The 57,671-nt window shown below is 47.2% G+C and carries 49 protein-coding genes (2 of these 49 cut by a window edge); 24 read left to right on the top strand and 25 right to left on the bottom strand.

What is annotated here, in order from left to right; all coding sequences use genetic code 11:
• Positions 1–2,649, top strand: the 3' portion of a protein-coding gene (uvrA, locus tag KFF03_RS13520) for an excinuclease ABC subunit UvrA (protein ID WP_255857455.1). Its footprint begins 186 nt before the window's first position; the window shows 2,649 of its 2,835 coding nt (coding positions 187–2,835); its start codon lies beyond the left edge, outside the window; it ends in the stop codon at positions 2,647–2,649.
• 1 nt (position 2,650) lies between these two features.
• On the top strand, positions 2,651–3,244 hold the full coding sequence (locus KFF03_RS13515) for a tRNA-uridine aminocarboxypropyltransferase (RefSeq protein WP_255857454.1): 594 nt from the start codon (positions 2,651–2,653) through the stop codon (positions 3,242–3,244).
• Positions 3,245–3,259: 15 nt separating this feature from the next.
• On the opposite strand, the gene KFF03_RS13510 is transcribed toward KFF03_RS13515, so the two are convergent.
• On the bottom strand, positions 3,260–4,168 hold the full coding sequence (locus KFF03_RS13510; RefSeq protein ID WP_255857453.1) for a LysR family transcriptional regulator: 909 nt from the start codon (positions 4,166–4,168) through the stop codon (positions 3,260–3,262).
• 163 nt (positions 4,169–4,331) lie between these two features.
• On the opposite strand from KFF03_RS13510, the gene KFF03_RS13505 reads away from it, so the two are divergent.
• A complete protein-coding gene (locus tag KFF03_RS13505) occupies positions 4,332–4,988 on the top strand; it encodes a nitroreductase family protein (protein ID WP_255857452.1) in 657 nt (218 codons plus the stop codon).
• A 77-nt stretch (positions 4,989–5,065) separates the two neighbouring features.
• On the opposite strand, the gene KFF03_RS13500 is transcribed toward KFF03_RS13505, so the two are convergent.
• The 5 genes from KFF03_RS13500 to KFF03_RS13480 all read right to left on the bottom strand — a co-directional run bounded on the left by KFF03_RS13500 (position 5,066) and on the right by KFF03_RS13480 (position 9,794).
• Positions 5,066–5,494 (bottom strand): phosphate ABC transporter substrate-binding protein, encoded by a 429-nt coding sequence (locus tag KFF03_RS13500; protein ID WP_255857451.1) that lies wholly within the window; start codon positions 5,492–5,494, stop codon positions 5,066–5,068.
• A gap of 11 nt (positions 5,495–5,505) precedes the next feature.
• The gene (locus KFF03_RS13495) at positions 5,506–6,627 is read right to left on the bottom strand and encodes a hypothetical protein (RefSeq protein ID WP_255857450.1); all 1,122 of its coding nucleotides are present in this window, start codon (positions 6,625–6,627) and stop codon (positions 5,506–5,508) included.
• A gap of 136 nt (positions 6,628–6,763) precedes the next feature.
• A complete protein-coding gene (locus KFF03_RS13490) occupies positions 6,764–7,192 on the bottom strand; it encodes a phosphate ABC transporter substrate-binding protein (protein ID WP_255857449.1) in 429 nt (142 codons plus the stop codon).
• 10 nt (positions 7,193–7,202) lie between these two features.
• Positions 7,203–8,369, bottom strand: coding sequence for a hypothetical protein (locus KFF03_RS13485; protein WP_255857448.1), 1,167 nt, complete (start codon positions 8,367–8,369; stop codon positions 7,203–7,205).
• 84 nt (positions 8,370–8,453) lie between these two features.
• Positions 8,454–9,794, bottom strand: coding sequence for an adenylate/guanylate cyclase domain-containing protein (locus KFF03_RS13480; RefSeq protein ID WP_255857447.1), 1,341 nt, complete (start codon positions 9,792–9,794; stop codon positions 8,454–8,456).
• Positions 9,795–9,916: 122 nt separating this feature from the next.
• Here KFF03_RS13480 and KFF03_RS13475 point away from each other — a divergent pair, with 122 nt between their 5' ends.
• Positions 9,917–10,087, top strand: a complete 171-nt coding sequence (locus KFF03_RS13475; RefSeq protein WP_255857446.1) for a hypothetical protein — start codon at positions 9,917–9,919, stop codon at positions 10,085–10,087.
• A gap of 26 nt (positions 10,088–10,113) precedes the next feature.
• Positions 10,114–11,322 carry a phosphoserine phosphatase SerB gene (gene serB / locus KFF03_RS13470; RefSeq protein WP_255857445.1) on the top strand — a complete coding sequence of 403 codons (1,209 nt, stop codon included), beginning with the start codon at positions 10,114–10,116 and terminating at the stop codon, positions 11,320–11,322.
• 110 nt (positions 11,323–11,432) lie between these two features.
• Here serB and KFF03_RS13465 read toward each other — a convergent pair whose 3' ends face one another.
• From KFF03_RS13465 to epmB, 3 genes are all read right to left on the bottom strand, one after another.
• Positions 11,433–13,523 carry an EAL domain-containing protein gene (locus tag KFF03_RS13465; protein ID WP_255857444.1) on the bottom strand — a complete coding sequence of 697 codons (2,091 nt, stop codon included), beginning with the start codon at positions 13,521–13,523 and terminating at the stop codon, positions 11,433–11,435.
• 120 nt (positions 13,524–13,643) lie between these two features.
• Entirely contained in the window at positions 13,644–15,452 is a 1,809-nt protein-coding gene (locus KFF03_RS13460) for a GTPase (RefSeq protein WP_255857443.1), read from the bottom strand.
• Between the two features lie 158 nt (positions 15,453–15,610).
• Entirely contained in the window at positions 15,611–16,648 is a 1,038-nt protein-coding gene (gene epmB / locus KFF03_RS13455) for an EF-P beta-lysylation protein EpmB (protein WP_255857442.1), read from the bottom strand.
• A 36-nt stretch (positions 16,649–16,684) separates the two neighbouring features.
• On the opposite strand from epmB, the gene efp reads away from it, so the two are divergent.
• Both efp and epmA read left to right on the top strand, forming a co-directional pair.
• Entirely contained in the window at positions 16,685–17,251 is a 567-nt protein-coding gene (gene efp, locus KFF03_RS13450; RefSeq protein WP_255857441.1) for an elongation factor P, read from the top strand.
• A 106-nt stretch (positions 17,252–17,357) separates the two neighbouring features.
• A complete protein-coding gene (epmA, locus tag KFF03_RS13445; RefSeq protein WP_255857440.1) occupies positions 17,358–18,281 on the top strand; it encodes an EF-P lysine aminoacylase EpmA in 924 nt (307 codons plus the stop codon).
• 45 nt (positions 18,282–18,326) lie between these two features.
• Here the strand turns inward: epmA and asd are convergent, their stop codons facing one another.
• From asd to KFF03_RS13430, 3 genes are all read right to left on the bottom strand, one after another.
• Complete coding sequence (asd, locus tag KFF03_RS13440) at positions 18,327–19,193, bottom strand: archaetidylserine decarboxylase (protein WP_255857439.1); 867 nt, start codon at positions 19,191–19,193, stop codon at positions 18,327–18,329.
• 10 nt (positions 19,194–19,203) lie between these two features.
• The gene (locus KFF03_RS13435) at positions 19,204–20,028 is read right to left on the bottom strand and encodes a sulfurtransferase (protein WP_255857438.1); all 825 of its coding nucleotides are present in this window, start codon (positions 20,026–20,028) and stop codon (positions 19,204–19,206) included.
• Positions 20,029–20,125: 97 nt separating this feature from the next.
• Positions 20,126–21,727, bottom strand: coding sequence for an HDOD domain-containing protein (locus tag KFF03_RS13430; RefSeq protein WP_255857437.1), 1,602 nt, complete (start codon positions 21,725–21,727; stop codon positions 20,126–20,128).
• A gap of 134 nt (positions 21,728–21,861) precedes the next feature.
• On the opposite strand from KFF03_RS13430, the gene motA reads away from it, so the two are divergent.
• Both motA and motB read left to right on the top strand, forming a co-directional pair.
• Positions 21,862–22,713 (top strand): flagellar motor stator protein MotA, encoded by an 852-nt coding sequence (gene motA / locus KFF03_RS13425; protein ID WP_255857436.1) that lies wholly within the window; start codon positions 21,862–21,864, stop codon positions 22,711–22,713.
• Entirely contained in the window at positions 22,713–23,750 is a 1,038-nt protein-coding gene (gene motB, locus KFF03_RS13420; RefSeq protein WP_255857435.1) for a flagellar motor protein MotB, read from the top strand. Before motA ends, motB begins: the two co-directional genes overlap by 1 nt.
• Positions 23,751–23,792: 42 nt before the next feature.
• Here motB and rsgA read toward each other — a convergent pair whose 3' ends face one another.
• A complete protein-coding gene (rsgA, locus tag KFF03_RS13415; protein WP_255857434.1) occupies positions 23,793–24,836 on the bottom strand; it encodes a small ribosomal subunit biogenesis GTPase RsgA in 1,044 nt (347 codons plus the stop codon).
• Between the two features lie 136 nt (positions 24,837–24,972).
• On the opposite strand from rsgA, the gene orn reads away from it, so the two are divergent.
• Together orn and KFF03_RS13405 are read left to right on the top strand one after the other, a co-directional pair.
• Positions 24,973–25,515, top strand: coding sequence for an oligoribonuclease (gene orn, locus KFF03_RS13410; protein WP_255857433.1), 543 nt, complete (start codon positions 24,973–24,975; stop codon positions 25,513–25,515).
• Positions 25,516–25,808: 293 nt separating this feature from the next.
• Positions 25,809–26,381 carry a TetR/AcrR family transcriptional regulator gene (locus KFF03_RS13405; protein ID WP_255857432.1) on the top strand — a complete coding sequence of 191 codons (573 nt, stop codon included), beginning with the start codon at positions 25,809–25,811 and terminating at the stop codon, positions 26,379–26,381.
• Positions 26,382–26,478: 97 nt separating this feature from the next.
• Here KFF03_RS13405 and KFF03_RS13400 read toward each other — a convergent pair whose 3' ends face one another.
• From KFF03_RS13400 to KFF03_RS13375, 6 genes are all read right to left on the bottom strand, one after another.
• Complete coding sequence (locus KFF03_RS13400; protein WP_255857431.1) at positions 26,479–28,002, bottom strand: OmpP1/FadL family transporter; 1,524 nt, start codon at positions 28,000–28,002, stop codon at positions 26,479–26,481.
• A 228-nt stretch (positions 28,003–28,230) separates the two neighbouring features.
• The gene (locus KFF03_RS13395) at positions 28,231–29,097 is read right to left on the bottom strand and encodes a Tim44 domain-containing protein (protein ID WP_255857430.1); all 867 of its coding nucleotides are present in this window, start codon (positions 29,095–29,097) and stop codon (positions 28,231–28,233) included.
• A 99-nt stretch (positions 29,098–29,196) separates the two neighbouring features.
• Positions 29,197–30,054: a TraB/GumN family protein gene (locus KFF03_RS13390; protein ID WP_255857429.1), complete on the bottom strand. Its 858-nt coding sequence runs from the start codon at positions 30,052–30,054 to the stop codon at positions 29,197–29,199.
• A gap of 198 nt (positions 30,055–30,252) precedes the next feature.
• A complete protein-coding gene (metG, locus tag KFF03_RS13385; protein ID WP_255857428.1) occupies positions 30,253–32,382 on the bottom strand; it encodes a methionine--tRNA ligase in 2,130 nt (709 codons plus the stop codon).
• A gap of 99 nt (positions 32,383–32,481) precedes the next feature.
• The gene (locus KFF03_RS13380) at positions 32,482–33,774 is read right to left on the bottom strand and encodes an HlyC/CorC family transporter (RefSeq protein ID WP_255857427.1); all 1,293 of its coding nucleotides are present in this window, start codon (positions 33,772–33,774) and stop codon (positions 32,482–32,484) included.
• Positions 33,775–33,979: 205 nt separating this feature from the next.
• Positions 33,980–34,780 (bottom strand): inner membrane protein YpjD, encoded by an 801-nt coding sequence (locus KFF03_RS13375; RefSeq protein WP_255857426.1) that lies wholly within the window; start codon positions 34,778–34,780, stop codon positions 33,980–33,982.
• 207 nt (positions 34,781–34,987) lie between these two features.
• Here KFF03_RS13375 and ffh point away from each other — a divergent pair, with 207 nt between their 5' ends.
• The 4 genes from ffh to KFF03_RS13355 all read left to right on the top strand — a co-directional run bounded on the left by ffh (position 34,988) and on the right by KFF03_RS13355 (position 40,075).
• Complete coding sequence (ffh, locus tag KFF03_RS13370; protein WP_255857425.1) at positions 34,988–36,412, top strand: signal recognition particle protein; 1,425 nt, start codon at positions 34,988–34,990, stop codon at positions 36,410–36,412.
• A 131-nt stretch (positions 36,413–36,543) separates the two neighbouring features.
• Positions 36,544–38,319: a HAMP domain-containing sensor histidine kinase gene (locus KFF03_RS13365; protein ID WP_255857424.1), complete on the top strand. Its 1,776-nt coding sequence runs from the start codon at positions 36,544–36,546 to the stop codon at positions 38,317–38,319.
• Between the two features lie 99 nt (positions 38,320–38,418).
• Positions 38,419–39,273 (top strand): hypothetical protein, encoded by an 855-nt coding sequence (locus KFF03_RS13360; protein ID WP_255857423.1) that lies wholly within the window; start codon positions 38,419–38,421, stop codon positions 39,271–39,273.
• A gap of 37 nt (positions 39,274–39,310) precedes the next feature.
• Positions 39,311–40,075, top strand: coding sequence for a hypothetical protein (locus KFF03_RS13355; RefSeq protein ID WP_255857422.1), 765 nt, complete (start codon positions 39,311–39,313; stop codon positions 40,073–40,075).
• 15 nt (positions 40,076–40,090) lie between these two features.
• Here KFF03_RS13355 and KFF03_RS13350 read toward each other — a convergent pair whose 3' ends face one another.
• Positions 40,091–41,461, bottom strand: a complete 1,371-nt coding sequence (locus KFF03_RS13350) for an MBL fold metallo-hydrolase (RefSeq protein ID WP_255857421.1) — start codon at positions 41,459–41,461, stop codon at positions 40,091–40,093.
• Positions 41,462–41,602: 141 nt separating this feature from the next.
• Here KFF03_RS13350 and KFF03_RS13345 point away from each other — a divergent pair, with 141 nt between their 5' ends.
• The 3 genes from KFF03_RS13345 to KFF03_RS13335 are packed head-to-tail and all read left to right on the top strand — an operon-like array spanning position 41,603 to position 46,496.
• Entirely contained in the window at positions 41,603–43,120 is a 1,518-nt protein-coding gene (locus KFF03_RS13345) for a thymidine phosphorylase family protein (protein WP_255857420.1), read from the top strand.
• Complete coding sequence (locus KFF03_RS13340; RefSeq protein ID WP_255857419.1) at positions 43,120–44,061, top strand: ribose-phosphate pyrophosphokinase; 942 nt, start codon at positions 43,120–43,122, stop codon at positions 44,059–44,061. Before KFF03_RS13345 ends, KFF03_RS13340 begins: the two co-directional genes overlap by 1 nt.
• Positions 44,058–46,496, top strand: coding sequence for a xylulose 5-phosphate 3-epimerase (locus KFF03_RS13335; RefSeq protein ID WP_255857418.1), 2,439 nt, complete (start codon positions 44,058–44,060; stop codon positions 46,494–46,496). Before KFF03_RS13340 ends, KFF03_RS13335 begins: the two co-directional genes overlap by 4 nt.
• 170 nt (positions 46,497–46,666) lie before the next feature.
• On the opposite strand, the gene KFF03_RS13330 is transcribed toward KFF03_RS13335, so the two are convergent.
• The 3 genes from KFF03_RS13330 to KFF03_RS13320 all read right to left on the bottom strand — a co-directional run bounded on the left by KFF03_RS13330 (position 46,667) and on the right by KFF03_RS13320 (position 49,403).
• Positions 46,667–47,401 carry an MBL fold metallo-hydrolase gene (locus KFF03_RS13330; RefSeq protein WP_255857417.1) on the bottom strand — a complete coding sequence of 245 codons (735 nt, stop codon included), beginning with the start codon at positions 47,399–47,401 and terminating at the stop codon, positions 46,667–46,669.
• Between the two features lie 28 nt (positions 47,402–47,429).
• Complete coding sequence (locus KFF03_RS13325; protein WP_255857416.1) at positions 47,430–48,014, bottom strand: hypothetical protein; 585 nt, start codon at positions 48,012–48,014, stop codon at positions 47,430–47,432.
• A gap of 96 nt (positions 48,015–48,110) precedes the next feature.
• On the bottom strand, positions 48,111–49,403 hold the full coding sequence (locus KFF03_RS13320) for a DUF3530 family protein (protein ID WP_255857415.1): 1,293 nt from the start codon (positions 49,401–49,403) through the stop codon (positions 48,111–48,113).
• 148 nt (positions 49,404–49,551) lie between these two features.
• On the opposite strand from KFF03_RS13320, the gene rpe reads away from it, so the two are divergent.
• From rpe to KFF03_RS13290, 6 genes are all read left to right on the top strand, one after another.
• Positions 49,552–50,277 carry a ribulose-phosphate 3-epimerase gene (gene rpe / locus KFF03_RS13315; protein WP_255857414.1) on the top strand — a complete coding sequence of 242 codons (726 nt, stop codon included), beginning with the start codon at positions 49,552–49,554 and terminating at the stop codon, positions 50,275–50,277.
• Positions 50,277–51,008 (top strand): phosphoglycolate phosphatase, encoded by a 732-nt coding sequence (locus tag KFF03_RS13310; protein WP_255857413.1) that lies wholly within the window; start codon positions 50,277–50,279, stop codon positions 51,006–51,008. Before rpe ends, KFF03_RS13310 begins: the two co-directional genes overlap by 1 nt.
• Before the next feature lie 41 nt (positions 51,009–51,049).
• Positions 51,050–52,678 (top strand): DNA recombination protein RmuC, encoded by a 1,629-nt coding sequence (rmuC, locus tag KFF03_RS13305; protein WP_255857412.1) that lies wholly within the window; start codon positions 51,050–51,052, stop codon positions 52,676–52,678.
• 127 nt (positions 52,679–52,805) lie between these two features.
• The gene (gene grxD / locus KFF03_RS13300; protein WP_255857411.1) at positions 52,806–53,126 is read left to right on the top strand and encodes a Grx4 family monothiol glutaredoxin; all 321 of its coding nucleotides are present in this window, start codon (positions 52,806–52,808) and stop codon (positions 53,124–53,126) included.
• Positions 53,127–53,409: 283 nt separating this feature from the next.
• Positions 53,410–54,840, top strand: a complete 1,431-nt coding sequence (locus KFF03_RS13295; protein WP_255857410.1) for a DUF4856 domain-containing protein — start codon at positions 53,410–53,412, stop codon at positions 54,838–54,840.
• 81 nt (positions 54,841–54,921) lie between these two features.
• On the top strand, positions 54,922–56,094 hold the full coding sequence (locus KFF03_RS13290; RefSeq protein WP_255857409.1) for an imelysin family protein: 1,173 nt from the start codon (positions 54,922–54,924) through the stop codon (positions 56,092–56,094).
• 34 nt (positions 56,095–56,128) lie between these two features.
• Here the strand turns inward: KFF03_RS13290 and KFF03_RS13285 are convergent, their stop codons facing one another.
• A complete protein-coding gene (locus KFF03_RS13285) occupies positions 56,129–57,277 on the bottom strand; it encodes a DUF1513 domain-containing protein (protein WP_255857408.1) in 1,149 nt (382 codons plus the stop codon).
• A 2-nt stretch (positions 57,278–57,279) separates the two neighbouring features.
• On the bottom strand, positions 57,280–57,671 hold the final stretch of the coding sequence (locus tag KFF03_RS13280) for a sterol desaturase family protein (RefSeq protein WP_255857407.1). It continues 526 nt past the right edge of the window; only the last 392 of its 918 coding nucleotides appear in the window; its start codon lies off the right edge, out of view — the gene reads right to left on this strand; its stop codon occupies positions 57,280–57,282.

Here is a 57,671-nt window from a genome sequence, read left to right as displayed (position 1 = left end):
CAATTCTTATCCATGATGGAAAAACCGGATGTTGACCTGATCGAAGGTTTATCTCCCGCCATTTCCATTGAACAAAAATCAACCTCTCATAACCCTCGCTCCACCGTCGGCACAGTCACGGAAATTTACGATTACCTGCGTTTATTATTTGCTCGTGTCGGCACGCCACGCTGCCCTGATCATGATGTGCCACTGGAAGCTCAAACCATCAGTCAGATGGTGGATTCAATCATGGACCTGCCGGTGGATGGCAAATATATGATTCTTGCTCCGGTGGTGCGAGATCGTAAAGGTGAGCACCTGCATGTATTTGATAGCCTGCGCTCTCAGGGTTTTATCCGCGCCCGGGTGAATGGTTTAGTGTGTGACCTGGATGATGTGCCTGAGCTTGATAAGCGTAAAAAACACAGCATTGAAGTGGTTGTTGATCGCTTTAAAGTCAAAGAGGGCATTGAACAGCGCCTGTCGGAATCGCTGGAAACCTGTATTGAGTTGAGCGGCGGTCTTGCATTAGTAGCCTCAATGGATAATGAGAAGGAAGAACCGCTGCTGTTTTCTTCACAGTTCTCTTGTCCGCATTGTGGTTACAGTTTATCGGAACTGGAGCCACGTCTGTTCTCTTTTAATAATCCGGCCGGTGCTTGTCAGAGTTGTGACGGTTTAGGGGTTAAACAATATTTTGATCCGGGGCTGGTGGTATTAGATGACAGCCTGACCATTGCGGAAGGTGCTATTCGGGGTTGGGATCGCCGCAGTATTTATTATTTTCAGATGATCAGTTCGGTGGCTGAACATTTTGGTTTTGATATTGATAAGCCCTTTAAAAAGCTGTCGAAAAAGCACCAGAAAATTTTGCTACAGGGCTCTGATAATGAAGATGTTCGCTTCAGTTATGTGAACTCTCGTGGTGATCAGATTTTTAAAGAGCATCCATTCGAAGGCGTATTGCCAAACCTGGAACGACGTTACCGTGAAACAGACTCACAAATGGTACGCGAAGAGCTGTCTAAATATCTGAGCGTACAGCCGTGTCCGACCTGTCATGGTTCACGACTGCGTACCGAAGCGCGACATGTATTTGTTGGCGATAAAACCATTCATGCCTGTACCGCAATGCCGGTTGAAGAGGCGCATCAATATTTCTCTGACTTACATATGGATGGTCATCGCGGCGAGATTGCAGAAAAAATTCTGAAAGAAATTCGTGAGCGTTTGCAGTTTCTGGTGAATGTTGGGCTGGAATATTTAACCCTGAATCGCAGCTCAGATACCTTATCCGGTGGTGAAGCGCAGCGTATTCGTCTCGCGTCACAAATTGGCGCGGGGCTGGTTGGTGTGATGTATATTTTGGATGAGCCTTCGATTGGTTTGCATCAGCGTGATAACGATCGTTTATTAAAAACCCTGTTCCACCTACGCGATTTGGGTAATACCGTAATTGTGGTTGAGCATGATGAAGATGCCATTCGCAGTGCTGACCATTTAATTGATATTGGTCCGGGTGCCGGTGTCCATGGTGGGCAAGTCATTGCTCAGGGCACACCGAATCAGGTGATTAAAAATAAAGACTCCGTAACCGGACAATATTTATCCGGTAAAAAAGAAATTGCGGTTCCTACTGAACGGACACCGTACAATGATAACAAGGTATTAACGCTTACCGGTGCTACTGGTAATAATTTAAATAACGTTGATTTAACCATTCCACTAGGGTTAATGACCTGTGTAACCGGTGTGTCAGGTTCAGGAAAATCGACGTTAATTAACCGTACTTTATATCCCCTGGCTGCAACGGCTTTGAATGGTGCGACGACCTTAAAAGCTTCTGACCATCAGTCGATCGAAGGGTTAAAGCAACTTGATAAAGTGGTGGATATTGATCAAAGCCCGATTGGTCGTACACCGCGCTCCAACCCAGCGACCTATACCGGCATTTTCACCCCGGTTCGTGAATTATTTGCCGGTACTCAGGAAGCACGCTCTCGCGGTTATAAAGCCGGACGTTTCTCTTTTAATGTCAAAGGCGGTCGCTGTGAAGCCTGTCAGGGTGACGGGGTTATTAAAGTTGAAATGCACTTCCTGGCCGATATTTATGTGCCGTGTGATGTGTGTAAGGGCAAACGTTATAACCGCGAAACGCTGGATATCCGTTACAAGGGTAAAAATATTCACGAAGTGTTGGATATGACGGTCGAAGATGCCCGTACCTTCTTTGATGCCATTCCGGCGGTTGCGCGTAAATTACAGACCCTGATGGATGTTGGCCTGAGTTATATTAAATTAGGACAGGCAGCGACGACGTTATCCGGTGGTGAAGCCCAACGTGTGAAGTTAGCGAAAGAATTATCCAAACGTGATACCGGCTCTACTTTGTATATTCTTGATGAGCCAACCACTGGTTTACACTTCCATGATATTGAGCAGTTACTGGCGGTATTGCACCGTTTACGTGACCATGGCAATACTATTGTGGTGATTGAACATAATCTGGATGTGATTAAAACCGCAGACTGGATTGTTGATTTAGGCCCGGAAGGGGGTTCTAAAGGTGGTTATATTATCGCTGAAGGTACCCCGGAGCAGGTAGTAAAAGAAAAAGCGTCCCACACCGGACGATTCTTGAAGCCTTTGCTGGCTGCGAAAAAGTAATATGACAGCTGCTGGAAAACGGGCTCTGTGTGCAAAGTGCAACCGGCCCATCAAAGTGTGTGTTTGTGATGCTTTAGTTGAGGTAAAGGCACCGCTGGAATTGATTATCTGGCAAGATCCGACGGAAGCAAAACACAAACTGTCGACGGCGCCTTTATTAAAACTGAGCATCACAAATAGCCGTTTATTCATTGCCGATAAGTTAAATCCAGAAGAAATTTTTTCATCCACCGACTTATCGGAATGTGCCTTGTTGTATCCGTTGGAAAATGGGCAGCAGCTACAAGCTGAACAGCGCACCAAAGTAAAAAAATTGCTGGTTTTGGATGGCACCTGGAAAAAAGTGCGGCGTTTATTTTATCTGAATGAATGGCTGAAAAACCTGCCATATATTCCGCTGAATCCTGAGAACCTGAGTCGTTACGCTATTCGTAAATCACCACGTGCTGATGGTTTATCAACCATCGAGGCCGCTGTTGCGGGTTTGTCACTATTGGATGAAGCAACTGATTACCAACCAATACTCAATGTTCTGGATCGAATGGTTGAGCTGCAGCAGCAGTTGACGCCTGGTGATGTTAAGCGCACCCGATAATAGTTTGAGTAGGCGTTAACGTTCCCAAATCGGAGGATCTCCGATTTTTTCCAATAAAAAATCAATAAATACCCGGACTTTGGCGGTTAATACGTTGGACTTGGGGTACACCAGCCAGATCGCGGATTGATCGTCTACTTCAAACTCGGGCAGTACTCTAACCAATGAGCCCTCTTTAAGTTCTTGGTGCACATGCCAATAGGTATGCATCGCAATACCTGTGCCTGCGAGAACAGCAACTTTCATACTGGCTCCGTCATCAAATATCACTCTAGAAGAGGCCCCTGGTGGTGGAAAGCTACTGGAGCTGGCCTCGTTGTGAGTGACTAGGGTTCTGGGCTCGCTGTTACTGAACACTAATAATTGGTGGTTAAGCAGTGATTCTGGTGTCTCGGGCGTACCAAATCGTGCCAGATAATCGGGCGAGGCACACAGGATTCGGTGATCATTTGCTAATTTTCGTGCTCTTAAGCTGCTGTTTTCAATGGCATAGTTTCGCAATGCCAGATCAAAGCCGCCTTCAATTAAATCCATTTGCAGGTCGGAAAGTTTAAGGTCTAGGTTGATCTTAGGGTAACGCTGTAAGAATTCAGGCAATAGCGGAGCAATATAACACTGGGCAAAGGTGCTGGATGCAGCAAAGCGTAAGGTACCACTAACCTCGCGGTACTCATGGCCTAATGCCGCTTTGGCCGCGGCTTCCTGAGCGAGAATTTCTCGGGCATAAGGTAAAAACTCAGCCCCTTCTAACGAAAGTGATATCTTGCGCGTGGAGCGATGTAATAGGTCCGCACCGATCTGATGTTCCAGTTTGGCCAAGCGAGCACTGGCAACGGCGGGAGCCAGCCCCAGCTTTCTGCCTGCAGCACTGATATTCAACATATCAGCGGCCATTACAAATAAACGAATGCCTTCGGTATCCATGGCGCTCTCCACGTACGTATAAACCGCCTATTATATTGAAAAACCGAATTATGTTTAATTATTAAGGTGGTTTTGTTTGTTTTTTGGATGAATATACTGCTGCCCATTGTCCAGGGCTGTTAACAATCCTGGTTTCACACTGTTTTATTGTCTGGAGCAAAGTATGAATCATCCAATCATTAACGACTTGAACAGCCGCTACACGGCGAAGAAATACGACGAAAACAAGCGTATTTCTGCGGATGATATGGAAGTCATCAAAGAGGCTCTGCGTTTATCCGCTTCTTCAATCAACTCTCAACCATGGAAGTTCATTGTTCTGGAAAGTGATGAAGCGAAGCAACGTTTCCATAATACGTTTGCTAATAAGCACCAGTTTAATCAACAACATGCCAAAGAGGCCTCACATACGTTATTGCTTGCTTATGATCCTGAGTTCACGAAAGAGAAATTTGCCAAACGGGTCGATGCTGAGGTTAGTTCCGGTCATTTACCGGCCGAAAACTATGACAACTTTATGGGTGCTTATGCATTTGCTGAAATGAACACTGATGAGAAGGGGTATAACGGCCACTGGACAAAGGCTCAGGTTTATCTGGCACTGGGGAATGTCTTACATACACTGGCGCGTTTAGGGATTTCCTCGACTCCGATGGAAGGTGTAGATGGTGACTTAATCGGCGAATTGTTTGCGGCTGAATTGGATGGCCATGTGTGTGAAGTGGCTCTGGCGATGGGCTATCACAAAGATGGTGAAGACTATAACTTTGGTAAGCCAAAGGCTCGTTTGGCACAAAACGATGTAATCGCTATTTTATAATGATCGTGACTTAAATAGAAAACCCCTTTATTCATAAGAATAAAGGGGTTTTCTATTGCAAAGCGCTAACTGAAACGTCAGAACTTATAAACCACTTTGACAGAGCCATCGACAACAGAGCTGTCGACATAACCGATCAGGTTTGGATTTTTTGCGACCAGATCTTTGACCGTAGCATCATTACCCGATTCTTTCGGTGGTGTGCCTTTTCCGGTGAAGATCAGGCGTGACCAGTAAGCCTTAAGTTGGCTGGAACTTTTTCCTAATACGGTTCCGTTAAATGCTTCGCGGCTAGCTGCTCCGGCATCTTGATCAACTGGTACGGCCTGGCTTCCATCCGGGAAATTCTTGCTTTTACCAAGAAAAATACGGGAGATTGTATCCTGATCCAATGACGCATTGGCGTTGTTGGCACTGATGATAACGGCAACTTCTGCCTGTACGGCTGCGCCTGTCAAAAGTGAAGCAATAACAATGGTTTTAAGGAATGTATTAATAAATTTCATTGTGACTCTCCTTAAAATACTAAATCAATGGCAACACTGTACAACATGGCAGACTCGCCTTCATTGCCCAGGCGCAATTCTTCGTCGATGTATTGTGCTTCCACTTTAAATGCCGTGCCTGCATCATAATCAAAACGTGCTCCTAAGGTGATACTGCTTTCTTCGCCACGAAGATTGTTCTGAAGTAATCCGATATTACCGGATTGTTTTTCATCTTTGTCCGCTGAGTAGGTCAGGTGAATCGTCGCATCATCCAAACGATGGGCAACACTGACAAGGTAGGCCTGGTCGTTCAGGAACAGTTCTGTTTCGTGTTCCAGGGCTGTCCATTCTGCAATAAAGAAGCTGCTGCCATTATCGTATGTGATGGCGGCTTCATAAAACTGCGCCGTATCACCATCTGGTGAGAATTCATCATTCAGACCAAGGAAGGCTGCGCCAGCAACCAACTGTTCCAGAGCATCACCTGTACCATTGGCTACCAGGTCGGGCATGTATAAATCAGCCTGGTGATAACTGATGCGTGTTCCCCAGTTACCTTGGTTGAGGCTAAGAACGGCACCACCGAAGTTTCTTAGTTCAACCGTGTAAGATTTTTCAATCGGGGTGAAGGAGTCTTCAAACCGGCCATAATAAACCTGAACAGAGCCATCAACCGAACCGGCGCTGAAGCTGCGGGTCAGGTCAACACCATTAATTGAAGAGAAGGTATCCAATCGCGAATAAACTTCACCGGGTGGGCGAATCCAGTTATAGGCATAGCCTACCTCAAGGAAGTCGGAATAATAAAAGAATGGAGAACGCAGGCGACCAAAACGTAAGTCAGTGTTCTCATCGAACGAATAGGTGACGTAGGCCCATGAGTTTTCAGTGTTGTAATCTTCATTACCACGGGCAACAAATTGTGTGGTTGCAGAGGTAGAATCGTTAATTTGTTTGCTGACCTGCAGGGCGACAACCGTATCCTGATTAAAAGAAACATCGTCATCATAACCCGCTGCAGTGACATCATCGTTCGATAAAACGCCAGCACCAACACTCATAAAGCCGTTGATGTTAAGGTCGTTTGCATAGGTCATTTGGCTACTTGCGAGCAATATCGCAGCCAATACCGGAGTCTTACGGGTAAGCATGGTACAAGCCCTTACGTGGTTAATGTACTTAAACCTTAGTCAAGCTCCGTTATAGTGCAAATTTTGGTGGAAAATTGGTGCATAAAACAAAACAGGGCACAAAACTGTGCCCTGTTTCATTTTTTTAATATCGGTATCAGAACTTATAAACTACTTTGACTGAACCATCGACGGTTTCACTATTAACATAACCAATCAGGTTAGGATTTTCAGCCACCAGTTTTTTCACGGCTAAGTCATCACCGGATTCTTTAGGCGGTGTTCCCTTGCCTGTGAATATCAGTCGTGACCAATAAGCTTTTAGTTGACTGGAACTTTTTCCGAGTACATTTGTATTAAAGGACTCTCTGGCAGAGCTTCCAGCTTTCTGATCAACAGGGACAGCCTGGCTACCATCTGGAAAGTTCTTGGTCTTACCTAAAAACACCCTGGAGATATTATCTTTATCTAAGCTGTCGTTGTGATTGTTACTGCTTACAATTACTGAAATTTCAGCGTAAGAAAAGGCAGATAAAAATACTGAGGAAATCAGCAGTGATTTAATAAGTCTCATCATTTTATGCATGTTGATCTCCTTAAAATACCAAATCAATTGCTACGCTGTACAGCACTGCTGATTCACTTTCCTGGCCGTCACGAAGCTCTTCATCTATATATTGCGCTTCGAGCTTAAACGCTGTGCTTGTGTCGTAATCAAACCTGGCGCCTAAAATAATGCTGCTTTCTTTATCTCTGAGAAAGTTATTCTGGATTGCACCGATGGCTCCGGATCCTTTTTTATCCTCTCGAGCGGTGTAGGTTAAATGAATCACCGAATCGTTGAAGCGTTTTGCAGCGCTGATTAAATAAGCTGAATCATCGACAAATAATTCTGACTCGTAATCTAAGGCTGTCCATTCCGCAATCATAAAATAACTGCCGCTATCGTATGTGACGGCAGCTTCATAAAACTTCCCGGTCGCATCCTCTAACTTGAAATCATCACCAAAACCTTGCAGCGTTGCTGCTGCGACTAATGCTTCTGCCGGGTCGGCAGTTGGTGAAACTGCCAGGGCAGCCAGTTCGCTGTTTGATGCTTCTGTAATATCATTAATTTCAGGAATTGTTGCATCAGCCTGGTGATAGCTTAATCGGGTTCCCCAATTACCTCGGTTCAAGTTAAGAACCATGCCGGTAAAGTTTTTTGCATCTAAAGAAAAGCTTTTGGATACAGGAGCAAACTCTTCTTCTGTACGCCCATAATAGACCTGTACGGAACCATCTGTTGCTCCAAGGTTGAAATTATGCGTCAAATCAAAACCATTGATCGACGAAAAAACATCTAATCGCCCATAGACTTCTTCTGGTGGTCGAATCCAGTTATAAGCGTAGCCAACTTCCAGAAAATCCGAATAGTAGAAAAATGGTGAGCGTAATCGCCCCATACGCAAATCAGTATTTTCATTAAATGAATACGTGATGTATGCCCAGGTATTTTCGGTGTTGTAATCCTCTCTACCCCGAGCAACAAACTGTGTGGTAGCAGAGGTGGACTCATTAATTTGCTTGCTGACTTGCAAAGCGACCATGGTGTCCTGGTTGAAGGAAATATCGTCATCATATCCTTCCGCAACCACGTCAGAATTGGAGAGGACACCTGCACCAACACTCATAAAACCATTAATATTAAGGTCGCTGGCATGTGCCAACTGACTGGCAGTCATCAACACAGCTGCTGATAAAGACAATTTGCAACGTGACATAATAAAACCCTTACTGTTTTAATTGTTAAAACTTTAGTAAGGGATCTGGATAGTGCAAATAATTATTTTATCAGTATAGGGGAGTCAGACAGGTTCAGTCATGGCGACAATATGTTTAATCTGGCGCTTGATCAGGCTTTGATTTTTTTCTGGCAGTTTATCCAGCCAGTAGCTGTATTGAGTGCAGCCATGGAGGTCGGCTACTTCATGCCCCTCTTGCCATTGCAGATCAGGAATATCTTTTACTTTGTCGAGCATGCTTTGACTGACTAGTAGCCTTCTCTCTTCACCGCTTTGTGCCAGCCTTGCTGCCCAGTGAATGGTGTCACCAATCAGGTTTCCCTGAATATTCTGCTCTTCCCCGATTGGTGCAAGCAAAATCGGACCGTAATGTGCTGCAATACGGAACTCAAGGGGTAGCAGCTGGTGATTGTTTTCCCGGATGTAGTCGACCAGACCGAGAAACAACATGGCGGCATAAAGGCTATGAACCATATTTTGTTGATCGGGCCCCGGCATTCCAAATAACATCACGATACCATCGCCCTGAAAACGATCTAGCTTGCCGTTGTACAACTTGGCAGCCTGGCTGAGAAGCCGGTGATAGTGATTCAGAAGAGTTGATAATTCCTGTGCTGACAAGCGGCTCTGCAATACTTCCAGATCCAGAATTTCGACATACAGCAGGGCACAATTCTGATAGCAGAAGTCAGTGGAATGATCATGCTGATTATCATTGTTGATGAACTGGTCCAGCGCTTGTTTCAGCATTCGGCGCTGTTGCTCTTGCTCTGATATATCTGTTAATGCTTGGTAAAGCGGTAAGAATTCAGCTGAATCAGGTTGTGAAATTGCCAGCGTTTCACCATCTTTCCACTCTTTCAGTTGCTCTGGTAGCTGACGCAGGAATTTTAGGTTTTTTTCAGTCAGGTGGTAGCTGATCCATGCACCCAGCGAGGCTAATAGTGCGGAAATAAACAAGCTGATGGATAAATAACGACGGGCGGCATTGGTAGCAGAAGAGGTATCCAGGTTGGCCTGAAGTGTACCAATGGCCAGGTTATCCTGAGTAATTTCCTGATAGATACGTTCCCCTTGTTGTGAAAAACGGCCGCTGGTGGCAATCAGTTGCTGTTGAGGGTTCAGGATGCGAATGGCAGGTATCGAATGATCCAGCTGCCATTCATTCAACGTCAGATTGAGGCTTACGCGGTCTTCGTTCAACAGGCTGGGGGCAAGTGTTAAAGCAAGACGCTGCAATTGTAATGCGGCATTCGTTCGTAAGGTACCTTCTGCCTGGCTGAGCTGATGTTGATAGGTTAGCAGGCCGATGCTAAGGCCGGTGATCAGGATCAGGCCTGCTGCGAACAGACCACAGACTTGACTTAGATTCAGCTTTTGCCACATCGAACGAAATTTCGTCATTGGATTACTCAAACAATTTTTTTCTTTGATGGTATTATATGCGCCGCCTGATGTAACGCCAGCGGCATATTGTGTGGCTGGTATCGTGATTTTTACCAAAAAATGAATGATGGGGATTCACTATGAGTGATGTGAAACAGTCTCTGCAAGACAAACTGGAACAGCTGGAAAAGGGTTTATTCCTGATGAGCCTTGATCGTGTACGCGCGTTGTCGGTACATGAAACCGTAGACTTGATTGAAGAGCTGCGTGGCGTTGTGGCAGCAGCCAAAGCAGACACCGATAAACTGTAATCACAGTTATAAATAAGGGCTTATCCGTGACTGAGTTGGTTCTAATCCGAGTGACTGGGGCCGATAAGCCCGGGTTAACAGCAAACATCAGTGCCATTCTGGCACAGTACGATGTAACAATTCTTGATATTGGCCAGGCCGAAATTCATGACACCCTGACGTTAGGGGTTTTGGCGGCTATCCCAGACCGGGCAGAATCTGCGCCGGTTCTTAAAGATGTGCTATTCAAAGCCCACGAGTTGGGTCTGTCTGTCCGTTTTACGCCGGTTACACCCGAAAGCTATGAGCATTGGGTCACCGGGCAAGGTAAACCGCGCCATATTATTACCCTGCTTGCCCGTGCTATTGAGTCGAAGGCCATTGCTGCCATTACCTCCATTGTGGCTGAGCATGGCTTAAATATTGACCAGATCAACCGTTTGTCTGGCCGTGTTCCTCTAACACAGGAAGAAGAAAATACCCGTGCTTGTGTTGAATTTTCTGTCCGTGGAGAAGCCGACCAAAGCCAGATGCGCGCGCAATTTCTTCAGGTTGCCAATGACTTGGGAGTCGATATCGCGTTTCAGAAGGATGATAAATACCGTCGTACACGCCGCCTGGTGGCGTTTGATATGGATTCCACGCTGATTGAAGCTGAAGTGATTGATGAGCTGGCGGCTGCGGCGGGAGTCGGAGAGCAGGTGGCTGAGATCACTGAACGTGCGATGCAGGGTGAATTAGACTTCAATCAGAGTTTTGAGCAGCGTGTTGCCTTGCTGAAAGGGTTGAATGGCGATGTTCTGCAGGGGATTGCGGAGCGTTTACCGGTAACCGAAGGTGCTGAGCGCTTGATTCGAAACCTGAAGTCTCTGGGTTATAAAACGGCGATTTTATCTGGTGGGTTTAATTATTTTGGCCGTTACCTACAGGATAAGCTGGGCATTGATTATGTCTATGCCAATGAACTGGAAATGGAAAACGGTATTGTTACTGGCCGTGTAACCGGCAAAGTTGTTAATGGTGAACGCAAAGCTGAATTGCTGCGCGAGCTGGCGACTCAGGAAGACATTACGTTGGAGCAAACCATTGCGGTGGGCGACGGTGCAAACGATTTACCTATGCTCAGCATCGCTGGGTTAGGTATTGCTTTCCGGGCTAAGCCGTTGGTACGTGAGAATGCCGAAAATGCCATTTCGACACTTGGCTTAGATGGCATCTTGTATCTTCTGGGGTATCGGGATCGGGACATCAGTTGATAGGCCCATGCAAAACCCGCATACAAAAAGACCGCTCTAACTGGCGGTCTTTTTGTATTGATTTCGGGATTTTTGTTTATAGCTATAACCTGTCAGCAGGCTTTGGTTGATCATTCGTCCGCAAAGTCGTAAATCATTCCGGCTTGTGGCGCCTGAACATAATGTCCCTGGATGAAATGAACGCCCAGCTGCCATAGATTCGCCACCGAAGATGCACTCTCTACCAAGGGTACAATGGTGCGTTTTTCTTCTTCATGTAACTTTTCCAGCATCTCTTTTAAATGTTTCTGCGCATCTGGATTTTGTCCCAGTTCCTGTGTGAAAGAGCCATCAACTTTCACATATTCAACATCCAGGTGCTGCAATTGCTGGAAAGGGTTTAAGGCACAACCAAAGCGGGTTAGTGCTGTTGGAATACCACGCTCTAATAAGGCATGCGTGAATTCATGGCACTGCTTTAACATACGTCCTGCGTCGTCTTCATTAAACTGAAAAACAGCTGCTCCTTTGGGAAGTTTTGCGGCGTTCAGGGCAACCGCAATCCAGCCAGCAAGACTGTCATCAGATAATGATGCCGAAGACAGGTTGATGAACATACGGGTGTTGTGACCTTTTTCTCTGTGCTCACCCAGCAGTTTGGTGGTGTGCAGTATCACCCAGCGATCGATTTTTCGTTTTAATGCTTCGCTGATATCTGGTGAATTGAGGAACTCACCGGCTGAAATGTCATCGCCATTGGCTTGAGGTAGTCGCAGTAAAGTTTCATAGTGCTCGGTTTCGTCGCCACGCAGGTTGATGAGTGGCTGGAATAACAGTCGGAAGCTATTGCTTTTTAATGCGGCGGCAAGCTGCTCTTCAAAATCCGGACCTTCCTGATCGTCTTCGAGTTCAGGTGGTACAAATAAGTTAACCCCATTACCTTTTTCATGGCCTTCGAGCTTGCGAACGTTATCAGAGGCCTGATGCGCCTGTTGAAGGATGTCTTCGGGTTTTGAACTGTTTTCAGTAATCAGTGACACGCCAGTGCTGGTTGTGACGGTAGTCGTACGTTTATCAATGGCGATCAATAATTGTGCAATCGTATCTTTTAATTTTTCCGCTTGTTGCAGTGCACTTTCGGCATCCGTACCCATCAGGATAAACGCGAAAATATCTTCGCCAATACGTGACAGGTGAGCACTGTCGGGTAGTTTGTTTTTTAACGCTTCAGCAACAGCCACGACGACGGTATCAGAGTGATTAATCCCGATATCACTTTTGATTTTATTGAACTGGTCAATGTTGATATAGAACACCGCACCGGTGGCGCCTTTCAATACAGCACTATCGACGGCATGTTCCAGTTGTTCATAAAAATAGGTCTTATTATAAAGGTGTGTCAGCAAGTCGCGGCTACGGATTTCACTGAGCTGTTCTTCCAATTCGCTGCTGTCTGCTTGTCCACGAATAACAACCTGAGTGCAGTGTTCATCCGCATAGGTTGCCGGTGAAAATTGCATGGTCATGGAAAACTCAGAACCTTCACCATCAACACCGGTTGTTTTCAGGTCACCGGATTGTTGTGCCTGTTCGTATTTTTTCAGGAAGGATTTAAACTCTTTCTGGCCTGACGTATGAACCATGTCCATGATTGGCATGCCTTCCAGGTCATCAACCGAGTCGTAACCAAATAACTCAAGGTAAGCCTGGTTTGCATAGACATGCATACCATCATGAATATAGCCAACCGCATCCTTTGAACTTTCTAACAAGCCTTGGCTGCGTTTTTCAGCTTCTCTGAGTTTGACTTCCAGCATGCGCTTTTCGCGCCGGTTATAGAGATGCTTCAATTCTCGCTGAATCACCAGCATCATGACATTGGATTCTTCTAATGGCACAACGGTCGCTGCGCCTTTTTTCAAGGCCGTTTCGAAACTGATGGCATTGAGTTCTTCATGGGTGGTGAGAAGCAATGGCAGATCTTTATTGAGCCGCTGAATTTGCTTTTGCAGCTCTTCCCACTGTATATCGTTGGCTTCTGGCTGTGCAATCACCAGATCCCAGGATTTATCCTGCAGTTGCTCAACAAAATCAGCCAATGATGAAACCTGATGTGCACGGGTAGCATTACCGGAATTACGTAACATGCTGACAATATTTTCAGCATCGTTTTGTGTTTTCATCAGTAACAGCAGATGAAGGGTATCTCGGTTGGCTGACATGCAGGTTCTCTGTTTTTAAAAAACACAATTATAGAGGCAAGGCCGTAAAAAAAAATGGCCAGTTGTAGCAATCTGCGTCACCAGCTGACGCTTTTTGTCAGTTTTACGTGTTTTTACGTTTCATAGCTTGTTCCAGATCGAGTCAAAATCGTCATCACTCATTGAAGGACTATTCTGGACGCTGCTACGGCGCTGTTGTGTTGCGCCAGCATTACGAAACTGAAACTGGCCGAAGCTACTGGTAGATGCCAGACGTTTGGTCAGCTGATAGCGACCTTGCTCTTCTTCAAATAGCAGTTCAACTTTGTTGCCTGTACGGAAGGGCATTCGCGGTAATAACAAGGTGGCTGGTTGTGCGATGGCTTTGATGGCAGGCAATAATAATGCACGCATAAGAGGGCCGTTTTCACCGGTTTTTTGTAGTAGTCGAGCGGCACCTACCTTGGCTCTTGGGGCTAATAGTTCAATTCCCAGCTGTGTGCCTTCATCGCGTAAATGGCGAATCCAGCGTATGACGCCAATGGACCAGTGCCTAACGCCGGTTTCCTGAATACCAATTAATTCACCCGCCTGGATGCTTGGAGGAACACTGCCATGCCAGTGCAGGCAATAACCACCCGGGCTGGAGTTCAGCAAGTTGACTTCATGCGATGGATACTTGGCATTAGCGTCATGAGCTTCCTGGTCCGCTTGTTTATGCTTGTTAATAAACTCAATGGCATCGATATTAATCGTGGGATTGTCAGCCAGTTTGCCGCCTCCGGCATCAAAAGCATCAGCCCAGACGTCATCATCACCAGAGTTAGTGTTGCTTGTTTTTTCGGGAGCGTTATCCACGGCTTTGGGTTTCATACGTGCCAGCATCAACTCAAACCCCGTCATATTGCCACTGTAATAGTGCGTAGCCGACAGACCAATACACAGTTTTAATTTGCCATCTGCAGGTGAGCGTCGGAATGAACGTTGCCAGTGAATTCCCCAAGACTGGATGGCATGGGATAACAGGTTATCGCTGAGTTTGCCCGGCACCGTGATGGTGTGATTGCCGCTAGGGTTCGCTGCCCATAACTTCAGCGCCTTGACCAGCTCAGCGGTATTGAGGCTTCTGAATAAAGGCTTCTGAGCATCACGAAGGTGCTGGCGGTATTGTCCGGGACGATCTCTGTGTAAATTGATCATGAATAACGCGGTTTCATCTTCAGCCTGAGTCAATCCAACGTACTCAGCCCATAACTCACTGGCATCATAGAGCTGAGCCAGGTCTTGTTGCCGCAGGTTGTTGGGCTTTGCCGTACCTAATAAATGGGCGCGGATAAAGATGTCTTTGATCGTTGAACTGGATAAAAACCGGGTTTGTCGATCACTGACCTTGTAGTTAGTTAGCCCGTGCATTTCAGCCAGCAGTAATAGCTGGTTCACTTCCAGCCAGGCATGTTCAGGTGGCTGGCAATACAGTTGAAAGGCTCTCAGGATGGTTTGGTTAGTGTCCGAAATGGCACGATGGATGGCCAGCGTCACAATTTTTGATGGCTTATCCGCTGGTGCCAAGCGGGCGATGCTATGGGCAACAACAAGCTTATAACCCGTTGCCAGATGACTCTGTAAAGCCTGGCTGAGATTGGCAATTTTCAGCTGTTTCTCGTTCAGAGAGATTGAAGACTGAAGAAAGTGTTTGTTCAGTAGCGTGCAGATTGAATAGATATACGGTCGCACAACTTCAAGAACTTTGAAACGCAAGAGTGGATCGGTATCCCACTGGTTCAGCTCGCGTATGGCATTGTATAAACGACGTGCCGATTCACCAGTATTGGCCATGGGCAGTTCTTTAGCCCATTTGGTAATACCGTCTACGGTTCCGTTACAAATGCTGGGCTGAGCCAGCGGGGTTGCCGGAATATGTAACTTAATTGGCGCTTTCGGGCTGTCCATGCGTTCCTACTGTTGATTATAAAACGAACGATCAGTCAATTTTAAAAATGTGAAGCCATCATAAGTATAGTCAATTTGTGGAATGTGCGTATCAGGTAGCGCAAATCATCACATTTAAAGGCGTAAATTGATGTAAAACGGTCGTGTTAATGTCCTTTTTATTTTTCAGCTTGAGACGTTGTTTCAATGATTGGGGTTTTATTCTTCATACCACCTTCTTCTCTGACCAGCCTGGGCACCAAGTAGCCCGGCATTGTCTCAAGCATCTGCTGGTGTAACTGTAACGCTTCCTGCTTATGCAGGTCAAAGTGTGCCGCTCCTGCCACGGGATCCAACAGGTGAAGGTAATAGGGTAAAACCCCAAATTCAAACAGTTGTTTATGCAGATCAGACAAAACACTGAGAGAATTATTAATACCTTTCAGTAAAACCGCTTGATTGAGTAATGTTACGCCAGATAATCGCAGTTTTTGCCAGAGTGCGCGATGCATATCGGTGAGTTCATTGGCATGGTTACAATGAAGTACCAGGCTGGTGTGCAAACGGCTGTGTTGTAGCAGTGAACACAGAGCGTCAGTAATCCTTTGTGGTATGACCACAGGCAGGCGGGAATGAATACGCAAACGTGTGACGTGCGGAATGGTTTCAATGGCCTGACACAGGTCAGCTAGGTGCTGGTCTTTCAGCATCAGTGGGTCGCCACCGCTGAGAATCACCTCCTCAATGGATGGGTCTTCCGCGACGTATTGTAAGGTTTCCTGCCATTGCTGGCGGCTGATGCGGTTATTGTCATAAGGAAAATGCCGCCGGAAACAATAGCGACAGTTGACAGCACAGCCTGATGCAGCCAATAACAATACCCGACCATGATACTTATGAATAATGCCTTGCTGAATATTGCTGTGTTTTTCTGCTAGCGGGTCAGTGACATAACCGGGCATGTTTTCCATTTCAACATCCAGCGGCAGCACCTGACGCAAGAGTGGGTCGTTGAGGTTGCCCTTTTCCATTAACTCCGCAAACGGCCGTGGCACCAGTGTTGGGAACTGATGGTGTGCTGATTGGCTGACGGGCAGAGCATCTCGGGGAATCTCCAGATATTCGAGTAACTCGTCCGCTCGCCGAAAAGCCCCTGCCAGCAGTTGTTGCCAATCTTGTGGCTCTACAGCAGCGCTGGTTCGGGTTATGATAGACACTTTGATACGACTTCCAAAAAGTAATCAGGTTTTAAAATGGCGAATTATTCTACCAACGAATTCAAATCAGGTCTTAAAGTAATGCTCGACGGAGACCCGTGCTCCATTGTTGAAAACGAGTATGTTAAGCCAGGCAAGGGCCAGGCATTTAACCGCGTGAAGCTGCGTAACCTGAAAAATGGTCGTGTATGGGAACGCACCTTCAAATCCGGTGAATCACTGGAAGGTGCAGACGTGATGGAATACGACATGGAATACCTGTACACCGATGGTGAGTTCTGGCATTTCATGGCAAAAGATGGTTCGTTTGAACAACACGGTGCTTCTGAAGAAGCATTAGGCGATACCATTAAGTGGTTAAAAGAACAGGAAACCTACGTGGTGACACTGTTTAACGGTGCGGTATTAACGGTTGCACCACCGAACTTTGTTGAGCTGGAAGTGACAGAAACAGACCCGGGCCTGAAAGGCGATACCGCTAACGGTGGTTCTAAGCCGGCAACGTTAACCACGGGTGCTGTGGTTAAGGTGCCGCTGTTTATTAACATTGGTGAAGTACTGCGTATTGATACCCGTTCTGGAGAGTATGTGGGGCGTGCATAAACGCAGGCCTGCTTTGCATGAGCAGTCAAGATAACGCTGCACAGCAATGGAAAAGGGAGCTTCGGCTCCCTTTCTTTTTGAATAATTGGCTTCAGAGAATAGGGTTATGACAGAAGATTGGTTACCCGGGGCATCGTTGCAGGCACTGCGACTGCGAGCAGAAGTGAATACCCAGATTCGGAACTTCTTTGCGGAGCAGGGGATAATGGAAGTTGAGACTCCTCTGTTGTGCCAGGCTCCGGTCACTGACCCGAATATTGAGCCGATAGCAGCGCAGGGACGTTATCTGCATACCTCACCGGAATATGCCATGAAACGCCTGTTATGTGCGGGAAGTGGTGATATTTATCAGCTCTGTAAAGTGTTCCGCCAAGGAGAAGCCGGGCAGCGACATAATCCGGAATTTACCATGTTGGAGTGGTACCGGGTGGGCTGGGATCATCATCAGCTGATGAAAGAAGTCGAACGCTTGTTGCAACTGTTGCTAGCAGAACACATTTCCCTGGAACCGGAAGCGCTCACCTTAAGTTATGCCGAAGCACTGCAACAATTTGCGGGTATTAATTGGCCCAATATTTCAGAAGCCCAACTTCGTGAGCAGGGTATTGCACTTGCTGGCTTTGATCTGGAGCTGAATCGTGATGGCTGGCTTGATGTGATTATGAGTCATCAGGTGGAACCGGCGTTACCCAAGGATAAGCTGGTCTTTATTCATAACTATCCAGCTTCTCAGGCAGCTCTGGCTAAAGTCAGCGGAGAGGGAAACAATGCCGTCGCACAACGTTTTGAGGTGTATTTAAACGGTGTGGAACTGGCGAATGGTTATCATGAGTTGACGGATGCTAAAGAACAGCGTCGTCGGTTTATGCAGGAAGCCAATGGTCGTGACATTGATGAACGTTTATTGGCGGCAATGGAGCAGGGTTTACCCGAGTGTGCAGGTGTGGCTATGGGCATTGATCGATTATTAATGCTGATGCTGGATGTCAGCATTGATGAGGTATTGAGCTTTTCCTGGTCGCGCGCTTGAGAACTAACTGCGCACGACGAGGAAGAGTTACTGAAAAAGAGAGTGTTACTCAAGCGTCATTGCAATGCTCTCACCCATACGCAGCGGAGAGCCTGCGTCTAGGGTTTCCTGCCAGTGCATTTTGCCTTTTTCGAAGCATAACACGACGGTTGATCCCAACAGGAAACGACCCATTTCTTCACCTTTTTCGATGGTAATTGGCTCAGGGCTTGGGTACGACGTAACACGTAGTTCGCGCTTCGGTGGAGTGACCAGTCCATGCCAAATCGTTTCAACAGCGGCCACAATCATTGCGCCAACCAATACCATCGCCATCTGACCCAGCTCGGTATCAAAAATGGCAACAACGCGTTCATTACGGGAAAACAGGCGCGGTACATTTTCGGCCGTTACTTGATTCACTGAGAATAAATCACCCGGTACATAAATCATCTCCCGCAGTGTGCCGGTAACCGGCATATGGACACGGTGATAATCCTTCGGAGATAAATAAATGGTAGAGAACTCACCACCCATAAATGGCGCAGCACGCTCGCTGTCACCACCTAATAATTCAATCAACGAATAATCCTGGCCTTTCGCCTGAAAAATACGACCATTTTCAATCGGGCCTAATTGCGAAACAGCGCCATCGGCTGGAGAGACAATCATATTGTCGCCGTTAGCAATAGGGCGCGCATCGTCTTTTAATTCGCGTGTAAAAAAATCATTAAAGCAACGAAAGTCTTCCGGCTTCTGGCGCTGGGCTTCATCCATATTCACATCAAACTGTTTGATGAAACCACGAATTAGCGGGTTTTTGATCCAGTCAATTTCGCTGGCTGCAACCGCACCAATACCGCGCGACAATAAGTGTTGTGGCACCAGGTACTGACTGGCAATAAATAATTTATCTTTTAATGAAGTGCTCAAGCTCAAATCCTCAAGGTTGCTCGCCAGTGGTGATTGGGGTGTTTTCGTCGTTACCCCATTCTGACCAGGAACCTGCATACGCTTTAATATTGAAGTTTAAAATTTTACCCACCAGATAGGTAAACCCGGAACGATGGTGAGTTTGGCAGTGGGTGACAATTTCTTTGTCTTGGTTAATGCCCATGCTGTTCAACAGCTCACGGAAGTCATTCAGAGGGTTAATGCGTAAACCGTCTTCCGGGTTCATGCCGCGGGTCCACTCGTAGTTGACGGCACCTGGAATATGACCGCCGCGAGCCGATACCACTTTTTCGCCTGTGTATTCTTTTTCTGAGCGGGCATCCCAGATAGCAAAATCCGCGTGCCCCAGACGAGTGATAATTTCTTCTTTGCTGAGTGCAAAACCCGGTTGTAACTGTGTGACGCGATAGTCTGATGCAGTGGGTACGTTGTTATCGGACTCGGTAGTCAGACCGTCTTTTAACCAAGCATGAATACCACCATTCAGGTAGCTATAACTGTGGTGGCCAATCATATCCAGTGCCCAAATAAGGCGACCAGCCCAGCCACCGCCTTCATCATCGTAAGCAATCACATGCGTATCGGCAGTCAGACCCAGTTCACTGAAAAGCGCCGACAGGTCTTTTAGAGAAGGTAGTGCGCCCGGCGTGGGTTTTTGTCCCAGTTGAAGGCGTTTAAAATCGAGGTGAATTGCCCCTGGAATATGGTGTTGCTGGTAAGTCTCCAGCTTGCTCTGGTCAATAATCAGCGTATTTGCTAACGGCAGCTGGTCAGCTAACTGTTGCGGTTCAATAAGCAGAGGAAGTGAGGCCATTGGGAATCTGTACAGGATGATGAATGTAATGATAGATAGTGTATCCGAGCCGGGCATTAATGTCAGTGAAGGGCCCGGCCGGATTAGCCAAAAATTGTCAGGAGCGGCGCTGTTGAGCGGTATGACTGCGCAGTTCGGCTAGGCTCTTACTGGCGGTTAAACACAGGTTTTTAAAAGCGACGTATTCGCTGTGTTCAACCACCTGTTGGCCGCTATCATTAAACGCTAACACCAGGCCGATCGGTTTATGGCCGGCATCAATCGACATGGTTACCCAGTGGGAGGGCAATATATCCTGAGTTGAACCCGGTAAGTGGCGCAGGAATTTATCGCGGTTTTCTGGTGTCAGGCTCAGGCTGGCCGGTTTCTCCAGCAGTTTGTTAAAAATATTGGGTTGGCGTAAATCAATTGCGACTTTGCGCAATGGATGTTGTTCTGGCAAATTTTCAGCATAAAACACTTTGAGCGCTGTTTTGTCTTTATTGAGTAAGGCAATGCAGGCACTCGACATTCCCAACCCCTGACAAATACCGCGTAAGACACCACGCATCAAATAATGCCAGTCACCAAAGCTGTCCGGTTGTTGCTGAAGTTGTGTCAGTAGTTTGTTGAGGTAGGCCTGATCCGGTTTGCGGGTAATTTGCACAACCTCAGTGGTTGGTTTGCCAATATTAATGGCTTCTTCAGGTGTGTCATCGGTGGCTGGTTTCTCAACTACTGCAGGAATCACCTTAGGGTAACTCTGACGAGTGGCGACCGGGCTGGCAAGCAACGCTAATCCGGTTGAAAGAGCATCATTCTGCTGGCGACTGACATTCAGCTGGATGATTCTTAAGTCGGCCGCGACTTGTGCCTGAGGTTTGCCTAACCAATGACTGGCCAGCACCAGCCAACGGCGTGCGTTGTTACTTTCCGGGGCGATATGCCAGTTCCAAGACAAGCCTGTCGCAATAATGGGGATCAGCTCGGGTTGTTGCAGGCGATGTAATAATTCACGCTGGTTATCAAAATCTCTGGGATCATAGCGACGTAATAACTTCCACTGTTTAGTGGTTAATCCTGCTTCTTTGCGGAAACAATCCACAGCCGCGGGTGGCAATCCCAATTGTTTAACTTGTCGCTGCCAGTTTTTCAGTTGATTGCCGCCAAAGCAGGTATTGATGGCGGCAAGAATGTCCTGCCCTTCGCTGAGGCAATACAACCAATTCTGCGCCAGGTCTTCGCTTAATAACCATTGCCATAATGGTGCACACACCATCAGGGTGTTCCAGCGAGCATAATCCGGACTGATATTGCCTCGTAACCTGGCCCAGTGCGCCGCCATTTCTGCTGCCATATCGGCACAATGTAATGCTCTTCGATAAAGCTGGTGCTGGCGTGAATCACTGTTGCTTTCAATCACAGGCAGGTGTTTGATCAAACGCACCAGCTCTTGCATTCCGAGCAATGATAAGCAGTTGGCAGCGCCTGAAATTTGCTCCCGGCAGCCAGGGTTCTGGCTGACGGCGGCAACCATCAGATTAAGGCAAAGTGCTGGGTCTCTTTCGACAACCGTCGCCAGATCATCAAAATTAACCTGATGGCTTTGCATTTTTTTGCGCACCCGATTGCGGGTTTCCGCCAGAATCGGAAAATTGCGCATGGCTGCAACGTCAGACCAGCGATTGCTGGGAGGGGGTACTACCGATAAGTGTGTCATGTCTCAGTTTGTATAACAGCGAATTGTGACCTTTACTTACTATAGTCTTGATTCTTGATCTCCGCTGAAGGTAATTGCCCTGAACGTGTCGGTAATGCCTCCAGAAGGTGTGTGTATCCCAAAGGATTGCCTGAATGCTGTTTCTGATTGGCGTATTTGTTGTATTTGGTAGTGTGCTGTATGGCTATGTGATGTCACATGGTCAGTTGTTAGCACTGTGGCAGCCATTTGAAATTCTGATCATTGTTGGCGCCGCTTTTGGTGCTTTTTTGTTATCGAACCCCTGGCATGTCATTAAAGGTTGTTTTGCTTTAACGCCGCAGATTATTTTGGGTAGCAAAGTGAATAAAGCCATGTACATGGATGTGCTGGGCCTGATTTATGACATTCTGAATAAAGCCCGCCGGGAAGGCATTATGGCAATTGAGGGGGATGTGGATAGTCCACAGTCCAGCGCTATTTTTTCCCGTTATCCGGCCATTCAATCGAATGTCGAGCTGGCCAATTTTATCGCCGATTATTTTCGCATTATCGCGGCCGGAAACCTGACGTCATTTGAACTGGAATCTCTGATGGATCAGGAAATTGAGGCGCGCCTGCATGAACTCGAACAACCCGGCATGGCGGTGGGCAAAGTGGCCGATGCATTGCCGGGTTTTGGTATTGTTGCCGCGGTGCTGGGTATTGTCATTACCATGGGGGCGATTGGTGGTGAAATTTCTGAAATTGGTAAACATGTTGCGGCGGCGTTAGTTGGTACCTTTTCCGGAGTTCTATTGTCTTACGGTTTTGCTGGCCCGGTCAGTGCCACCATGCGTCATATTGCCGAAGATGAAATCAAACTGTATGAAGCCGCTAAGGCATGTATTGTGGCTTCCTTAAATGGTGTGCCACCGCAACTGGCGGTCGAATTTGGCCGTAAAGCGCTCTTTACCCATGGCAGGCCAAGCTTTAATGAAGTTGAAAGTAAAATTCGTGGTCGCTGATGGAAAACTTAGGCCAACACCAGAACATTATTGTTCGCCGTTATAAAAAAGGAAAACATGAGGACCATGGTGGTGCCTGGAAAGTTGCCATGGCCGACTTTGCATTGGCCATGATGGCCTTGTTTCTGGTGTTGTGGGTAATTAACTCGTCCAACGAACAGGAAAAAGCAGCCATATCTGGTTATTTTCAGGACCCGAAAGCCTTCGAAGAAGGGAATAAGGTGCCCTCAGCCTATATTATTGATTTTGGCGGCTCGCCATCCACAGCAGACAATATTGCGGTTTCTGAAGTTATTGATCCGGAAAAAATCCTGCAGGCAGAAGAAATTGAAAACCTGGCAGATGCCATTGAGCAAAAACGCTTACAGGAAATGCAGGCCAAAATTGAAGCGCGTATTGAAGCCAGCCCAACGCTCAGTCCGTTTAAGAATCAGTTGTTACTGGACATCACCACGGAAGGGCTACGGCTGCAGATCGTTGATCAAACCAAGCGACCGATGTTTGATCCGGGCAGTGCCGACTTAAAATATTATTCGGAAGATATTTTATGGGAATTGGCTCCCGTATTAGCAACGCTGGAGCACCGCCTGTCGATTACCGGGCATACCGATTCTTCCAAAGCTGCTGGCGTGCGTGCAGAAGACGATGTTAATTGGAGTTTGTCTTCGATGCGTGCTGATTCTGCACGGCGTGCCTTGATGGAAGCCGGTGTTCCAAAATCGCAAATTGCTCAGGTAATTGGTATGGGCGATACGGCACCGTTAAAAGCCGATGATCCGGGTAATTCGGTCAACCGCCGTATCTCCATTACTATGTTGAATAAACAATCTGATGACAATATTCGTGGTCGTGCTGGTGCCGCAGACAATCCGGATATTGAGTTTATTAATGACGGTGAAGATAAAGCGGCTGATAACGATGATCGCAAACCCGTGATTAATAAAGCCGGATCATTGTTAGATGAGTTGCGCAAACAACGAGAAAGCAAAGAAAATACTTACGATAACCCACCGAACCGTGAAGAAATTTTCTGGTAATCGGCTTGTATTTCAGAGGCTGTTAATCCGCACTGACAGCGATCAGAGTTCTGTCAGTGTGGCTAAAATTCGTTTATAGCTATCGAATCGTAATTGGCTGATTTTACCTGACTCGACGGCCTCTAAAATGGCGCAGCCGGGTTCTTTTTCGTGTTTGCAGTCGCGGAAGCGGCAATAACCGGCCAGATCACGAATTTCACAAAATCCCTGCATCACCTCATCTTCTGACATATGCCATAAACCAAACTCACGAATTCCTGGCGAGTCAATTAAGTCGCCGCCGTCAGGAAAGTGATATAAACGTGCGGTGGTGGTGGTATGGCGTCCTTTTTTGGTGGCCGCCGATAATGCACCCACTTTTAATTCTTCTTCCGGTAACAGGGTATCAATTAAAGACGATTTACCGACGCCAGACTGACCAACAAAAACGCTAATGCGATCATTCAGGAATTGTTTAAATTCGCTCAGGCTGCTTTCCTGCTTGCTGCATACCCGTAAGGTGCGATAGCCCAGCTGCTCATAAGTGGTTAATAACTCATCGAAGCGCTGGCGGTTGGAGTCATTAATTAAATCGGTTTTATTTAACAGAATAATTGGCTCAATCCGGCAATTCTCTGCGGCCACCAGATAACGGTCAATCAGGTTGGCGTGAGCCTCAGGTTCAGGGGCAATCACCAGCACAATAAAATCGATATTGGCTGCGACGGGTTTGATTTCGTTATAAGGGTTTGGTCGGGATAATTCTGATGTTCTGTCAGTAACCGTTTCAACCACGCCGGTGCGTACTTTTTCATCATTAGAGGCATGATTGACTTCCGGGCCAGGGCGAAATACCACCCGATCACCCGTCACCAGAGAGCCTAAATTGGCACGCAAATAACAACGGTATTTCTGACGCTGACCGTCTTCAATCTCAACCTGGGTGCCGAAGTGTGCAATCACCTGACCATGACATTCATCGCCCAGTTCCCCCGCATTCAGCTGTTCAGCAATATCATTTTCTTTGCGTTCAGCCCGCTTCGCTTTTTCTTGCTGGATCTTTTCAACGCGCCAGGCCTGGCGTTTGGTCAGTTTGCGTTTTGCCATATTGGAGTGCTATCGCCGACTTCCGGATAGAGATGGTGAATGAGCAGGTATTGTCCGGGTTGGCTGACGACAGTGCAATAGCAAGCTGATAAACTGGCGCGCTTTCAATTCAAGGGCGTGCAAAAGGCGAATGCTTATGAGTCAAAAAGAAAATCTGGTGTGGATGGACCTGGAAATGACCGGGCTGGAGCCGGAGCAGGATGTCATCATCGAAATTGCCACCCTGGTTACCGATAAAGACCTGAACATCATTGCCGAAGGCCCAGTGCTGGCGATTCATCAGCCGGATGTATTGCTGGATGCGATGGATGAGTGGAATACCAAAACCCATGGTAACTCGGGTTTGACCCAGCGGGTTCGTGAAAGTCAGGTATCGGCACGTGATGCTGAGTTACAGACACTGGCGTTTTTACGTGAGCACGTTAAAGAGGGTTGCTCACCGTTATGCGGTAATAGTATTCATCAGGATCGCCGCTTCCTGGTGAAGTACATGCCAGAACTTGAAGCTTATATGCATTATCGCAATATTGATGTCAGCACAGTCAAAGAGCTGGCTAAGCGCTGGAAGCCGGAAGTTGTTTCTTCTTTTAAGAAGAAGGGGGCTCACCTGGCATTGGATGACATCAAAGAATCCATTGATGAAATGGCTCACTACCGCCGTACTCTCCTGTCTTTGTAGATACTGTCTTTGTAGATACTGTCTTTGTAGATACTGTCTTTGTAGATACTGTCTTTGTAATTGCCGTTTTTGTTGCTCCTTTTTAACTGCTTCTTCCTGATCGGACTTTGAATGGCGAAGTCCGATTGTTCCTCTACCAGCGATATTCATCGCAGATAATCGGATTTTATGCGCTTCGGCTGCGGATTTTTCACGGATATCGGGGGAAACTGAAAATTGTCAAAATGTAAAATTGTAATAAGAATCCTTTTTAATATAATCCAGTTGTCGTAAGTTAACAGTGGGTTATCAGAGTGTCCCGACCAAGTCTGAAAGAACAGCGTTACCAGCAAGTGATGGATGCTTATGAAACCTGTGTTGCTCGCCACGGTCTTGAAGGTGCTACGTTGGAGCGTATTGCAGATCAGGCTTGCCTGGCACGTCCTTTAATACGTCACAATGTTGGTAATCGTCGTGATCTTCTTCAGGGATTGATGAGGCGATTTGAGCAGCGCTGTGATGAATTCATCCGTTATTTACAAGACGCTGAAAATAATACGGATAGCACTGAACAATTTGTCACTGCGTTATTTCAACGTGATTGTGATACTGCACGATTGGCCTATTCCCTTGCGGCTTCAGCACAGGAAGATGAATCGATTGATGCTTTGTTAAAGCGTTGGGGTGAAATGCTCAAGCAGTTTCTGGTGGTTTATCTTAAGCGACATTATTTGGACGCTTCTGATGAAGCAATTAATGCGGTTGCTGTGGGCATCAGTGCTATCTATTCGAATGCGCAGATTTATCGTGCTATGAATGTCGAAGGTCTTAATGAGCGCTCTGGTCGGGCAGCTACCCGCTTGGTCGAATCCTTAGCACACACCTGACTGGTTCAGGTATATCCTATAAAAAACAGCCTGTGAAACGAATGTTTCCAGACTGTTTTTTATTATTGGCGCGCTTTCTTCGTAGACGCAGTTTTTATTACAGGCGATAGTTAGCCTGAAAAGATACACCCATTGCGTCTATTTCGTACTCACCTTTCAGGTTTTGTAATCCTTGTCTGTTGCCATCTAGATCGTAGCTGTACTCATCTACTTTAGATTTATCCATGAACATATACGCGGCACTTGCATCAAAACTCCAGTGTTTACTTAAGGTGTACGTCGCCCCTACTGTTAACCACTGGCGGTCATTATCTGGAACACGTGAAGCGCGATATTTGGGCTTAACAGGGGATTCATCAAAAGCATAACCTGTGCGTATGACCCAGTCTTGATTGACCAAGTACTCACCTCCGACAGAATATGAGATTGTATCGTGCCATTTCTGGACAAATCGACCTATGTAGTTTTCACCCAAACCAGCCAAGTCATCAATAACACCACTATCGGTAGCGATAATGTCAAAATTTTGGAATGAAGACCAATCTGTCCATGTAGCACCAGCCAACAGTTTCAGGCGGTCATCGTAGTCATGAGCGACACTGAAGGTAGCCGAGCGAGCACCAGTTAATGGTACTCGGGCGTCTTGTTTGGCAACTGTTCCGGTTGCTGGGTTGCCATTGGCATCCAGCAGTGTCGTGTCCTGGAATCCAGACTGTAGTGCGTTGATTAGTGTTTTATCAGCATTAACATCTGCTGGAACCAGTCTATTTAACTGCTCAGCATAAGCCATCACTCCTTCGGATTGCTTGAATTCGGCTTCACCCTCAAGGTCAAAGTCAACATCGGAGCGGTAGGCAAAGCCCAGCGTGGTGCTTGGCAATACATCCCACATCATGCCGAAGTTCCAGCCATAACCGACGTCCTCACCGGTTACTTCAAATTTATTCTCATAACCGCGGTAGTCTTCAGGGTTAATTTGTTGGCCAGCATCGGCGGCAGAATAAGCGGCTGATAATGGCACCAGATCCACTTCTGTGCTTAATAAACCTTTGGCGTAAACAATGTCGATACCGACACCAAATGAGAAGGTTTCTGTTAATTGATAGGAAAAACTTGGTTGAATATCAATGGTGGTTAACTGAGTTTCATCTGCGAGGCTTCCCTGTAGGGAGCCCTGAGCATAATTTGTATGAGTTGCGAATGGAGCAAAAACACCAATGCCAATCGCTGCTTTGTCATCTAACTTATGGACATAATAGCCAAAAGGAATAACGGCATTTGGTAAAAAATCACCGCCATCATTATAGGTACCGGCTTCACCATACGGTGTTTCAGGTGTAGCGGGCAGTGTGCTGGGAACGCCTGCGGCATCTGTTCTTACCCCCTCAAAACTGCCTTCGAGATGAAGATAGGAAAATCCAAAGCTCCCTTGAGAACGCTCAAGGCGACTCATGCCTGCCGGGTTAAAAAACACAACGGATGCATCGTCAGCTACTGCAGCGCTGCCAGCAAAAGCTCTGCCTGAACCACTGGTGGCCTGTTCATTAATTTTAAAACCCGATGCCATTGCCTGAGAGGCAAGCATAACCGCCACAGATAAGACTGAGGTTTGCTTCAACATAAGAGAGTCCTTGGAGATTATGATTTTAAGTTGACGGTGTAAACACACCGCAAAGGTCGGGAATTATGCCAGCTACTTTGCTTTAAAATGTAACAATTTGTGACATTTGTGTAACTTGGGGAAATGTAGTTGTGAAATTTTATCTTTATTGATGGCTTGAAAGTATGCTCTCAAGCAAGAAAGGTCTGAGGCTGGCACTGCACCAGCCTCAGAATAATAATCGGAGGTTTATTCGGCTTCGATGCCAACAATCACCCAGTTAGAACCTTCGACTGCGGTATCACGCTCCAGGTGCCAGGTATCAAAAATACCATCTTCGGATTTTTCCAGTTCATCCTTACATAAACCACGGAACAAAATGCTGATTTCGGCCACAGAACCAGTCTGATCGGCGCGGACGATCTCGGCGTTCAGATCCAGAATTTCCGTTTGTGGTGGCACCATCAGGCGTTCACGTTGTTGTTTTAAACCGGCAAACAGCGGGGCTGACACATATTCTTCGATCACTTCCAGATTACCATCGTTCCAGGCCTGTTGAACGGTGCGATAATGTTCCAGTGAACCCTGAACAAAGGCTTCGACATCAAACCCTTGTGGCAGATTTAAGGGCGTTTCGTCATGACTGCTGCCAGTATCAAACATCTGCGCGGCACCAGCTTTGGGGGGCATTTCAACACTTTGGCGTTGCATCGCTTGGCCAGTACCATTACTACTAACACCAGCGTGCGCAGGCTGGCGTTGACCTGCAGCCATCGAGCGGAAAATCTTCAACGCAATAAAGGCAACTGCCGCCAGCAGCAGAATATCCATAAACTGAATGCCTTCAAAGGCACCGCTGCCCAGCAGGTAAGCAAACAGGCCGCCAGCCAATAAACCACCTAACATGCCACCCATCAGGCCCCGGCCTTTTTGTGCTGGCTGGTTCTGGCCATTTTTCTGGTCTGCTTGTTTTTGAGGTTCCTGCTTTTTCTTGAAGAAAGGTGTGGTTTTGTGGCTTTTGCCAAAGCCTCCACCGCCAAAACGTTTGGCCTGGGCTTCACCAACAAAGGCGAAAACCAAACAAAGTGACGTTAATAGAGTCAGAAATGATTTCATTCGGTTATTCCAGTGCTATTTATCAGAGTGATTTTATGGGTTTTATTGTGGCGACAGAGTATATCATTGCTTTATTCATCAGGGGCTTTATTACTCTTGTTATGGCACTTGAGCGACGCGATACCCCTTGTTTTTTAATTGAGCTAATAAACCGTCCTGACCTGCCAGGTGTAAAGCGCCCACAAGGACAAGTTTAGGTTCTTGATGAGTTAATAAGGTTTCGATGCGAGGCATCCAGTTATTATTCCGCTCAACCAGTAAACTCTGATAAATTTTAGGGTAATCCTGCTGCATGGGTTTAATACCCAGAATATCCATGGTTTTGTCATCACCATCGCGCCACGCTTTACGCATACCGTCCATCATGCTTTCTAATTCTTTGGCGTCAGCTAAGGTTTGCTGAATCAGATTATCTTCGTTGCCGTCGGCCATATTCGCCAGAAAATGCAGCTGCTGGTTCGGGCTTTCCAGTTGGGTGGTCAGTTTGTTGTCGGCTTTGGCTTTGTTATAAAAATAATTATCCACACCTTCTGCGGTTAAACCGTATTTCTGCAGTTCCTGCACCACAATAATCAGGCTGATAAATTGTGGTTTAAAGGGCATAAAAGGGCGCAGGTCGATCTGATTTTGCTGGCAGTAATCACTGAGTTGCTGAAACGCTGTGTCCGATAAGGCGGTTTTGAGTGTTTCTCCGGCGGGTAATAAAAAGGCTTGCTGAAACTGCTGTTGAAACTCAGCACTTTCGAGCGCACTGATGTCGGTTTCAAATACCAGCCAGTTCACTTTCTGATAGGTATCTTCAAACTCAGCGGGTAATGGATAATCCGACTCCGCCAGCATATGAAACGTGCCGCCCAGATAAATATGCTTGTCGCCGTTGCTGACTTTCCATAGAGAGGTTTCGGCCAGTGTTGATAAACAAATAAGGGAAAAAATCAGGCTGAGTATCAGACGCATAGGGAAGTCCTTGTCAGGTAATAAAAAACGCCCAAGCAGCATACTGTTTGGGCGTTTTACTGTCACTCGAAAGCAACCAAGAATTTGCAATGGATATTTTTAGCCGCACCCATCGCAAGGCACATCCCTGTGCCTACGATGGGCCCGCAACGTCCTGTTGCTGCTTTTAAAAACATCCATCACAGATTCTTGCAGTTCTTACAGAATCCGCATACCAGGCTTGGCACCTTCATCTGGCTCCAGCAGCCAGATATCTTTACCGCCCGGACCGGCCGCCAGCACCATACCTTCTGACATACCAAACTTCATTTTGCGCGGTGCCAGGTTGGCAATCATCACTGTCAGGCTGCCGATCAGGTCTTCCGGCGCATAGGCGGATTTAATACCCGAAAAGACATTACGAACGTCGCCGTTACCAATATCCAGCGTTAACTGCAATAATTTATCGGCACCTTCAACGTGTTGTGCATTCAGGATTTTGGCAACACGTAAATCCACTTTGGCAAAATCATCAAACTGGATTTCCGGAGCGATAACTTCGTTACCGTCTTCTCTAAGCTCTGGACCTTTCTTGCGAGGCTTTTTCTCTTTTTTAGCCGGCTTTTTCTCAGCGGCTTTGGCGCCTGCTTTAGCATCAGTTGCAACAGGTGCTTCGCCGTTTTCTTTGGCTAGCTCAGTTTTGGTTTCTTCCAGAATGGCTTCAACCTTTTCCATCTCAGCGCGGCTCAGCATCGGCTTAAATTTATTAATCTCATGGCCCAGCAGAATGTCACGACGAGCATCCCAATCCAGTGATTCCAAATTCAGGAAGGCCTGAGTTTTTTCAGCGATTTCCGGCAGAACCGGCGCCAGATACGTCACCAGTTGGCGGAACAGGTTGATGGCAACGGAGCATACTTCCAGTACTTCCTGCTCGCGACCTTCTTCTTTATTCATTGCCCAAGGTTGTTTGGCTTGAATGTATTCATTGGCGCGGTCAGCAAGGGTCATGATTTCTTTCATGGCTTTGCCAAATTCGCGCTGTTCGTACATTTCCGCAATCACGTCACCGCGATCAATAAAGCTTTGTACCATTTCCTGTTCGACACAGGTGTCACTCAGCTTGCCGCCGGACTTTTTAACAAAGTTGGCGGTACGGCTGGCGATATTCACCAACTTGTTCACCAGGTCGGTATTGACACGCTGTACGAAGTCTTCCAGGTTCAGGTCAAAATCATCTACGCTGGCACTCAGTTTGGCGGCGAAGTAATAACGCAGGTACGTCGGGTTTAAATGATTCAGGAAGGTACGGGCCTTAATAAAAGTGCCGCGTGACTTCGACATTTTTGCACCATTTACCGTCACAAACCCGTGAGCATTAACGGCTGTTGGTGTGCGGTATTCAGCAGCCGTAAGCATAGATGGCCAGAACAGCGCGTGGAAGTTGATGATGTCTTTGCCGATAAAGTGATAAACCTCAGCATCTGAGCCGGGTTTCCAGTATTCGTCAAAGTCTAAATCGTCACGACGGTCACACAGGTTTTTGAAACTGGCCATATAACCGATCGGCGCATCCAGCCAAACATAGAAATATTTGCCTGGTGCATCCGGAATCTCAAAGCCGAAGTAAGGGGCATCACGGCTGATGTCCCATTCCTGCAAACCAGCATCCAGCCATTCAGCCAGCTTGTTCGCAACTTCATCCTGTAATGTGCCAGAACGAGTCCACTCTTTCAGGAAGCCTTCAAAGTCTGGCAACTTGAAGAAGTAGTGCTCCGATTCTTTTTCAACCGGTGTGGCACCTGAGATGGTCGAGAATGGATTCTTTAATTCGCCTGGTGTGTAGGTTGCGCCACAGCTTTCACAATTGTCACCGTATTGGTCTTCGGTGCCACATTTCGGGCATTCGCCTTTGACATAGCGATCCGCCAGAAACAGCTCTTTCACCGGATCGTATAGCTGCTTAATGCTGCGCACATTGATATGACCTTTGTCGCGGCAAGCTTTATAAATAGCGGCGCTCAGTTCGCGGTTTTCGTCCGAGTGGGTCGAGTGGAAGTTATCAAATGCTACCTGAAAATCAGCGAAGTCAGCTTCGTGTTCGGCTTTAACCCGGGCAATTTGTTCTTCCGGGCTGATGCCTTCTTTTTCAGCACGCAGCATGATTGCAGTACCGTGAGCATCATCGGCACAGACGTAGGTACATTGATGGCCACGGGCTTTCTGGAAGCGAACCCAGATATCCGTCTGGATGTATTCCAGCAGATGGCCTAAATGAATGGAGCCGTTGGCATACGGCAAGGCACTGGTGACCAGAATTTTACGGCTGTTCGTTGCGTGATCTGTCATGGAACTCGTTCTGCGCGCTAAAAATAAAGGGCGACATTGTACGAGCGACAGCGCTTGCAGTAAACAAAGTACGAGTTAGTCTGAAGACGTCGTAGCCGGTTATTCGGCTACGACGGGTTCACTGCCCGGTACGACGGTAACGCGGGCGGTGCGAATGGTGTTGTCTTTGATTTGCAGAATTTCGATGCGGTAATGGTCAATCACCAGGCAAACTTGAGTGTCGGGGATGTGCTCAAGTGCTTCCACGATCAGACCGCTGATGGTTTTTGGGCCATCCGTTGGTAATGCCCACTGTAATGCCTTATTGACGTCACGTACAAAGGCTGTGCCATCGATGATAAAGCTGCCGTCTTCCTGCGGGTGTACATCGGGCGAGCTTGTGGTAGCCACGTCGGTGGTGAATTCACCAACGATTTCCTCAAGAATGTCTTCCAGCGTACAGATGCCCTGAACATCACCGTATTCATTGACCACCAGAGCCATACGACGCTGATTTTTCTGGAAGTTGAATAGCTGAGTATGCAGCGGGGTACTTTCAGGAATGAAATACGGCTCACGAATGACTTTTTCCAGTTCCTCTTTCAGATATTCACCGGAGGCGAGAAAGCGACTGATATTCCGGGTATGAAGAATTCCGACTACTTCATTAATCTCACCGCGATAGACCGGCATTCGCGTGTGCTGGGTGGTGCGCAGTTGCTGTTGAATGGTCGACAGATCATCATCCAGGTCGATACCAAACACTTCGGTACGCGGCACCATAATGTCATTCACCGTCATTTTTTCCAGATCAAGAATACTGATCAGCATATGCTGGTGGCGCTGAGGAATCATAGAGCCTGCTTCTCGCACTACGGTGCGTAACTCTTCAGTGGATAAATTATCCGGCGTTGGGTTATTCACATCGACCCGGATCAGCTTTAACAAACCATTGGCGATGGTATTCACTAACCACACAAACGGGTACAGCAACCACTGTAACCCGGCCAGGACTCTGGAGGCTGGAAAGGCAATTTTCTCTGGCGCGATGGCCGCCAGGGTTTTAGGGGTTAGTTCGGCAAAAATCAGCACCACTAAGGTGAATAAGATAGTGTTTACAAACACCGCCAAATCGGGATTATCCGGCCATAAGCGTTGACTGATGATGGTGGCCAGCGCGGCCGCTGCAAAGTTCACCAGGTTGTTACCCGTCAGGATGGTACCAATCAGGCGGTCTGGTTTTTCCAACAATTTTGCTGCTCGTTGTGCGCCTTTGTGTTTGTTTTTCACCAGGTGACGCAGGCGATAACGGTTGAGCGACATCATGCCGGTTTCAGAGCTGGAGAAAAATCCGGAAAAAACAATCAGAAGTGCCAGTATGCTGAACAGCACACTTAAGGGGACGTCGTTCAAGACGGGTTCCTGTGGTTAATAATCAAAATAAGGATGCGCTCATCATAGGCAGGAGGTGTGTGGTGTCAATGGCTTGGAGTAATTCGTCAGGAAGCACTTCAAAGAAACCTTACTTTTCAGCCGCCGCTCAGAAGGCACATCCCTGTGCCTACTGAGCTACCGCAACATCCTGTTGCTGCTTTGAAAAGCAAGGAGTCTTTTCGTTTCAGCCCTTGTCCAGCAAAACCTCGACGACAAACTTAGAGCCAAAATACGACAAAATCAGAAAGCCGGTGCCAATGATGGTCCAGCGGCTGGCAATCACACCCCGCCAACCAAAGCGATAACGCCCAAATAACAGGGTAGCAAAGACCAGCCAGCCAATCACTGCAAACACCACTTTGTGAATCAGGAATTGCGCTTTTAGATCAATCACACTCGGGAAACCAATCACAAACGAGGCAGTTAGCAAAAACATGCCTAGCCAGATCATTTCAAACAACAGCAAATCCATAGTCTGCAAAGGTGGAAGATTCTGCACCAGCCCACGGAAATGATGCTTTCTCAGGCTCTGATCCTGTAAATACAGCAGCACTGATTGCACCGCAGCAATGGTAAAAACACTGTAAGCCAGAATGGCTAACAGGATATGCCAGGCCAGGCCATAATTGATGTCTTTTAAAGGTACGTGCTGATCAGAAAAAGCGGCAAAAATCAGGATTATCGCTGCCATCGGCAACAGGCCAATCAACAGATTATCGATGGGTTTTTTCCAGCTGGAAAACAGCAATAGTAGTGTGATGACCCAGCTGATCAATGAACCCACTTCAAATAATGCGAAGTTGATATATTGGCCGCCCAGAATATCGCGGCCGAGATAGCCCAGGTGCAGCAGTGCAGCGACCATGGCGGCAGAAAGTACTAAGCCGCGGTTGGCCGGTTGTTTACCGGCTACCGTTAACCATTGGCGCAAGGCACTAAACAGATAAAAACCGGCGGCGGGTAACGCCAGTGACAACCCTGACATACGATGTCCTCTTTGACTTTGCCGCGGTTCCTGATGAAGACAATGAACAGCAAGGCAAAGATAGTCAGTCTGTAAAACGATTGAGTGTCGCACTTTTTATTGTCGAAATCATCATCTTGCCACGGTTTTAACGCCAGGAGTGTTGGGGAAAAAGCCTGCCTCAGGCTATACTGGCGGCAATTTTTATCTGTTTCAGAGTCATTGACGATGTTTGAGAGTCTTACCGATCGCCTGGGCGGTGCGTTAAAAAGTATCACCGGCCAGGCCAAGTTAACCGAAGAGAACATTAAAGGCACGATGCGCGAAGTGCGTATGGCGCTGTTAGAAGCCGATGTGGCGCTGCCGGTGGTGAAAGAATTCACCAATCAGGTAAAAGAGCGTGCGATTGGTGCTGATGTATTGCAAAGCCTGAATCCGGGCCAGGCGTTTCTGAAGATTGTTCATGATGAACTGCAGAGCGTTATGGGTTCCTCCAATGAGAGCCTGAATCTGGCAGCTCAGCCGCCGGTTGTGGTGCTGATGGCCGGTTTGCAGGGTGCTGGTAAAACCACCACGGTGGGTAAACTGGCCAAATACCTGGCTGAACGCGAAAAGAAAAAAGTGATGGTGGTGTCGGCTGATGTTTACCGTCCGGCGGCGATCAAACAGCTGGAAACGCTAGCCAATGAAGTCGGTGCGTTATTCCACCCGTCTTCTGTTGAAGAAAAGCCGATTGCTATTGCCAACGCTGCTATTGATGCGGCTAAACGTGCTCAGGCAGATGTACTGTTAGTCGATACCGCCGGTCGTTTAGCGGTAGACGATGAAATGATGGCTGAAATTCAGCAGTTGCATGCAGCCATCACACCAACCGAAACCCTGTTCGTGGTCGATGCCATGACAGGTCAGGATGCGGCGAATACCGCCAAAGCCTTTAATGATGCGTTACCACTGACGGGTGTGGTTCTGACCAAAGCTGATGGTGATGCCCGTGGCGGTGCGGCGTTATCGGTACGCCAGATTACCGGCAAACCAATCAAATTTATGGGCATGGGTGAAAAGACCGATGCACTGGAGCCTTTCCACCCGGATCGTGTGGCTTCCCGTATTCTCGATATGGGTGACATTCTTACTCTGATCGAAGAAGCTGAACGTAAGATTGATAAGAGCAAAGCCGATAAGCTGGCGAAGAAGATCCAGAAAGGTAAAGGCTTCGATCTGGAAGACTTCCTGGATCAGATTCAGCAGATGAAAAACATGGGTGGCCTCACCGGTATGCTGGATAAGTTACCGGGTATGGGCAACTTAGGTGGCATGACAAAACAAACCGATGCCGCCGAAAAGCAGTTTAAGCAGATGGAATCCATCATCTTCTCAATGACGCCGGATGAACGTCGATTTCCGGATAAGATCAATGGTTCGCGCAAAAAACGTATTGCCAACGGCTCCGGCACCCAGATTCAGGATATTAACCGTCTGCTGAAGCAACATAAGCAGATGCAGAAGATGATGAAGAAAGTCACAGCCAAAGGTGGTATGCGTAAAATGATGCGTGCCATGGGATCGATGGGCGGCCCTGGAGGCATGGGTGGTCCAGGTGGTATGGGCGGTGGTGGAATGCCACCGGGTGGCATGCCGCCAATGATGCGTTAAACTGATTACAATCTTATTTGCTTGAATTGAGAAAAAGGCCCGCTGAATGACAGTGAGGCCTTTTTGTTATCCTGTTATGCTAATTGTTTTCCACAGCTACCTGGCGTTTGTCTCAAAGGAGCCAGAATTATATGGATAGAGCCACCCGGCGTTTAACCGCTGCCGTTCTTATATATCTTGTAGGCATCATTGCGGTAGCCTTTATCAGCTACATGTTGGAACGCCAGCGTTATTTGGAAGACATTGATGCCCGTCTGTATGCCGCCGCCAGTAACCTGCCAACGTTATTACCGGGCGATTTTCACGATATTGCCCGTACAGCGGATGCAATCACCCCCGAGCAGGATAGTCATAACCTTGAGTTGTTAACTCAGCACGCCAAAACCGCCGATATGACCTACATCTACAGCTATGTGATGGTCGACGGTGAAATCTATTTTACGACCTGTAACTACACCGAAGCGGATGTCAAAAATGATCAGGTCGTCACCTATTGGACAGACTACCCGGAAGGTGCACAAAAATATTATGACGCCATGTATGCGACGGAACCGGTATATGTGACTGCTGGTGACCGTTGGGGCTTGTTCCGTACCATTTTATTACCATTGAAATCACCTGGCGGTTTGCCTTATGTGGCAGCCGCTGATATGGACATTACGGTAATTGAACAGGCGCTAATTGATGACATGTTGTATGTGTTTGGCTTTAGCCTGTTATTGGCCTTTATCGTCGCCCCCTTAATTTGGGCCTATCATAAAACACATTCGGAGATGAACACCGAGCTACGAGGATTAAATCATCAGCTTCAGGATGATATTCATCAGGCAAAAATTCTTGAAAAAGAGCTGAAACAAGCGACTCAAATTGCCGAAGACGCCAGTAAGGTCAAAAGTCAGTTTTTATCGAATATGAGCCACGAGCTGCGTACGCCGATTAATGGTGTTCTTGGCGTGAATCAGCTGCTGCTGGAAACAGATCTGGATGAAGAACAGCGTGAGTTTACCGAGCTATCGGCACATAGCGCTCAGATTCTGTTGGATACGGTGAATCAAATTCTTGATACCGCGGCAATTGAAGCTAACGGTTTGGTGTTACGCCCGGAAGTCATCGATACCCAGATATTTTTTAATAACCTGAGTAAGATGTTCAGTGCTCAGGCGGCGGCCAAAAAATTGGATGTAGTTATTTATTTAGACGAAAGCATTCCTCAGCATCTTGAGTTTGATGCTGTACGCTTGCGTCAGGTCTTTATTAACCTGATTGCCAATGCATTAAAGTTCACTAGTATCGGCGGTGTTTCGGTGAGTGTTCATTGGCGGAATGGCGAGTTGAGTGCAGAAGTTCGTGATACCGGCATTGGTATTCCACCGGAGGCCCAGCAATCTGTTTTTGAAATATTTCATCAGATTGATAACTCCCACTCGCGGCAACATGACGGTAATGGCCTCGGTCTTTCCATTGCTCAGAAAATTTGTGAGTTAATGAGCGGTCGTCTGTGCCTGGAGCATTCCAGCCCGGAAGGGTCTTTATTTTCATTTTCGGTGAAAACACCGGCCGTCAGCCATGACACCATTCCCCGGCTTCCGCTTTCTGAAAACAGTTCTGTGTTGTGTGTGACACAATCGGTTTTATTAAAAGACTGGTTTGAAAAAGAAGGTCAGGGAAATATTCAGGTTCTTGCCTCAACCGAAATACTACCGTTAAGTGAGGCGAAATATCTGTTGGTTGATCAGGAAATACCAGGCATTGATTGGTCAGATCTGATTCATCGTTGCCAGCAGTCATCCGTTAAATTGGTTGGTCTGATGTTTGCGGGTCAGCACCTGGATAAAGGAATAGAACAACATGTGCAGTTGATGCGTAAACCGTTAACCCGGCAGCAGCTGGCCACTATAATTGAATAACATTGCCTAGCATTGACTTATAACACTATTGGAATATTGATCCTTTTTTCGTATTTGTTAAGCTCCGTCCCGCCAAATAACGAAAAGGATTGAATAACCGTGAATATCAACAAACTGTTTTTAACATTGCTTGTCTCTGCGCCATTGGTTTTAACCGCCTGTGGTGGTGGTTCATCTGGCGGTTCTTCCGATGAGGATCCGGTCAACGCTGGCCAGGTAGGTGCATATAACGGAGCGACCACACAAGCGACCATTACGGATGGCAATAAAGAAGAGCTGGCTGAGGCTGGTGTTATTGGTAGCCGTCAGGCTGTGTCAAATAACGGTTTACCGACAGGGGCTAGTCTGGAAACAGTAGATACCCGCGCCGCTGATCAATTGATTCTGAATGCTGTGAAAGTACTGACGACAGCAACGGGTAGCACGGTTGATGTTTCTGAAGCATGTGACTCTGGTTCTGCAACAGCAACCTCCGAGGGTAATAGTATCACCATTAACTATAACCGCTGTGAAACAGGCGGTGTGGTTGTTAATGGTAGCGCTGTTGTTACGCGGAATGATGATGGTAGCAGTGTAATTGTTTATCGTAACTTCACCATGACTTATCAGGGCGAAACTCAAACTCTGAATGCCACTGTGACTTGCGATCGTTTCGATAATTGCCAGGTTGTATCCAGCTTCCGCGCCGATAATGGCCGTGATTACCGTGTAGATACGTCTTCTGTGAGTGGTAATGGCTTCAGCGGTTATAATGTGCGGGCGCGTGTTTATGATGCTGAACACGGTTATATTGATGTGGTTGCATCTGCGGTAAAATTTGATTGTGATAATGGCAATCCAAGCTCAGGCAGCATTAGCATTACGGCTGGCAATGAAACTGCCCGTTTAGATTTTGATAGCTGTTCTTCTTTCACACTGACCATTGATGGTGTAGCAGAAACCATTAACTGGTAAATCATTCAGGCGCCCTTCATTGGGCGCTTTTCATTTTATGAAACACCTCTTTTTTATTTTTTTATGCTGCTTGGCCTGGGTTAACGCCAGTGCCAATGACATTTCTTTTGAACTTAGCTCTGGTATTGAACATTTTTCATATAAAGAATTTTCCGATAATGGCTCAGAGTTGAATCATGAGACGGCGACCTTGCCTGTTGTATCGGCGGCCGCATTCTGGCATATCCATGATGTTGAGCTGATGCTTGCAGCCAGTATGCAGCAGGGAACAGCAGATTATCAGGGAGAGACTCAGGGCGGTGCGAATCTGGATACCAGTACCGATGAAGCACTTCGGCAATACCAGTTAGGGCTTAACTATCGACTGGGAGAAAGTCAGCGCCGGGTTGCCGTTCGTTACGCTTTTCATCACTGGCAACGGGATATTCAGCCTCGCGGATTCAGTTCGGGGCTATCCGAAACCTATCGCTGGCAGTTGTTCTCGTTGGGAATCATGCAAGACATTGGGCGTTGGCAGTTGAGTGGATTGCTAAATCGTTCAATGGAAAGCCGCGTGGATATTGATGCCACAGCATGCACATCCGCAGTGTCGGTTTACCCTCGCCCAGATCATGGTATTCAGGCAATTATTGATTATCGTTTTGAGTCAGTTCCTGCGGTTAAAATCAGTGCGGATTTTCAACAAATTCGTATGGCCAAAAGCCCGTATCAAACGGGCTCGTCTTGTGTTGGCCCAATTCGCTGGAGCGAACCGGATAATCGCCTGAATACCTACCGTATAAATTTTCACTGGCGCTTTTAATTACACTGGTATTATTTATCTTAAAACTTCCGTATCTAAATATTCGGGTACGATTGCATGCCAACCCAGTTCATCCTGAAGTTGCAAACGCATGGCATCAGCTGCGGAGCTTTCGCCATGGGTAATAAACACTTTTTTAGGTTTGGCAGGCATCTGTTTTAACCAATGTAAAATCTCCTGATAGTCTCCGTGGCTTGATAATGCCTGAAGGTTATGAACTTCCGCTTTAACCGGAAAATACATACCGTGAATTTTTACCCGCTCTGCACCATGGGTCATGGCATCACCACGAGTGCCAGCAGCTTGATACCCCAAAAATAAAATACTGTTTTTAGGATCGCGGACCAGGGTTTTTAAATGATGTAATACCCGGCCGCCGCTGGCCATGCCACTGGCTGAAATAATAATTGAAGGGTATTTCCGACCATTCAGCTCAATCGACTCTTCAACGGTTTTTACATAATGGGTCATCTCATCAATACGCTGACAGTCGTCTTTATTGAGTTTATGTAAGTCATGAAGATCATAAAAAATTTCTGTGGCTTTAATCGCCATCGGACTGTTCAGGTAAACCGGCATATGAGGGATGCGGTTTTGTGCCCTAAGTTTTTCCAATACGTGCAGTACCATTTGAGCACGGCCAACCGCAAATGCCGGCATTAACACAATGCCACCACGTTGTGCGGTGCGGTTGACGATGCTGGCAATGACTTCTTCTTCATTAACGTCTTCATGTAAGCGATCACCATAGGTTGATTCAACAACCAGATAATCGGTTGTAGGCAAAGGCTCTGGTGGATACATCACAACATCATTCTGACGACCAACATCACCGCTGAAGGTAATGCTGGTTCCTTTATATTCAAGACGAATAGCACTCGCCCCCAGAATATGACCGACAGGAATGAACTCAGCGGTCATACCACCGGGTAAATCAATTTGCTGACGAAAAGGTACAGATTTAAATTGTTTCAGAACTTTGCGTGCGTCGTCTTCGGTGTATAGTGGCTCGGCAGGTTCATGTTTAGAAAAACGTTTTTTATTCGCATACTTGGCATCTTCCTCCTGAAGAAAACCGGCATCCGGTAATAACACTTTGCATAATGCTTTTGTGGCATCGCTGCAGTGAATTGAACCATGGTAGCCACGCTTCATTAAAGCAGGTAAATAACCGGAATGATCAATATGGGCATGAGTTAATAATACCGCGTTCAGCTCACTGGCCTGAAACGGAAGGTCAGACCAGTTACGACTTCGGACATTTTTAATGCCCTGAAATAAACCACAATCAACCAGGATTTTATAGCGATCATAACTGATCAGATATTTTGATCCGGTGACGGTTCCGGTGGCACCTATAAATTGAACCTGAAAGGGGGCTTTCATATAACTCATCCTTTTATGCCATTGACCTGAGTCGGTTACTAACAGGTTAGATAATCGAGACTGGCCTCTCGTTGATTTATCGCAAGACTTCCCGGAAACAGCCTTTCTACACTGAATGCATCCCATCATGAAAAGATGCATATGGCACACGAATTCAATTTTTTAAAACTAAAGCGATTAGGTGTTGATACTCACCAAGAGGCGGTGGTGTACATGCGTCAGGATTGCCATGTGGCGATTGCTGAAGGGTTCACCGCCCAGTCGCGGGTGGAAGTGTGCACCGAATCGTCTTCCACCATTGCGACATTAGCATTGGTGAGTAATGAACTCTTATCCCATGAACAAGCAGGGGTATCGGAAGCTGCCTGGCGGTTATTAAACAAGCCTGCTGACGATGAGCATTTATCGTTTCGACACCCCAGAGCGGTTGATTCCATGTCCTTTGTGCGTGGCAAACTGTACGGTGAGCGTTTCACTGCTGAAACAGCTGCCGCTGTGATCCATGACATCAAACAAGGCCGGTATAGTGATATTCAGTTATCGGCGTTTGTGACTGCCTGTGCTGGTGATCGCCTGAATCTGGAAGAAACCGTTGCCATTACCCAGGCGATGGTGGCCAGTGGCCAGCGGTTTAACTGGGGAGAGTCAAAGGTACTCGACAAACATTGTGTTGGCGGATTACCTGGGAACCGAACCACTCCCATTGTCACGGCGATTATTGCCGCGAATGGTCTGATGATGCCAAAAACCTCAAGCCGGGCAATTACCTCACCAGCCGGTACCGCCGATACGATGGAAACCATGACGCCGGTTCAGCTTGAATTTGATCAGATGCAGCAGATAGTGGAACAACAAGGTGCATGCCTGGCCTGGGGCGGTTCCGTGTCGTTAAGCCCAACCGACGATATTGTGATTCGTGTCGAGCGGGCGCTGGATCTGGATAGTGAAGGTCAGCTGGTAGCCTCCGTTATTTCTAAAAAAGTGGCTGCCGGTTCACAGCAAGTGTTGATTGATATTCCGGTGGGGCCAACCGCTAAAGTGCGTTCACAAGCCATGGCTGAGCGTTTAGCGTCATTGTTGGAGCAAACCGGAAAAGCGATGGGACTGAATGTATCTACCGTGATCACCGATGGGACTCAACCCATTGGTCGGGGAATTGGTCCGGCGCTTGAGGCCCGTGATGTGTTACAGGTGTTAATGAATGACCAGAATGCACCGCAGGATCTGAAACAGAAGTCACTGCAGCTGGCAGGCACTATGCTGGAAATGGCTCAACACTGTGATGTTGGAGACGGTTTTAAGCTGGCGGAAGAGACACTGATCAGCGGTAACGCGATGGTGAAATTCTGTGCCATCTGTGATGCTCAGGGCGGTTTTCAACAACCCGGTACCGCCCCTTATACACACACAATCACGGCAACAGCTAACGGCGTGGTTGCTTATTTTAATAATCGTTTTATTTCCCGTTTGGCGTCATTAGCAGGCGCACCGAATGCAGTCACTGCGGGGTTGGAAGTGCATGTCCAGCTGGGTGATCAGGTACGTGTGGGTACACCGTTGTTCACGTTACACGCTGAAGCCCCGGGGGAGCTGCAATACGCTCTGGAATTTTTAGATGGTCACACCGATGTGGTTCGCATTGAAGAGGAATTGGTCTGATGTTGATTTTATGTATGGACGGTCACCAGCAGCTGGCTGAATCCTTATCCAAAGCACTGGCAGCCGAAGTGCTACCACTCGAAAGCCGCCATTTCCCTGATGGGGAATGGTATTTTAATTTACCGGCCAATGTTGAAGGCGAAGATGTGGTGGTGTTGTGCCACCTGCATCAGCCCAATGATAAAGCCTTAGGGCTGTTATTTATGGCGGCTCATCTGAAAGAAATGGGCGCTGAGCGGGTTGGTTTGGTTGCTCCTTACCTGGCCTATATGCGTCAGGATATTCGCTTCCAACCGGGGGAATGTTTAACGTCAAAATATTTTGCAAAATTAATCAGCGAACATTTTGATTATCTGGTGACAATTGATCCTCACCTGCATCGTTATCATCACTTAAACGAAATTTATTCCATTCCAACCCGCACGTTACATGCGACCCGAATTATTGGTGAATACCTCAGACAATTATCAGAACAAAATCCAGGGGATCCATTATTGGTGGTCGGTCCGGACGAAGAAAGTGAGCAATGGGCCAAAACCGTTGCAACCGCAGCCGGTTGTGAGCATCTGGTGCTGACAAAAACGCGCAGTGGCGATCGTGATGTGGCGATTGATATTCCCGATGTCGAGCGTTACCGAAATCATTTACCGGTGATGGTGGATGATATTATTTCAACCGGACGTACGATGCTGAGAACTGCGGAACAATTACAGCAACAGGGCTTAAAACACCCCTTGTGTATTGGTGTTCATGCGGTCTTCGCAGAGGGTGCTGAAGCGGAAATGTGCGCCGGTCCGATTGCAGATATCCGTACTTGTAATTGTATTCCCCACAATACCAATCAAATTGATATCAGCTATTTAATGACTCCGGCCATTCTGGAATTAATTTTAGAGTTGACCAGTAGTAAGACTGAAGCAACCACGGAGGGAAAAGCATGAGTCTTAATTTAAATTATATGCAGCAGCGTGAACGGTTTCAGGAACAGGAAATTGAAGCTCAGGCGCGCCAACACCGTGAGTTCGATAAAGACTTTGCCGACTGGGCTAACGGCAATGGTGTGATCGAGCATCAGCCTGCAACACAATTGCAGGTTTATGAATTAGCCACGGCCTTGCAAGAAGCGGGTGTAATCGCTGACAAAGCTGAATGTTATAAAAAACTAACCGCATTGGATGTATTAACGAATCAGGCCATGTGGCTGGTGATTCATATGACTTACGCCAAACATGTTTTTCTGGATGGCAGAGAGTTATCTCCACAGGATTTCAAACGAGATCCGCAGGGGCATACTGGTGGTTCGTTAAATATGGTTCCGGCTTATGCAGCCTATATGACCATTAACAGCCTGACGGGTATTCATCGTGACTGGTTAATGGGGCAAGGTCACTGTGTTGCCGCGATTGATGCGTTGCAATTACTTACCGGAACGGCATTACCTGAACGTAAGAAAGAATATCCACTGACCAATGATGGTCTGAGCCATTTTGTTCAGGATTTTTATAATTACCGGGTACGACCGGATGGCAAACCGTTATCGCCATTAGGCTCTCACGTTAATCCGAATACGGCCGGCGCTAAAATAGAAGGTGGCTATTTAGGTTTTGCCGGTTTGCAATACGTTCATATGCCACAAAAAGATGAGCGGCTGGTGGCATTTTTAAGTGATGGTGCCTTTGAAGAACAACGTGGCAGTGACTGGGCGGCGCGCTGGTGGCGTGCCAATGACTCCGGGTTAGTCAGTCCGATTATGATTGCCAATGGTCGCCGTATTGATCAGCGCACCACGGTTGCACAACAGGGTGGCAGTGACTGGTTTATTGATCACTTAAAACATCAGGGCTTTGCGCCATTTGTGATTGACGGTCGCGATCCGGCGGCGTTTGTTTGTGCTATTTATTTTATGGAGCAGCATTTGCAACATGCCGGTGAAGCCGCTGAAAAAGGTGAAGCCAGCTATCCCGTTCCGCTGCCTTATTGTATTGCCGAAACCGTGAAGGGCTTTGGTTTTCCCGGAGCCGGAACCAATGCGGCTCATGGTTTGCCATTAGGCAGTAATCCTCGTCGTGATGCCGATGCACTGGCATTTTTCCATCGTGGTATTAAAGACTTGCATCAGCCTGAAGCAAACTGGAAACAGGCAGCGCAGGTGCTGGTCCAACCGCGTTCACCAGAGCTACCGATTGCCGTGACGGTTAACCGCCAGGACCCACAATGGCTGAATGAAGCCATTGCGCCAATGGCAGCGATTGATCGGTATTTTGTGAATCTGGTTGAGATTAATGATCAGTTGCGGGTACGGGTGGGTAACCCGGATGAGTTGCGCTCCAACCGTATGAATCAAACACTCGATTTATTGCAGCATCGGGTAACCGATCCAGAAGAGGGTGTTGCTGAAGCCATTAATGGCCGGGTGATTACGGCGCTTAACGAAGAAGCCATTGTCAGTGCCTGTTTGGCTAATCAGGCCGGGCTTAATCTGGTTGTATCGTATGAAGCCTTTGCCACCAAAATGCTGGGTGCGTTACGCCAGGCGATTATTTTCTCACGCCATCAAAAAGAGGTGGGAGAACCGGCACCCTGGTTGGGGTTACCGATTATTTCCACTTCCCATGTCTGGGAGAACGGCAAAAATGAACAAAGTCACCAGGACCCAAGTCTGGCCGAAGCGCTGCTTGGTGAAATGGCTGATATGTCGCGGGTGGTTTTTCCGGCCGATGGCAACAGTGCCATGGCCTGTTTAAAAGCCTGTTACGGTGATTTGGGGGTGATCTGGAATCTGGTGATTCCCAAGTCCGTCATGCCGATGGTGTTGGATGCCCGTCAATCAGAAGCACTGGTTCAGGATGGTGCAGTCTGTGTGCGTGGTCATTGTGGTTCAGAATTGCAGCTGGTGGCTTGTGGTGCTCATCAGTTGCAACAGGCATTAAAAGCCAGTGATCGGTTAAAACAAAAAGGTGTGGCGCATTCTTTAATTTATTTGCTGGAGCCAGGGCGTTTCCGGGTGCCGCGTGATGGTTACGAAGCGCAGGTGAAAGCGTCGGAATCAGTAATGGATGCCTTATTCCCATCAACGGTGAAGTATCGTGTTTTCCTGAGTCACACTCGTCCGGAAATTCTGTTAGCTCATACCCGGCTGTTAGATCTGGGGCCACAAAATACCTTGGCTTTAGGGTATGTGAACCAGGGTGGCACGCTGGATGCGGAAGGACTGTTGTTTGCCAATCGTTGTACCTGGGCAGATGCGTTAGCCGCGTTAGCGCGGTTAGCTGATATTGAGCCAAGCGAATGGTTAACTGCCGAAGAGTGGGCTGCGATTCAAGGGCAAGGCGACCCGTATGATGTGATTAAACATCCTTATCCACCCGAAGAATAATTGATAACACTGAGTTGAAAGCAGAAAAATAAAAGGCCGTATTTATTAACAGCAATACGGCCTTTGTTCTTTTTACTCTGGCTCCCACGCTCTGCGTGGGAGCTAAACTCGATATGACTACCACGCAGAGAGTGGGAGCCAGGCATACAGTTTTTTATTTTTTGGATCGGTTATTTAACCGCAATACCCACCGGCAGTTGCTCAAACCAATCGAGAAACTCCGCTACATGGGGTGGTTTAAATAACCGGCCATGTTGTGGTGCCATAATATCAATATCCAGGTGACGCACTCGTCTTACCCAATCCAGTTTGGCATCATCCGATGGCATCCAGCGCTGGTGGAATTTTTGCATTTTTGGTGCATGGCTGGACATATTTTCCACCCACAATGGCGCATCGGTATGCTCCATTGCTGCACCCACATCGCCACTCATTAAAATTTTGGCTTTAGGGTCATACACATGAAAGTTGCCCGAAGAATGCAGATAATGGGCGGGAACAAACTGCAGCTGAATTTTATTCAGTGTTAATGTCAGACCTTCATCCGGAATGGCACAATATTCGATACGTTCCATGCCAAAGTGACGGATAAAGCTTTCCCATAACCAGGGCGAATACAGTTTTGCATTAGGTAATGCCTGATCCCATAAACCTAACGACGAAATAATATCCGGGTCCTGGTGAGAGGCGAATAAATGGGTAATCTGCTCGGCCGGAACAAACTTTAAAACCGCCGACAACATTGGGGCGAATAACTCGATGCCACCCGGGTCCAGCAGTATTGCCTGATTACCACTCTGAATCAGATATTGGTTGGTATCGATAATGCCTTCGGATTTATCCGGGTCACGGCCAAACATAATCCAGCGATGATCACCGTCTTCATAAATTGTGGTTGCTAACATAATCTCTGTTCTCGGTTTTTATTTGGCATCAGCGCTGACTTAATAAACTGCGGGCTTTGCTTAAATGGGTACGGATTTTATCGGCGGTATCGGTAATATTATTAGCGATGACTTCCAGTTGGCCGCGAAACTCTTCCGCTGACGACGCTTCTACTTTGCTGGAAGTGGCGATTAAATTGGCGGTGCGAATATGTTTATCGCCTTCTTCCAATTGTTCCTCCAGTTCGCGCAGGCCACGCTGTAATGATCCGGACAGCTGCTCCCGCTGCTGGAAACATTGCTCCATCGCCAGCGTTAATGAGGCTTTATTGGTGTCGTGCTGTTGGGAGATCCACTCGAATTTCTCCGCCGCCAGGGTTGAGCGCCATAAATTCACCGCTTCCTGAGATAACTTTTCAGAGACACCGTTGATATATTGTGATTGGCGAATAATGTCGCTGGCGAGCTCATCAATAAAATGAGTGATGGCTTTAAAACCAACGGTTTTTGACCCGGCGCGCACGGCCAATGCACGAGCATTTTTAGCCGTCAGTGCCAGGCCCTTGGCTTCCAGCATGGCCTGATGCAACTCCGCAGCAATACTGGCAGCCGTAACAAAAATAGGCGTGTTCATGGGTGAATCTCATCTCAAACTTATAGAAAGTATAGAAGCCTTTTATCGGCCTGCCGGATGAAATCATAAGCGGTTATTTTTGCGTCCTGTGGCGAATTAACGGTTTAACGGTAGTTCACTGCCCGCCGCATTGGTTTTTAACCAGCCCCTGATTCTGCGTTTTACCTGATGATGCTGTTCGTTCATCAGGTCTGCCGCTGAGATCGTTAGCTGACGATAATTCTGTCGTTGTTGATGGCGCATCATGCCCGCTCTGCGTTGGCTGTTATCGGAGCTGGCTCGGTTGTAATTGATAACCAGATCCAGAATCGGGATTTCCAGTTGAGTCAGTTGCTCTTCCAGGTACAACTGATCATGTGTGTTTTGTTGGGCATCAACCAATACCAGAGAAAACGCTTCGATGGATTTTTCCTCTTCTCCTTCACGCTGCTGTTGCTGATTTAATAGATAATTAACCGCCCAGGAGGCGCTGTTACCATTGGCAATAATCACCAGATTTAACTGCCCACGGCTTTTCAGATAATCCATGGCCGTGTTGACCCGATTACGCATGTGTTGCTGATAGCGCATCGACGCTGAAGTTTCCGTGAGTGCTTGGGTATCATTATCGGTACCTGTACTTTCAGCGGTGTCCGGTAACCGGTTCAGGCGGGGAAGGGCGGGTTCGTTATTCTCATCGGAGAGGGTATTGCCTGCTTCTGGCGGTTCAGGTTGGCCGCTGGTATTGCCGCCTATGCTGCCTGTGTCATCGTTTGTATCGGTTTCATTGCTGCTTTGCTCCGCAGGTGATGAGCCGGTTTCGTCAGCAGAGGCTGCTTCGTTTTCTGACGCTTCGTCGGCTGCTTCAACGGAGTCTGGTGATCCTGGTATGCCATAACTTGGCCGCTGAGGGAGTTGTGCAATGGGTTGCGAAGGCAGCTCAATGGCCAGTGTTGCCCAGCCATAGTCCGGTAAGTACTGTCGTAAAGGGCCAACAATTGTGGGCCATTGGGCGTGTTGCTGGTTGTCGTGTAACAGCAGAATCCCGCCCTGGGGCTGCCCCATGTTTTCCTGTAAAAACAAACCATGAAAGGATTCATCATCATTGACCAGCTCAACCACTTCACGTTGGCGCTGGTACAAACTCAGGTGATCAATAATCGACTGATGACGTTGGTGATCGGTTTGTGGCGAAACACGCTCCAGCACCTCGACCTTTGCATTGACTTCAGCTGTTTCTGAGGTCGGTTGTTCATCCTTATCTCCATCAATTTCGGTTTCCTCAAGTTCGGTTTTTTCCATGGCTTGCGGTTCATCTTCGCCATAGGCCGATACCGATAGCAGTAAGGCAAACTGCAACAAAAAACAGGGCAGTAAAAAATAATGAGCAAAGCGTGTAGAGAAAATCATGACAAGGTGTCCGGGCAAAAGCTAAGTGTAGTTATCGGTGTAGCGATGGTGTTACATAAGGAAAAGCAAGTTCCGTTCCCGACACTGAGTTTGATAATGCTACAATAGCGCCACTAACCATTAGCTTCGATAAACCGACGGTACTTCTATGACTGCCAGTTCAAACAACGCCACGCCAAACAAGCCTACATCAAGTAAGAACTGCCTGATTGCTCCTTCTATTTTATCCGCTGACTTTGCCCGGTTAGGTGAAGAAGTGGAAAACGTCCTCGCAGCAGGCGCTGACGTGGTTCACTTTGATGTGATGGACAACCATTACGTGCCGAATCTGACTATTGGCCCAATGGTGTGTAAGGCTTTGCGTAATCATGGCATTACCGCACCAATTGATGTGCACCTGATGGTGAACCCGGTGGATCGTCTGATTGGTGACTTTATCGACGCCGGTGCCAGTTACATCACTTTCCACCCGGAAGCGTCAGACCATATCGACCGTAGTCTACAACTGATTAAATCCGCGGGTTTAAAAGCGGGCCTGGTGTTTAATCCAGCGACACCGCTGCATTATATGGACTACGTGATGGACAAGCTGGACGTGGTCTTGCTGATGTCGGTTAACCCAGGTTTTGGCGGTCAATCCTTTATTCCGGCCACGTTGGATAAATTGCGTGAAGCGCGTGCCAAAATCGACGCCTCCGGTTATGACATCCGCCTGGAAATTGATGGTGGGGTGAAAGCCGACAACATTGGTGAAATTTATGAAGCCGGTGCCGATATGTTTGTGGCAGGTTCTGCCATCTTTAATGCACCGGATTACAAAACCGTGATTGATCAGATGCGTGCTGAAATGGCCACCATTGATGCTAAACGGTAATGCGATTCGCCGACTCGCTACAAGCGCTTTTCTCTGATCTAAATGGTTCTGGTCAAGACGGCACTGTTCCAAACGGCCTTGGACTGCTGCTGTTTGATCTGGATGGCACGCTGATCAATAGTGTGCCGGATCTGGCAGCTGCGGTAGATACTATGCTGCAACACTTCGGCCGCGAGCCCGCCGGAGCAGAGCAAGTCAGCCACTGGGTTGGCAACGGTGCCGATCAATTGATTCGCCGGGCACTGGCCGACGGTGACGAAGTCGCTGCCAATGCGTTTCCAGCCAGTGATATCCACCCCTGGCGCGACGTCTTTGATCAGGCCTACCTGGCTGCATTGCACCAAGCAACGGGTGTGTACCCCGGTGTGGAAGCCTTCCTGAATGGCATATCGCTGCCTAAAGTGCTTATCACCAACAAGCCCAGGTTATTCACTTTACCTTTATTGGAGTCGCTGGCTTGGAGTCAGCATTTCTCACTGGTGATTTGTGGCGATGATTTTGCTGAGAAAAAGCCGTCGCCGTTACCCCTGCTACATGCCTGCCGTGAGATGAAAGTATCCACCGATAACGCGCTCATGATTGGTGATTCCCGCCACGATATTGGCGCTGCTAAAGCTGCAAATATCAAAACCGTGGCCGTGAGTTATGGCTATAACCACGGTGAAAGCATTGCCCTGAGCCAGCCAGATTTGTTGGTGGATAACCTGATGGAGCTGGTTGCCAGCACTTAACAACACGGATACAACACAGAAACAACAAGGATATTGCTTAGATGTTAGAACTGAGCCTGAACTATTTAATCGTGCTTTGTGGCCTGCTGGTAACTGTCAGCGGTGCAATGATTGCGCTGGTAATGGGACGGAAACAGCAACAGCTTACACAGCATTATGAACAGCAACTGGCTCAACAACATGAGCAACAGTTGCTGCAACAACAAACGTTAGAACAGGCCCAAGGTGCGTTGACGAAATCGCAAGACGAGTTTGAGCAATTACAGCAACAGCATGCCCAGCAGCAAGAACAACAGCGTCTTGAACATGGCGAGTTACAGCAAGACTATCACCAGCAACAGCTAGAGTTAGCGCGGCAGCAACAAGATAACAAAAGCCAGCAACAACAGCTGACGATGCTGCAACAGGATAAGCAGCAGTTATCGCAGCAGGTTGATCAGTTACGTGACAACAATCAGCAGCTGCAGACACAGCTCGCCACCGAAAGCGAAACCCGCCAGCTGCAACAACAAAATGCCGAAGAAAAACTGCAGCTGCTGGAAGACAATAAAACTCAGCTATTAAAAGAGTTTGAGCTGTTGTCACAAAAGGTGCTGGAACAGAAGGCACAACAAATCAGCGAACAGAGCAAGCAACAAAGCGAGCAACAGAAACAAGGGTTGGATGCCTTACTGTCGCCGTTTAAGCAGCAGCTCGAGGGCTTACACAAAAAAGTGGAAGATGTGCATCTGCACGATGCCAAAGACCGGGCTTCTCTGCGGGCACAAATCGGCGAACTGCATAAACTGAATCAACAAATGAGCAGTGAAGCCCAGGCCCTGACAACCGCCTTACGCGGTGAACAGAAAGTGCAGGGTAACTGGGGCGAGATGGTGCTGGAAACCGTGCTGGAACGCTCGGGCTTACGTGCCGGTGAAGAATACGTGCGCGAACAGAGTCATCAAGATGACAGCGGCCAGCGTTATCGCCCGGATGTGATCATTAATCTGCCGGAAGGCAAACACATCATCATCGATGCCAAAGTGTCCCTGAATGCGTATACCGACTCCATCAATGCCGAGAATGATGAGCAGCAACAAGCTGCATTAAAGCGCCATGTGGAGTCAGTACGTGCTCACATCAAAGGCTTGAGCGAAAAAGCTTATCAGCAGCTGGAAGGGCTGAACTCACCAGACTTTGTATTCTTATTTATGCCGGTAGAACCGGCGTTTATGGCGGCTTTCCAACAAGATGAACAACTCTTTAACGATGCTTTTGAGCGTCGTATTGTGGTGGTAACACCAACAACCTTGTTGGCCACATTGCGCACCGTTGCCAGTTTATGGGCAATTGAACGACGTAACCGCAATACCGAAAAAATCGCCGATCAGGCACGACTAGTGTACGAAAAAGTGGTCAGCCTGGTGGATTATATGGAGAAACTGGGCAAACAACTTAACACCGCTCAGGGCACCTACGAAGATGCCTGGAAATCGTTAAAACAGGGGCGGGGCAACCTTCTGAATCGTGCCGATACCTTCCAGAAACTGGGCGTTCGGGTGAAAAAAGAGCTGGCCCGTAACCTGGTCGAGGAAGCCAACGCTGAGGACGAACTGCACCAATCGCTGGAGCAGGCACCGGCCCAGACACTCGACGCTGATAAGCATCAACAGCAAGAGATTGAGCTTTAGTCCGTTGTTACTGGCAGAAGCAGGCTGAAACAGTAAAAACCAAGTGTGGCAGTCAACAACTCAACCGATTGTGTTAGAATCCCCTGCTAATTTTCAACATTCACTAACGAATCAAGAGAGATCAGCCATGGATATTATGGAAGTCATCAAAGACCAGGTCGAAAACAACGACATCCTGTTGTACATGAAAGGTTCTCCGAACCAGCCAATGTGTGGTTTTTCCGCACAAACCGTACAGGCGGTCATGGAGTGTGGTCAGAAGTTCGCTTACGTTGACGTATTATCCAACCCGGAAATCCGTGAAAACCTGCCTAAATATGCCAACTGGCCAACCTTCCCACAATTATGGGTGAAAGGTGAACTGGTTGGAGGCTGCGATATCATTACCGATATGCATCAGAAAGGTGAGCTGAAGCCCGTATTGGAAGAAGCTACCCCCGCTGAATAAAATCTCGGTCGAAAAAAGCCTCTGTAAACAGAAGGTTAAAACAAAAAAGCCAGCACAATATGTGCTGGCTTTTTTGTTTCAGGAATAACGCATTTGGCGTGTTTGTTATCGCTTTTGTTGTGCTTTTTGAAACTTGTATTAAGAATAAGAATTATTTATACATCAAATAAGATTAATTCTGATTTTAATTCATTTTTTTCTTTGTGCTGCTAATGAGATTTGCTAGCATTCTCGCTCATATTTTAGACCTTATACATGTAACCTAACTGAGAAGAGAATTCAGATGAAACTGATTAAAGGCATTTCAATTTTGTCGGCAGCTGTTTTGCTGGCAGCCTGTGGCAGTGATGACGACGATGATAATGATCCTGCACCATTAACTACCTACACGTTTGCCAGTGTGGTTGATAATCAGGAATCAGCAGTTTCCTACTCAGGTCAGGTTGCTCGCCAGGCTCTGATTAATGAGTTAAAAGGTTTTATTGCTAGCGATGCTCTGCAAAACAATGGTTTAACAAAAGATCAGGCAGTAACGGCTCTGAACCGAATTTACGCAGCAGGGACCACGGATGCAGTTGGCAACCTGGCAAGTAATAACCTCTACACCGGTGCTGCTAATGAAGCGACCGATGTTAATGTAAAAGTCAAAACTGCAGATGCTGAGTTGTTGCAGGGCGATTTCTCTGAGTTGTCTGATGATAAAAATTTGTTAGGCAAAACAGCTGGTGTTGATAATGCTCTGACACTGGACAAGTTTATTGGCTGGGATGTTGATGCAGTAGCCGTACCTGGTAAAGACTCAGCTACAGGTGAACGTTCTAAGCCTTATGCCCTGATTCAAGAGTGGTTTGATGCGGTTGCTACCCTGGCAGTCGTTGATGGTGAAACTGATTTTGTTGATGAGTCAAAAGGTTTGGACTACCAGCAATTAATCCAGAAATTCTTGCTGGGTTCTGTGACTTACTCTCAGGCAGCAGAGGACTATCTGAAAGCGGATAAAGGTTTGGTTAAGCAAAACTCCGCTGCAGATAAAGAAGGGAAGCCTTACACCAGTCTTGAGCACCAGTGGGATGAAGGTTTTGGTTACTTCGGTGCGGCACGTGATTACAACAATTACAGTGATGCTGACAACAAATCCAAACAGGATAACGATACCAATGGCGATGGCAAAATCGACCTGAATGCTGAATACAGCTTTGGTAATTCTGTTAATGCTGCTAAGCGTGACGTAGGTTCTGCAGACTTCACAGCAACTGACTTCTCTAAGAATGCGATGGATGCTTTCCTGAAAGGCCGTCAGATTATCCAGAGTAACTATGGTACTGACCCAGTTGCTGGCGAAGGTTACCATGCTGAACTGGTTGAGCAGGCCGGTATTGCTTTAGAAAACTGGGAAAAAGCCATTGCTGCGACGGTTGTTCATTATATCAATGATACCAACAGCGACTTAGGCAAAGTTGACTCAGCCGATTTTAATATGGCTGACCTAGCTAAACACTGGGGTGAAATGAAAGGTTTTGCTCTGGGTCTGCAATTCAGCCCAATCACCAAGTTTACTCAAGCAGATCAGGAAAAAATGCATGAGTTAATGGGTGAACAGCCTGTGTTCGAGAACAAAGCAGATGCCGATGCATATGCAGCGAAGCTGTTAGAAGCTCGTGGCATCATTGCGAAAGCTTACAATTTTGCTGATAACAACGTTGCAAACTGGTAATTAAAACCAGTCAATTTTGTTATTATCAGGGCTGCTTCGGCAGCCCTTTGTCGTTTAAATCCATTTAAAAAGGTGGGGAATATGTCAGTTAAATTATGGTCTGGTATTGCTGTCAGTACGTTACTCGTGGCTTGTGGCGGCGGTGGCGGCTCTTCATCCGGCGGTGGCCCTGCTACAGACAACTGTACTAGCCTGAACTCTGAATCATTTAACTGTGCAACCAGTTTACGTTCAGTTGTTAATAACGCAGTTAAACCTGCAGTTAATGAATTGCAAACTGCCTTGCAAACGCTGGATTCAACCACCCAAGCATATTGTAGCGATTTGGCTGATGATGCTAAAAAAGCTGCGGCACAAAATGCATGGAAAGTTGCCATGGATCAGTGGCAACAACTGGAAGTCATGCAGTTTGGCCCAATTGCTGAACAGCGTTCTAATTTTTATAACTGGAATAAGAACGATAGCTGTAAAGTAGATGAAGAAGTTGTGAACTCAACGGCTGCGAGTTACCAGCTGACGAATAACGTTGAGCCGGTACGTTTCTCCTTGGATGCACTGGATTATTTATTGTTTACCACTTCTTCTAATATCAGTTGCCCTGCTGGTACATCCACGGCAATTGATAACTGGAATGCTCAGAGTGAAGCCGAGCGCCTGAGCGAACGCTGCGCTTATACTCAGTTAGCAACGGCACACATGGTAAGCAACGTGGCTGCGTTAAAAACAGCAGTTGATAATTATGATATTGGTGCCTCATCTAACTTACAGGCGGCTGCTGACAGCATCTCTGATGCGTTATTCTATATTGATAAACAAACTAAAGATGCGAAGCTGACGGCAGTATTCCCACCATCAGGAAGTGCCGCTTTTAAGTTATCTTCATTGGAGTTTGATGCACGTAACCCATACGGCAAAGAAGCGATTCAGGCAAACCTGGAAGGTGCTTTAGCGGTGATGGATAATGGCATGGACGATTATCTGGTTGCGGCGGGGCAATCTGCTCTTGCAACTGGCATGAAGCAAAAATTACAGACTGCCATTGATGCCACTGCTGCAATTAACGGTGATATTCGTTCGATTTTAACTGGCGCTGATGCAGCAACTTGTATTAATGCTGCCAGCGATGCTTCTGAGTTGGAAAAAGTCTGCTCTCTTGATAATAAAATTAAAGACTTTACTGATGACTTAAAAGGCCAGTTTGTTATGACGTTAGGCTTCAGTGTGCCAAATAACGCACAAGGCGATAACGACTAACTAGCCCAGTTATATATGAGTGGTGACATTGAATTCACCCAATGTCACCACTCATATGATTTCCCCACCAAATAGTTTTCTGCTGTTTCAGTGTTACTTCCGTTAATCCTGATTGATCATAGCGCCATAATCTGCCTTGTCCCTGACTGATATACGCTGTTTTTCCTGCGCGATCAGCAACCACGCCTTTGGCATATTGCAGCGACTGATGCTGCTGTAGTTCGGGCGTTGTTTTTTGAGTGTTCCACTGACTGATCAGATGTCCACGCGGATTGGTAATTAACGCCTGAGAATCACCAAACGCTGTAACACTGGCACTGTAGCCCTGCATTTTAAAATGAAAGGCACCAGGTTGATTATCACTAAATGACAGACGATTCTGCTCTGGTTTCGCTAAGGCAATCACAACAGGGTATCGGTCGTCTTTTTTATACTGGCAGCCAATAATTAAATCACCATTGGGCAGTGCATCAAGATGACGTGCGGTTAATGCATCCTGATTAACAAACCACTGATGGATAATGGTTTGTTGCTGGGTATCAAACAAGCTGACATTAGAGTGTATGTCGTCAATATTTAGCGGCTTTCGGCCAGAATCCGGATGAGTTTTAACACCGGTGTTGGCAATGGCTAACACGGTTCTGTTTGATGTAGTTCTGTTTGATGTAGTGGAGGTTTGCCAGACCAGTTCATGGGGGCCAATACCACCACTATCAAACTCATTAATCACGGATAAATTGTCGGCTTTAAGCTTAAGCAGCTTCCCGCCAGTGGTTTGGTAGTTACTGGCAGTGGCGTAAATAAATTGTCCATCATCAGAGAACACCGCGTGGCCTTCAAAATGTTGATGGTTTGGCGGTAATGTTGACGCTATAAGCTTGCCATCGAAATCGTACAAGGTTAATGCGGCTCCGGGAATTCGGGAGCACACTAGAATGTGCTTTAAATCGGGTGAGAAGCACGCCAGATGCACTTCATCGTTAACGGTAAAGTCAGCGCGCACATTACCTTGTGGATCAAACGCCATTACGCCGTATTGATACGTCTCAGATGTTGGGGCTGGTTGAATACGATAACCGCTGACCAGCCAGCCATTCGGTGTTGTTAATCCGGCGAAATCACAGGCGCTTAATAACGGCAAACTAAGTCCGGCATGTAAAAACTGGCGACGTCGGATGGCCATGGTTATCTCTTTAGTAATAGCTGGTGTAATAAAGGTTTATCGACTTTAGGTAATGACACGGTTTGCTCATTGTTGGCTTGTGTCCAGGTGCCGAATAACTTATCCCAGATTGCCAGTACGGAACCCAGATTCTGGCGACTGTAGCCGGGTGAGTGATGCAATTGGTGTTGGACAGGGCTGATCAGAAAATGTTCCAACTTACCGAAGCTGATCGGCACCATGCTATGGCGCAGGTTGGCACCAAAAATATTAAATAATAAAACAAATCCTGAAATACCAAAGAGTTGCCATGCCTGCTGCTGAACACCAAAGCCATAAAAGAAAATACCAATCATCAGGCCATGTACACAAGATGAGCGCAGTTGATACAGCAGTTTCTCCAGTGGGTGAACTC

Source organism: Bacterioplanoides sp. SCSIO 12839 (assembly GCF_024397975.1).
GTDB lineage: Bacteria > Pseudomonadota > Gammaproteobacteria > Pseudomonadales > Oceanobacteraceae > Bacterioplanoides.
This window is presented reverse-complemented; position numbering and strand designations above follow the sequence as displayed.

Coding starts and splice junctions, on each gene's coding strand:
- KFF03_RS13365 (WP_255857424.1), top strand. CDS start 36,544: ATGGATAGAGCCACCCGGCGTTTAACCGCTGCCGTTCTTATATATCTT.
- KFF03_RS13330 (WP_255857417.1), bottom strand. CDS start 47,401: ATGTTAGCAACCACAATTTATGAAGACGGTGATCATCGCTGGATTATG.
- KFF03_RS13400 (WP_255857431.1), bottom strand. CDS start 28,002: ATGTTGAAGCAAACCTCAGTCTTATCTGTGGCGGTTATGCTTGCCTCT.
- ffh (WP_255857425.1), top strand. CDS start 34,988: ATGTTTGAGAGTCTTACCGATCGCCTGGGCGGTGCGTTAAAAAGTATC.
- KFF03_RS13320 (WP_255857415.1), bottom strand. CDS start 49,403: ATGATTTTCTCTACACGCTTTGCTCATTATTTTTTACTGCCCTGTTTT.
- KFF03_RS13510 (WP_255857453.1), bottom strand. CDS start 4,168: ATGGATACCGAAGGCATTCGTTTATTTGTAATGGCCGCTGATATGTTG.
- KFF03_RS13480 (WP_255857447.1), bottom strand. CDS start 9,794: ATGACGAAATTTCGTTCGATGTGGCAAAAGCTGAATCTAAGTCAAGTC.
- metG (WP_255857428.1), bottom strand. CDS start 32,382: ATGACAGATCACGCAACGAACAGCCGTAAAATTCTGGTCACCAGTGCC.
- KFF03_RS13515 (WP_255857454.1), top strand. CDS start 2,651: ATGACAGCTGCTGGAAAACGGGCTCTGTGTGCAAAGTGCAACCGGCCC.
- rmuC (WP_255857412.1), top strand. CDS start 51,050: ATGTTAGAACTGAGCCTGAACTATTTAATCGTGCTTTGTGGCCTGCTG.
- KFF03_RS13295 (WP_255857410.1), top strand. CDS start 53,410: ATGAAACTGATTAAAGGCATTTCAATTTTGTCGGCAGCTGTTTTGCTG.
- KFF03_RS13485 (WP_255857448.1), bottom strand. CDS start 8,369: ATGTCACGTTGCAAATTGTCTTTATCAGCAGCTGTGTTGATGACTGCC.
- KFF03_RS13355 (WP_255857422.1), top strand. CDS start 39,311: ATGAAACACCTCTTTTTTATTTTTTTATGCTGCTTGGCCTGGGTTAAC.
- KFF03_RS13340 (WP_255857419.1), top strand. CDS start 43,120: ATGTTGATTTTATGTATGGACGGTCACCAGCAGCTGGCTGAATCCTTA.
- KFF03_RS13335 (WP_255857418.1), top strand. CDS start 44,058: ATGAGTCTTAATTTAAATTATATGCAGCAGCGTGAACGGTTTCAGGAA.
- efp (WP_255857441.1), top strand. CDS start 16,685: ATGGCGAATTATTCTACCAACGAATTCAAATCAGGTCTTAAAGTAATG.
- epmA (WP_255857440.1), top strand. CDS start 17,358: ATGACAGAAGATTGGTTACCCGGGGCATCGTTGCAGGCACTGCGACTG.
- KFF03_RS13430 (WP_255857437.1), bottom strand. CDS start 21,727: ATGACACACTTATCGGTAGTACCCCCTCCCAGCAATCGCTGGTCTGAC.
- motB (WP_255857435.1), top strand. CDS start 22,713: ATGGAAAACTTAGGCCAACACCAGAACATTATTGTTCGCCGTTATAAA.
- KFF03_RS13325 (WP_255857416.1), bottom strand. CDS start 48,014: ATGAACACGCCTATTTTTGTTACGGCTGCCAGTATTGCTGCGGAGTTG.
- KFF03_RS13435 (WP_255857438.1), bottom strand. CDS start 20,028: ATGGCCTCACTTCCTCTGCTTATTGAACCGCAACAGTTAGCTGACCAG.
- grxD (WP_255857411.1), top strand. CDS start 52,806: ATGGATATTATGGAAGTCATCAAAGACCAGGTCGAAAACAACGACATC.
- KFF03_RS13350 (WP_255857421.1), bottom strand. CDS start 41,461: ATGAAAGCCCCCTTTCAGGTTCAATTTATAGGTGCCACCGGAACCGTC.
- KFF03_RS13290 (WP_255857409.1), top strand. CDS start 54,922: ATGTCAGTTAAATTATGGTCTGGTATTGCTGTCAGTACGTTACTCGTG.
- rsgA (WP_255857434.1), bottom strand. CDS start 24,836: ATGGCAAAACGCAAACTGACCAAACGCCAGGCCTGGCGCGTTGAAAAG.
- KFF03_RS13500 (WP_255857451.1), bottom strand. CDS start 5,494: ATGAAATTTATTAATACATTCCTTAAAACCATTGTTATTGCTTCACTT.
- KFF03_RS13505 (WP_255857452.1), top strand. CDS start 4,332: ATGAATCATCCAATCATTAACGACTTGAACAGCCGCTACACGGCGAAG.
- KFF03_RS13395 (WP_255857430.1), bottom strand. CDS start 29,097: ATGAAATCATTTCTGACTCTATTAACGTCACTTTGTTTGGTTTTCGCC.
- KFF03_RS13310 (WP_255857413.1), top strand. CDS start 50,277: ATGCGATTCGCCGACTCGCTACAAGCGCTTTTCTCTGATCTAAATGGT.
- KFF03_RS13375 (WP_255857426.1), bottom strand. CDS start 34,780: ATGTCAGGGTTGTCACTGGCGTTACCCGCCGCCGGTTTTTATCTGTTT.
- rpe (WP_255857414.1), top strand. CDS start 49,552: ATGACTGCCAGTTCAAACAACGCCACGCCAAACAAGCCTACATCAAGT.
- KFF03_RS13285 (WP_255857408.1), bottom strand. CDS start 57,277: ATGGCCATCCGACGTCGCCAGTTTTTACATGCCGGACTTAGTTTGCCG.
- KFF03_RS13475 (WP_255857446.1), top strand. CDS start 9,917: ATGAGTGATGTGAAACAGTCTCTGCAAGACAAACTGGAACAGCTGGAA.
- KFF03_RS13460 (WP_255857443.1), bottom strand. CDS start 15,452: ATGGACAGCCCGAAAGCGCCAATTAAGTTACATATTCCGGCAACCCCG.
- KFF03_RS13390 (WP_255857429.1), bottom strand. CDS start 30,054: ATGCGTCTGATACTCAGCCTGATTTTTTCCCTTATTTGTTTATCAACA.
- KFF03_RS13345 (WP_255857420.1), top strand. CDS start 41,603: ATGGCACACGAATTCAATTTTTTAAAACTAAAGCGATTAGGTGTTGAT.
- orn (WP_255857433.1), top strand. CDS start 24,973: ATGAGTCAAAAAGAAAATCTGGTGTGGATGGACCTGGAAATGACCGGG.
- motA (WP_255857436.1), top strand. CDS start 21,862: ATGCTGTTTCTGATTGGCGTATTTGTTGTATTTGGTAGTGTGCTGTAT.
- KFF03_RS13490 (WP_255857449.1), bottom strand. CDS start 7,192: ATGCATAAAATGATGAGACTTATTAAATCACTGCTGATTTCCTCAGTA.
- KFF03_RS13495 (WP_255857450.1), bottom strand. CDS start 6,627: ATGCTTACCCGTAAGACTCCGGTATTGGCTGCGATATTGCTCGCAAGT.
- KFF03_RS13465 (WP_255857444.1), bottom strand. CDS start 13,523: ATGTCAGCCAACCGAGATACCCTTCATCTGCTGTTACTGATGAAAACA.